We start from the raw sequence: 54,922 nt of genomic DNA, 5'->3' as shown, positions 1-54,922 counted from the left end.
TCTTGCTCAGCAGCAGCACCAGAACCAGGGTCAGCGCGGCCAGGCCGATGTTCGCCATGCTGCCGAAATCGGCTGCACGGCTATTGCCGCCCATGGCCCACCGCGCCGCAACGGGCATCAGGGTCAGACCGATGGTGGTGATGACAATGCCCGTCACCAGCGGCGGGAAGAACTTGGTGATCCTTGAGAACACCGGGGTGATCAACAACCCGATAAACGATGCGGCCATCACCGCCCCGAGAATCGCCGGCACGCCACCGGCGCCATCACTGCCAACAATCGCCACCATCGTCGCCACACCGGCGAACGACACACCCTGCACCAGCGGCAGCTGACAACCGAAAAACGGCAGGCCAAGGGTTTGCAACAAGGTCGCCAGACCACCGGCAAACAAGGATGCCGCGATCAGCAGACCGATATCTGCCGGGGATAACCCGGCTGCCTGACCGACGATCAACGGTACCGCGACAATGCCGCCGTACATGGTGAGCACGTGCTGCAGGCCGTAAGCCATGTTGGCGGCGACGCCGAGATTTTCATCTTCCGGCCGCTGCGATGACGCCTTCGGGATAGTCATGGTGAGGGGTTCTCTGTTTTTGTTGTGCGAGCACTGTATGCAATGTTAGGACTGGATGTCCATAGAGTTGTATACAATCAATCGAACAAGATACCCTCCAACGGCGTTACAAAAATAATCCGGCCGTCACGAGCCTGAACGCCACAGGACCTATAACAATGAAAAAAACACTGCAAGGCGCCACCGTTGCCCTCACCCTCCTCGGCGGCGGGGAGGCCGTGGCGTTGGAATGGATGAACAACAGCGTGGGATTTCGCTACGGTGAACACTTCACCAACCCGAACAACCCCGATGATTTCAGCAAGCGCATCTACAGCTTCACCCACGCCAGCGGCTACCAGTACGGCAGCAACTACCTGAATCTCGATGTGTTCCTTTCCGACAGCCGCGATCCACGCAAGGGCACCGACCAGGGTGGCAGTGAGGTGTATGCCGTCTACCGCCACCAGTTGTACGCTTCACGGGTATTCGACGTGCCGCTCGGCACCGGGTTGGTCAAGGACTACGCATTGACCCTGGGCTTCGATGCCAACCGCAACAACAACTTCGCCTCGGCCAGGAAGCGCGCGCTGGTGATCGGCCCGACCTTGAAATTCAACACCGTCGGCGTGCTGGACCTGAGCCTGATGTACTACAAGGAAAGGAACCACACCGGCATCCCCGGCGCGAAAGAATCCAATCACACCTTCGACGATACCTACATGCTCAACCTTGCGTGGATGCGCCCGTTTGAAGTCGCCAGCCACGCGGCCAAATTCCAGGGTTTCATCAATTACGTCGGGGAAAAAGGCGAGGACTACCACGGCCGCGACACCGCCCCGGAAGCCTTGATGCGCACGGCGCTGATGGTGGCGGTGCGGCCGGGCAAAAGCGTCAAGCCAAACCTGTATCTCGGGGTGGGCTACGAGTACTGGTACAACAAATTCGGCGTAGACGGCGGCAGGGGTAGCCGCACATCCACGCCGACGCTGAATATGGAAGTGACGTTCTAACGGAAGGAACCCAGCTCAAGCACTGGCCAATTCCGAATCATCCGTCTTGCGCCGCGCCAGCCAGTAACCCAACACCGCCAGCGGTGCGGTCGCCAGCATCACGATCACGGTAATCAGCAGCGGCTGTTCAAGCATCGACGAGACCAGCAGGCTGCTGAGAAAGCACAGCCCCAATTGCAGGGTGTTTTGCAGGGCTGCCGCCTTGCCGGAATTTTCCGCAAACGGCATCAGCGCATTCGCCACCACGATGGGGTAACTGGCACCGTTGACCAGCGCCATCAGGCAGAACGGAATCAACAGCGTGGTGAGGGTCGGCCCCGTCAACGTAGCGACCAGGTACAACGCCGCCATGCTGATGCAATAGGCCAGCAGCAACCAGGGCAGCAGGGTTTTACCCTGGTAACGCTGCAGTGCACTGCGGCAGCTGTAGCCACCGATCAGAAACGCCAAGGTCGGCAGCACATAGCTCAGGCCAATGTCATTCGGGCTATAGCCCATGCCGCCAAGGATGAAGGGGGAAGCGGTCAGCCAGGCGAAGAAACTGGCGGAACACGCGGCGAAGATCATCACGTTGCCGGTGAACACACGGGAGGTCAGCAGTTGGCCGTAGCCAAGGCGTGAAGGCTCACCCTGCCCTGTCTGATGTGTCGGCATCTTGCGCAGGAACAGCGTCGGCAGCAGCAACAACAGCGACACCCCCAGCAAGACCCCGAAGATCGCCTGCCAGCCAAAGTGATTCAGCACCACGGCCCCCAACAAGGGCGCCAGGGCCGGCGACAGCGACATCAGCGGCATGATGCTGGCGAACACACGGTGAGCCTGGTCAGCCGGATAGCGGTCGATCACCAGGGCCTGCCAACTCACGGCGGCGGAACACACGCCAATCGCCTGGATAAAGCGTAATGCCAGCAACTGCGGCGCGGTCTCGACCCAGAACATGCCCAGGCAGCCCAACACAAACAGGCCAAGGCCCGTGAGCAGGATGGGCTTGCGCCCCAGGCGGTCAGACAACGGCCCCCACAGCAATTGCCCCACGGCAAAACCGGCGAGGAAAATACTCAAGCTGGCGCCCACGGCCCCCACACCAAACTGCAACTGCTCGCCCATGGCGCCGAACGCCGGCAAATACATATCCATGGCGAGATAACCGAGCATGCTCAGCCCCGCCAGATACCCAGTAAAACCCAACGAATTTTTCATCGAAACCTTTAAGAACTTGCCATCAAACTATTTGTTGACCGGCGTCCATTATGAAGCTGACAGTTTTGCTGTGAAGCGATAATAATTGGACACTCATATCAATATTTTTGAAGGCAATTCCCATGTGGTCCGAATACTCCCTGGATGTCGTCGATGCTGTGGCACGCCATGGCAGCTTCAGCGCCGCCGCCCAGGAATTGCACCGCGTACCGTCGGCCATCAGCTACACGGTGCGTCAGATTGAAGAGTGGCTGGCGGTGCCGCTGTTTGTGCGACGCCATCGCGATGTCGAACTGACCCCGGCTGGTCGGCTGTTCATCGACGAAGCTCGTGGTGTGATGAAAAAAATGCTCGGCACCCGGCGTCTGTGCCAGCAAGTGGCGAATGGCTGGAGCGGCCAGTTGAAAGTCGCCGTGGACTCCATCGTCAAACCCCAGCGCTGCCGTCAATTGGTGCTGGACTTTTACCGGCAGTTTCCCGAGGTGGAATTGCTGTTGGAGTACGAAGTGTATAACGGCGTGTGGGACGCCCTGGCCGATGAACGCACCGACATTGTGATCGGCGCCACTAGTGCGGTGCCGGTGGCCAGCCACTTCACCTTTCGCGACATGGGCTTGTTGAACTGGTTGTGCGTGGCCAGCGCCAGGCACCCGTTGGCGGCGATTGAGGGCTTGCTCAGTGACGATCAATTGCGCCCGTTCGCCTCACTGTGCATGACCGACACTTCGCGCAACCTGCCCAAGCGCGACACCTGGACCCTGGATAACCAACGGCGCCTGGTGGTCCCCAACTGGGCCTCGGCGCTCGATTGCCTGCGTGACGGCCTGTGCGTGGGCATGGCGCCGGCGCATCAGGTATTGCCGTGGATCGAACGCGGCGAACTGGTCGCGCTGCAACTGCACCGACCGTTCCCGGCCAGCCCATCGTGCGTGGCCTGGGCCCAGAACAAACTGTCGCCGGCCATGGCGTGGCTGCTGGAGTACCTGGGCGATACCGAGACCCTGAACCAGGAGTGGCTCAACGGGCACGACCTTTAGAAGACGATGATGGTCCCCTGTGGGAGGGGGCTTGCTCCCGATAGCGGTGCTTGAGTCGACACACAAGCTGAATGATCCACTGCTATCGGGAGCAAGCCCCCTCCCACAGGATGATGGCATTTCAGCCCAATAGGCGACTGATTGCCCGCACGATCATATCGACCTCCTTGCCCTCCAGGGTCAATGGCGGCAACAGACGGATAATCTTGCCCCGCGTCACGTTGATCAACAGCCCATGTTCCTGGGCAGCGCGCTGGGCCAGGTCGCGATAAGGGCGGGCCAGCTCGATGCCGATCATCAAGCCCTGCCCGCGAATGGCCAGCACCTGCGGGTGTTCGCTCAACTCCACCCGCAGCCGCGCCAACAAGCGTTCGCCCTGTTGCGCGGCGTTCTGCAGCAAGCCTTGCTCTTCAATAATATCCAGCACGGTGCAGCCCACACGGCAGGCCAACGGGTTCCCCCCAAAGGTACTGCCATGGCTGCCCGGGGTGAACAACTGAGCCACGGCGGCACGCGCCAGGCAAGCACCGATGGGCACGCCGTTGCCCAGGCCTTTGGCCAGGGTCATCACGTCCGGGGTAATGCCTTCATGCTGGAAGGCAAACCAGGTGCCGGTACGGCCGATGCCAGTCTGGATTTCATCGAGCATCATCAGCCAACCCTGGCGCGTGCAGTGCTCACGCAGGGCTTTCAGGTAGCCGCGCGGGGCAGGCATTACGCCGCTTTCGCCCTGGATCGGCTCCAGCAAGACGGCCGAGATACGCGGGCCGAACTGTTGAGTAAGCGCTTCCAGGGCCGCCATGTCGCCAAAGCCCACTTTGAGAAAATCCCCCGGCAAGCGCTGGAAACCCAAGCGCACCGATGGCCCATCGCTGGCCGCCATGGTGCCGAGGGTACGCCCATGAAAGGCGTTTTCCATCACCACCACCAACGGCTGCTCTATGCCCTTTTTCCAGCCATGCAGCCGCGCCAGCTTCAGCGCCGTCTCGTTGGCTTCGGCGCCGGAGTTGTTGAAGAATGCACGGTCCAGGCCGGACAACTGGGCCAGGCGCCGCGCCAGCTGTTGTTGCCAGTCGATGCTGTAGAGGTTGGAGGTGTGCAGCAACAAACCGGCTTGTTCACGGATGGCCGTCACCAGTTTCGGGTGGGAGTGCCCGACATTGGTCACCGCCACACCGGCCACCGCATCCAGGTATTCACGGCCCTGCTGGTCCCACAGGCGCGTGCCCAGGCCACGGGTGAAACTCAGGGCCAAGGGTTGGTAAGTGTCCATCAGGCAGGCGGCGGTCATGGTGGCAGGCTCCAGTGCATCATTGTGATGGATGCAGTATCGTTAGCCACTCATGCTGGATAAACTGTGCAATCGTGCAAGGACTTTAAATCAGGGCTTGATAATGGATCTGTTCCAGGCAATGACGGTGTACGTGAAGGTGGTGGAGGCCGGCAGCATGACCGCCGCCGCCCACGCCTGCGGCATGTCGACCACCATGGTCGGCAACCACTTGCGCGCCCTGGAACAAAGGCTGGGGGTTAGCCTGCTCAAACGCACCACGCGCAAACAGAGCCTCACGGAATTCGGCGGGCAGTATTACCAGCGTTGCCTGGAAGTGCTCGGGCTGGTGGCTGACTCGGAGCAGTGGGCGGAACAAGCCCATAGCGACGTCCCCAAAGGCACCTTGCGCATCACCGCCCCCCCGGTGTTCGGCACCGAACGACTGTCGCCGGCCTTGAGCGAGTTTTCCCAACGCTACCCGCTGATCAACCTGTACGTGGTCCTGAACAATCAACGGATGGACCTGGTCGACAGCGGTTTCGACGTGGCGATTCGCCTGGGCGAGCTGGAACCCTCAAGCCTGATCGCCAGGCCCATGCGCGACTACACCCTGACCCTCTGTGCCTCACCCATTTACCTGGCGCGACGCGGTACGCCGCGGGTGCCCGAGGACCTGCGACAGCACGATTGCCTGGCGTTCGCCTACCCCTCGACCGACGACTGGCGCAATGCCGACAAGCTATGGCGAATGACCGGCCAGGAAGGCGAAGTGGAAGTTGCCGTGTCCGGCTCGCTGACGATCAACAGCTCCCAAGGCCTGCACCAGGCGGCGGTCCAGGGCATGGGCATCGTGATGCTGCCTGATGCCCTCGTACAACCCGACCTGCAGGCCGGAAAACTGGTGGCGCTGTTGACCGACTATCAACTGCCCTGCCGCCCCATGCACCTGCTTTACCGCCAGGATCGCTATCGCCTGCCCAAACTGCGCGCGTTCGTCGACTTCGTCATGGAAAAGTGGGCGCGCTAGAACGCCACACCCAACTCACGCAGACGCGCAGCCGTGCGCTCGGCCGACACGTGGTGAATGCCCTGCCAGCCGAGTGCAACAGCCGCCTCGGCATTGCCGGCGACATCATCGATAAACACCACTTCGCCTGGCTGGATATCCGGCAGATGCGCACGCACCTGGTCCAGGCTGGCGTGATAGATCGCCGCATCCGGCTTGATCTGCTTCAACTCGCCTGACACCACGATGTCGCGAAAACGTTGCAGGAACGGGTAGTTGGCGCGCGCATACGGGAAGGTTTCAGCGGACCAGTTGGTAAGCCCGAACAACGGCATGCCGGCTGCATGCAGCGCTTCGAGAATCGCCACGCCTTCCGGCAGCGGGCCGCGCAACATCTCGTGCCAGCGATCGTAGTAGGCCTGGATCAGGGGTTCATGTTGAGGGTATTGGCTGATCAGGCTGCGGGTGCCCTCCGCCAGGGTACGACCGGCGTCTTGCTCGGTGTTCCAGGCTTGGGTGCAGATGTTGTCGAGAAACCATTGCCGTTCTTGATCGTCGGCAATCAGCTTGCGGTACAGATGCAGCGGGCTCCAGTCGAACAGGACACCGCCAAAATCAAAAACGACTGCACGAATCGTCATCAGATCCTCCGTTAGCGTGGCTTGATAGCCGTAGGAGTCTGGCAGATTGTGAGCAAGGGTGGGAGCGCGAGGGAAGGTAGGAAACTTCCAATTTCAGACAAGGAAAAGCGGGAGGGGTACGCCCCCTCCCACTTTCAGGCTGCGTCTCAGGCTTGAATCAGGCCATTGATCTTCACAGTCGGGTTCACGTCGGCTTCGTAATCCACGCCGTCGATTTCAAAGCCGAACAAGCGCAGGAATTCCGCCTTGTAGCCGGCAAAATCGCTGATCTCGTTGACGTTTTCATCAGTGACCTGGTTCCACAGGGCCGCCACGGCGTCCTGGACTTTCGGTTCCAGCTCGGCCAGGTCGGCGCGCAGGCGGCCGTCGGCGTCCAGCTTAGGCTCTTTGCCGTACAGGCTGTCCTTGAACAGGCCATAGACCTGCTCGATGCACCCTTCGTGAGTGCCCTGCTCTTTCATCACTTTGAACAGCAGCGACAGGTACAGCGGCATGATCGGGATGGCCGAGCTGGCCTGGGTGACCACTGCCTTGAGTACCGACACACGGGCGTCGCCCTTCAGCGCAGCGAGGTTGTCACGCAGGGTCAGGACTTTCTTGTCCAGGTCTTTCTTGGCTTCGCCAATAGAGCCGTTCCAGTAGATGTCCTGGGTCAGCTTCTCACCGAGGTAAGTGAAGGCCGTGGTCTTGGCGCCTTCAGCCAGCACATCGGCGTCACGCAGGGCGTCGATCCACAGCTGCCAGTCTTCGCCGCCCATGACTTTCACGGTGCCGTCGATTTCTTCCTGGGTGGCAGGCTCAAGGGTGGTGTCGACGACAACGCCTTTGTCGGTGTTGATCCCGCGCAGGGTCACTGCCTTGCCGATTGGCTTGAGGGTGGAGTTGTGCACCACGCCTTGCGGGTCGGTACGGCGTGGCGCGGCCAGGCTGTAGACCACCAGGTCGATCTTGCCCAGGTCTTTCTTGATGGTTTCGATGGTCAGGCGCTTGATCTCGTCGGAGAACGCGTCGCCGTTGATGCTTTTGGCGTACAGGCCTTTTTCGACGGCAAACTTCTCGAACGCGGCGCTGTTGTACCAGCCGGCGGAGCTCAGCTTGCCTTCTTCGCCTTCTTTCTCAAAAAACACGCCCAGGGTGTCGGCGCCGCAACCAAACGCAGCACTGATACGCGCGGCCAGGCCGTAACCGGTGGAGGAGCCGAGGACCAGCACCTTTTTTGGGCCGCCTTCAATGGCGCCGTGCTGGGTTACGTAGTCGATCTGCTGTTTGACGTTCGCTTCACAGCCAACAGGATGAGCGGTCACACAGATAAAGCCACGAACCCGCGGTTTGATGATCATAAAAATTCTGCCTCTTCCAAGGTGCCGAAGGCCAATAGTGGCCATTCAACTTCAATCGTACCGGTCTATGACGTCCGAAAAACCGAAGCGTCACGATAGACGCAAATCTTCTGTTCTCAAAATTCAATGCATAAAGGCCAGCGCACTTGTAAAAAAATGTACCGGGGCTTCACAAATTCGCAATATTTAAACCGCCAGGCGCCGCTATAAAGTCCTATCATGACGGATTGTTTCGTTTTGTTTCGGGTCCGGAGCCATGTTTCATGAGTAAAAGTGCTGTTCGCAAAAAGCTGGTATCAGTTGCCTGGGTGCTTGGCGTTCTGCTGTTTATCTACTGTTTCCCGCGCACCAGCCTGGTGTTTCTGCTGCTGGTGGTGTTCTGCGGCCTGTACGATTTCCTGCGCAACGGCCTGTATGACCGCGACACCATCAAAAAGTATTTCATCGGCAACGGCCGCAATACATGGATATTGGCTCCGTTCAACACCTTGTTCGACCTGTTGAGCAGCCGCAACCGCCACGTCTACACCATGCGCGACCTGCCGCCGGCCTGGCGTGAGGACCTGCAACAGGTGATCGATGACGCCATGGCCAACAAGGATGAAATCATCAGCTATCTGGATGAGCGCATGGCCGAGAAGAAACGCGGCATGTTGTTCTTCCAATGGTACGGCCGACCGATCGAAACCACCCTGGATATCCCGCAGTTGCGCAAGAAACTGCCATTTGTGAAGACCATCGGCGTCTCGGTATTCAACGAGAACCGCTCGACCTCCTTCCACTTCGGCCCCCTGCGCATGATGTTCCGCGTGCTCTACAACATGGCACCGGCACCGCACCATGAAGGCGTCTACATCCAGGTGGGCAAGCACAAGCACTACTGGCACGACGACCCGCTGTTTATTTTCGATGACACGCTGATGCATGCGTCCTTCAACAAAAACGATGCAAAACGCTACTGCCTGTTCATCGACATCGTGCGGCCGACCCCGCTGCCGGGCGTGCTCAACGCCGTGATCTCGGGCTTTGCCGGCCTGGTCTTCACCCTGCGTCGGGTTTTCTACAAAAACTGGAAGCTGATTCAGTAAGTTCTGCGGCATGATGGTGCCGGACGGTGTTTGCGCCCAGCCTGTGAGGCGGCCAGAATAACCGTCCAGTGCGACCGAATTCGGGCGCCCACCATTCTCAGGCCATCGCCGCTCCCGTGGCAGGCGATGGCTGTGCTTTCAAGGAATCAGAATGCCCCAACGTCAAGTCATCAATGCCTCCGTCAGCCCCAAGGGCAGCCTCGAAACCCTGTCCCAACGTGAAGTGCAACAACTGAGTGAAGCCGGCACCGGCAGCATCTACACCCTGTTCCGCCAATGCGCCCTGGCCATCCTCAACACCGGCGCGCATATCGACAACGCCAAGACCATCCTCGACGCCTACAAAGACTTTGAAGTGCGCATCCACCAGCAGGATCGCGGCGTGCGCCTGGAGCTGCTGAATGCCCCGGCCGACGCGTTCGTTGATGGCGAAATGATCGCGAGCACCCGTGAGATGCTGTTCAGCGCCCTGCGTGACATCATCTACACCGAGAACGAGCTGGACAGCCAGCGCATCGACCTGAGCAACTCCCAAGGCATCACCGACTACGTGTTCCACCTGCTACGCAACGCCCGTACGCTGCGCGCCGGGGTCGAACCGAAGATCGTGGTGTGCTGGGGCGGCCACTCCATCAACACCGAAGAATACAAATACACCAAGAAAGTCGGACACGAACTGGGCCTGCGCAGCCTTGACGTGTGCACCGGCTGCGGCCCGGGCGTAATGAAAGGCCCGATGAAAGGCGCGACCATTTCCCACGCCAAGCAACGCATCATCAACGGCCGTTACCTGGGCTTGACCGAGCCCGGCATCATCGCCGCCGAAGCGCCGAACCCGATCGTCAACGAGCTGGTGATCCTGCCGGACATCGAAAAACGCCTGGAAGCCTTCGTGCGCGTCGGCCACGGCATCATCATCTTCCCGGGCGGCGCCGGTACGGCCGAAGAGTTCCTGTACCTGCTGGGCATCCTGATGCACCCGGACAACCAGGACCTGCCGTTCCCGGTGATCCTCACCGGGCCGAAACACGCCGCGCCCTACCTGGAACAATTGCACGCGTTCGTCGGTGCCACCCTCGGCGAGGCGGCGCAGAAGCACTACCAGATCATCATCGACAACCCAGCCGAAGTGGCACGGCAGATGACCGCCGGCCTCAAGGCCGTGAAGCAGTTCCGCCGCGAACGCAACGACGCGTTCCACTTCAACTGGCTGCTGAAGATCGACGAAGGCTTCCAGCGCCCGTTCGACCCGACCCACGCCAACATGGCCAGCCTGCAACTGAGCCACGCGCTGCCGCCGCATGAACTGGCCGCCAACCTGCGCCGCGCGTTTTCCGGGATCGTGGCCGGCAACGTCAAGGACAAAGGCATCCGCCTGATCGAACAGAACGGTCCTTACGAGATCCATGGTGACCCGGCCATCATGAAACCGCTGGATGAGCTGTTGAAGGCATTCGTAGCCCAACACCGCATGAAACTACCGGGTGGCGCGGCGTATGTGCCGTGTTATCGCGTGGTTCAATAAAAAGCTGGCTGAGTAATCCGCGCAGCATCGCCACACCCTTGATTTCCACCCGCGGGCCGGGGTGCGCCAGTTCGGCCACTCCGGCCATGGTCCAGGGCGCAATGCCCGCGTGGGAAAAGGGGTCGGTCATATGCTGTATCTCTTTGCAGGCGTTTTCGGGCGTGTCGACCGAATAAATCGGGCTATTTTTTTAACTGTCCCGATCAACTCACACCAGCAGAGCACCTATGGACCAACGGATCTTGTCCTCCATAATTCCTTACCCTAAGGTAAGGAGCATAACGATGGAGATATTCAATATGGCAACCGCCACACTGACCTCAAAAGGGCAAATCACCATTCCGGTCCAGGTCAGAACAGCCCTGGGCCTGGAAACCGGAGACCGCGTAGAGTTCGTCGAAATGGAAGACGGCCGGTTTTCCATTATTGCCGCCAGCAAAACCGTACACGACCTCAAGGGCCTGGTCCGCAAACCTGCCAAGGCGGTCTCGATCGAAGAAATGAACCGCGCCATCGCCACGCAAGGAGCAAAAGCCGGATGATCGGCCTGGATACCAATGTGCTGGTGCGCTACGTCACCCAGGATGACCCCGCGCAATCCCCCAAGGCGTGCGAGTTGATCGAATCGCTCACCACGCTTTCGCCAGGCTTTGTCAGCCTGGTGTCAGTGGTGGAATTGGTGTGGGTTTTACAAAGCTGCTACCAATGCACCAAAAGTGAATTGGTGACGGTTCTGGAGACGCTGTTGCGCACCCGCGAATTGATCATCGAACAGGCGGAAATCGTTTGGCAGGCACTGCGGCGATTCACCGCGAGCAAGGCCGATTTTGCCGACTGCCTGATCGAGCGCTGCGCCCATTCGGCAGGGTGTGAATACACCGCTACATTTGATCTGGATGCAGCCAAGGCCACCGGGATGAAACGCCTGAACTGAGCCATCGCGTTGCGGTAGCGCCCAGGCTTTGGTAAAACCGCATTCAGACCTGATCAAGAGAAAGATTCACGTGCGCAAGCTGATTTTCGCAATCTTGAGCATCGCCCCAGCACTGGCCATTGCCGACAGCATCACCTGGCCCGATCTGCCGCAAAGCTGTTTCGTCAGCGGCCGTTCTGCCACCAGCGTAGATGTCGATACGGGTTGTGCGGCCTTCCTGATCAACGTGAAAGGCAAGGCGGCAGGTACGCCGATCAAGCTGGATATTCCGCAGTACGCCTTGCACGTCGACGAGGCCACCGGCAAGGAAACGCCGGTGATCATCATCCAGGCCGAAGAAAACGGCGACATCAAGGCCGTGGGCTATCGGGAACTGGGCACCGACCAGCTCGGCGCCGCATTGCTGCGTGAGGTTCGGCTTCTAGGCACCCAGAAGCCGAGCTAGCCCAGACTTAGCGGACCCAGCCACCACCCTGCCAGTGGTAGCCGTCACTACGTTGCACCCAGTGCGGATGCACATAGCGGTAGCCTTCGCGTACCGGCTCCCAGTGGCCATGCACCGCCACGTAACGCCCGCCCTGCCAACGCCAGTAACCGCGCGACCAGACATAGCCGTAACGTACCGGCGGCTCGACCTCGATCACTTGAACCGGCGGCGGTTGCGGCGCAACGACCTCGACATACTCACGTTGTACCGGCCCGCGCTCATGCACCACACGCTCTTGCACACACCCGGATGCCGCGACGACGACTGCCGCCAATGCCGCATAACGTAGCAACATAAAAAATCCTCGGGCGTTATCGCCCCACAAACACGCTGAAAATTCCCCCTTCCTGCAGCCTCGCTCCTGCTTGGCTCTGAGTTCTTTTTAACAGGTAGTGTCTGTCGGCGGGCTGAACGGCGGGCGCCTTAAGGCGCGCCAAAACGTTGCACCACGGCTTCGACAAAACGCCGAAGCTTGGCCGTGCGCTGCCGGTTTGCGGTGTAGACCAGGTGCATCGGGCGACTCGGTGCGTCGAAGGCCGGCAATACACGTACCAGCTCGCCGCTGGCCAGCGCCGTACGCAAGAAATCCTCGGGGCCCAGGACAATACCAAAACCATCCAGCGCAGCCGACATCAAGGCCCGGCTTTCATTGATCCGCAGACGGCTGGAAACCGCCACCTCGTGAGTGGCCGCACCTTGGTAAAACAGCCATTTGCGATCTGCCGGGCGGGACCAGTAGGCGTAGCCCAGGCATTCATGCTGCTCAAGGTCTGCCGGTATCAGCGGTGTACCGCGTGCCGCGAGGTAAGCCGGTGCCGCGCAGACCACCAGGCGATAAGGTGCCAGAGGCCTCGCCGTAAGGCTGGTGGTGGCCAGCGGACCGATGCGAAAGGCCACCTCATAACCTTCCTCCACCAGGTCGACGAAACGGTCTGTCAGGTGCAGGTCGATTTCCACCTCCGGGTGGTCACGCAGGAACGCCGTGATCAGTGGCATCAGGCTATAGGAGCCAAACGTTACCGGGGCGGTGATCCTCAGCTTGCCACGCGGCGTGTCGTTCATGATCTGCGCGAGCGAGTCGGCTGCGTCGGCTTCGGTGAGGATGTGCTTGCAACGCTCGTAGTACGCACTCCCCAGTTCCGTCAGGCTTTGCCGGCGTGTGGTGCGGTTAAGCAGGCGCGCACCCAGGCGCTGTTCCAGCGCGGTGACATGCTTGGCGACCATTTGCGGCGACATATTCAAACGTACGGCGGCACGCGCGTAGGAGCCCGACTCGGCGGCCATGACAAAGGCGTGCATGCTTGAAAGACGGTCCATCATTGCCTACTCCCAGTAACAACATCGACACCAAAACCCTCGTTTATCGACAGTTGGTTGCCAATCATCATAACCGCTCCCCCGTTCACAGGAGCAAGGACATGAAGATTGGCGTAATAGGCGCAGGCTTTATCGGACGGGCCGTGGCCGAATTGGCCCTGGCCGCCGGGCATGAGGTGATGTTGAGCAACTCTCGTGGCCCGCAGACCATGAGCAGCGTGCCCAGCGGTATTCCGGGCGTGCAGGTGGGCAGCGCGGAGGATGCCGCCCGATTTGGCGATGTGGTGCTGGTGGCCATCCCCCTGGAGCACTACCGCAGCGTCCCGGCGAAATGGCTGGATGGCAAGGTGGTGATGGACGCCAATAACTACTACCCGAACCGTGACGGGCATATCCCGGCGCTAGACCGCTTTGAAACCACCACCAGCCGGCTGCTCGCCGAGCACCTGCCGCACGCGCAGGTGGTGAAGGTGTTCAACGCGATATTTGCCCCCGACCTGACCCAGGACGCTCGCCCCCACGGTGCGTCGGACCGGCGTGCCCTGCCGGTGGCTGCGGACGACACGGCCGCCAAGGCGCAGGTGATTAGGTTGCTCGACGAACTCGGCTTCGATGCTGTGGATGCCGGCGGGCTGGATGACAGTTGGCGCTTTGAACGGGGTAAACCCGCGTACTGCATCCCGCTTGATAAGGCGGGCCTGGAAGCCGCGCTGGCCAAGGCCGAACGTACCGTTGAACTGCCTGCCGTCGAACGCACCCGCCGGTAAACGCCCGTGCACAAAAAAGCCCGCTGACCGTCACCGGTTCAGCGGGCTGTTTACATCAGGCTTGGCTTACAGCGCCAGGTCGGATGCAGGCTTGCTCGGCTCAGCCGCAGGCTTGGCAGCCTCGGTGGCCTTTGGTGCGGCCAGTTGCGGGATGGCTGGCGGAGGGGTCAGTTGCAGGACGCCGGCCGTGTAGGCCCATTCCTTGGCAACCGCCTCAGGGCTGTCATTCAGCTTGGTACCGTAGCTCGGTACGATCTGATGCAGCTTGGCCTGCCACTCAGGGGTCGCCACCTTGTCCTTGAACACTTTCTGCAGCACGGTCAGCATGATCGGAGCCGCGGTGGACGCGCCTGGCGATGCACCCAACAGGCCGGCGATGGTGTTGTCTTCGGAACTGACCACTTCGGTACCGAGTTTCAGGACGCCGCCCTGCTCTTCGTCACGCTTGATGATCTGCACGCGCTGACCGGCTTGCCACAGGCGCCAGTCTTCTTTCTTGGCGTTCGGGAAGTACTCTTGCAGTGCCTTGAAGCGGTCGTCGTCCGACAGCATCAGCTGGCCGGCAAGGTACTCGACCAGTGGGTATTCACGAATACCGACTTTGGTCATTGGCCAGATGTTGTGGGTGGTGGTGCTGGTCAGCAGGTCCAGGTACGAGCCTTCCTTGAGGAACTTGGTCGAGAAGGTTGCAAATGGGCCAAACAGGATCACGCGCTTGCCATCCAGCACGCGGGTGTCCAGGTGCGGAACCGACATCGGCGGCGAACCTACCGAGGCTTTACCGTAAGCCTTGGCCAGGTGCTGCTCGGCTACGGCTGGGTTATCGGTCACCAGGAACGAGCCACCCACTGGGAAGCCTGCGTATTCCTTGGCTTCAGGAATGCCCGACTTCTGCAGCAGGTGCAGTGCACCGCCACCAGCGCCGATGAACACGAACTTGGCGTCGGTTTCAGTCTTGGTGCCGTCTTTCAGGTTTTTGTAGCTCACACGCCACGAACCGTCGGCGTTCTTGGTGATGTCCTGCACTTCGCTCGACAGTTTCAGGTCGAACTTCGGCGTGGTTTGCAGGTGGGCAACGAACTGGCGGGTGATCTCGCCGAAGTTCATGTCGGTACCGATCGGAGACCAGGTGGCCGCGATTTTCTGGTTCGGGTCACGCCCTTCCATCATCAGCGGAACCCATTTGGCGATCTGCGCCGGGTCTTCGGAGTACTGCATGCCGGCGAACAACGGGCTCGCCTTCAGGGCTTCGTAGCGCTTCTTGAGGAACTTGATGTTGTCATCGCCCCACACAAAGCTCATGTGTGGTGTGGAGTTGATGAACGAACGTGGGTTCTTCAGCACGCCCTGCTGGACCTGCCAGGACCAGAACTGACGGGAAATCTGGAACGCTTCGTTGATCTCGATCGCTTTCGGGATCTCAACAACGCCGTCCTTGTTTTCCGGGGTGTAGTTCAGCTCAGCCAGGGCCGAGTGACCGGTACCGGCGTTGTTCCAGCCGTTGGAGCTTTCTTCGGCCACGCCATCAAGACGCTCGACCATCTCCATCGACCAGCCCGGCTCCAGCTCGTTGAGCCAGACACCCAGGGTCGCACTCATGATGCCGCCGCCGATCAGCAGCACATCGACTTTCTTTGCCTCTTCCGCTTGAACGGACGTGATCCCCATCGACAAAGCCAGCCCCAGCAGGGCAGTGTTTACTTTCTTAAACATCTGTAGCACCTATGATAAAACGCCATCCGCCCCGCCGCCCCTGATCCTGGGCAACCCTCGATCACGCTACGTCAGGCAACGTAGCGCGGGGTTCGCACAATCACATGAGGACCGCAGGGTGGGCACACAAGGCCGATTGGATCGGCCTCACTGTTATGTCCCTTCTGCGCTGACTTCTTATCATTATTGGCTTCAGCTACCTGGGCGACAGCCAACCGCCGGGACGTATACGGGTGTACGCACCAGGGCAAGACTAGACCAAGACGGCGCGCAGAATATCACGCTGAACAGTGTTTATGCGTCGTTTGGCCAATTGACAGCTCTAAATCGCCGGTTTTGGCGCGCGCGTGTCAAGCCTGGCAGGCGCGACGTGGAGTCACAGGGTTGGAACGTTTACGCAAAAGGCTGTTCTAGACAGTTTCGCCGCCGCTTGCGTAGCATCGACGGCTCTCCTTCGTGCGTTCCATCCAAACTAGAGTTACCCATGACTATCCAGCAAACACCCGGGCATGTGCTGCCCGCGCGTAGCGCCGCCAAAATGGAAGCGGCCATGGCCGTGGGCGCTTTCGCGATCGGCACCGGCGAATTCGCCATCATGGGCTTGATGCCCGATATCGCCCACAATCTGAATTTGAGTGAACCGCAAGTCGGCCACGCCATCAGCGCCTACGCCCTGGGCGTCATGGTCGGCGCCCCATTGCTGGCGATTCTCGGCGCCAAGTTGCTGCGCAAACACATGTTGCTGTTACTGATGGGCCTGTATGCCCTGGGCAACCTCGCCACCGCCTTCACCCCGACCTTCGGCTCGCTGGTGGCCTTCCGCTTTATCAGCGGCCTGCCCCACGGTGCCTACTTCGGGATTGCCGCCGTGGTCGCCTCCAGCATGGTGCCCAACGATAAACGCGCCGGCGCGGTCGCCCGCGTGATGATGGGCCTGACCCTGGCCATGCTGCTGGGCAACCCCATCGCCACCTTCCTCGGCCAGCACCTGGGTTGGCGCTCGGCGTTCGGGCTGGTCAGCGTGATTGCCTTGTGCACCATCGCGCTGGTCTGGCAATTCGTGCCGCACCGCCACGATGAACAACGCAGCGACCCGCGCAAGGAGATGCGCGCGTTCACCAAACCGCAGGTGTGGATGGCGCTGTCGATTGGCGCCATCGGGTTTGCCGGGATGTTCTGCGTATTCAGCTACCTCGCCCCGACCATGCTCGAAGTGACCCGAGTGTCGCCACAGTGGATTCCGTTCGGGCTGGCAGCGTTTGGCGTGGGCGGGATCATCGGCAACATTGCCGGCGGCAAGCTGTTTGACCGCCTGCAGTTTCGTGCGGTGGGCTTGATATTGGTGTGGTCGATGGCCGTGTTGCTGTTCTTCCCCTTCGCGGCGGCGTCACTGTGGAGCGTGCTGCTGAGCATGGGATTGGTCGGCACCATGGTGGCCCTGGCGGCACCGCTGCAGATCCGCCTGATGGACATCGCCCACGAAGCCCCGAGCCTGGCGGCGGCGTCGAATCATGCCGCGTTCAACCTGGCGAACGCACTGGGGCCGTGGTTCGGCGGCATGGCAATCACGGCGGGTTATGGCTGGACAAGCACCGGCTACATCGGCGCGGCGACCGCGCTGGTCGGCCTGGGCCTCTACCTCATCGCCCGCCGCATGAAAGGCGGCCACTGAAACGCCAACGGTGGGAGGGGGCTTGCTCCCGAGAGCAGTGGGTCAGTCAACACACTAACGGCTGACCCCGCCTTCCTCAATCATCATGCAACAACCCCGACCCATACTCCCCATAACTGCTCCCCAGCCCACTGCCGCCAAAATTCATCTTGGCGGCTTTGCTCGGGCTGTGGTCGCCAAACGCCTGGCATCCGCCCGAGAAACACGGGTCGCTACTCACGCCGGACGACCCGGACGAACACGCGCTCAACAGCAACGTGCCTGCAACCATCACGATTTTGACGAGGTTCGAGATCATGTTTTCAGTTCCCTGTGGGCTGGAGGCGCGTGGGTCCTCTCTTGAAGAGGATCGTAGACTTCAAAGGCACGGGGAATGATGAAATTTCACTGCGCGACAGCAGGGGTTCAGGTTGCCGCCTTCGCTATCTAGTAGACGCCAACCGTTGCAGGGGAAGTGTTGCTCAGTCGCTGAAGTTCAAGCTGCCTGGCCGCACTGGCCTCGAGGTTCGCGCGTTCTTGATCCAGATACTGATAAATGCTTTGGAGGTTGGCGATTTTCTGCTGGATCTGCGCCATCTTCTTTTCAATCAACTTGGCGCCGTCAGCGCAATCGATCAGTTGGTTGCGCTGCGCATCGAGAATCTCGCCAATTTCCCCGAGGGAAAACCCCATGCTTTGCGCACGCTGGATAAAGTCCAGGTCCTGCAGGGTTTGCTCGGTATAAATACGATAATTGTTGGTTCGCCGCTGCGCTGAGATCAAGCCGATCTGTTCGTAGTAACGCAGCGTATGGCGGCTGGCGCCGCTGCGCGCCTCAAGTTCGCCTATTTTCATGAAAACAACACTTGACTGTAGAGTTGGGTCGACAGTTTACGCTTGATTTCTCACCTGACCCAAGGAACATAGAAATGAGCGTGGAGTGCTTCGTCACAGGGGGTACCGGCTTCATCGGCCAACATCTGGTGGCGCACCTGAGTGCAAAAGGTCACACCGTACAGGTGTTGATGCGCCGGCCAGAGCGTCTTGCCGCACTGCGCGAACAAGTCGACCAGCTGGGAGGGAACGCGTCCCGGGTATTGGCCGTGGCTGGCGACCTGGCGCAGGACAACCTCGGGCTGAACCTTGCCGACCGCGAGAGGCTGAGGCAAGCCAGCGTGGTATTTCACCTGGGCGCCCACTTTGCCTGGGGGCTCTCATTGGAGCATTCACGTGCCGTGAATGTGGAAGGCGCCAAGCGCGTGGCGCTATTGGCGGCGGAGCAAAAAAGCCGGTTAGTGATGATCGGCGGCTTCATGCTGAAAAACCATGAACACCTGCAACGCATAGGCATTGATCCTCATCATCCCGAGCTGACCCATTGGCCCGCCCTCTACCGGCGCGTCGGTGCCTACGAGGGAAGCAAGCTGGAGGCACACTTTGCGACTCTGGAGTTGATGTCAGCCAAGGGCGCAGACGTGACCGTCGTCCATCCCGCCACGGTGTGTGGCCACAGCCACACCGGCCATATCCTCGAAGGTCAGCCACTGATGGAGCTGATACGAAGCCTTATGCAGGGAAAGCTGACCGCCGTGCCCGGCACCGCCGAACACTGGCTGCCGCTGGTCACCGTGGATTATCTGGTCGAGTTGGTGGTGGCCAGTGCTTTTGACCCGGCCATGAAAGGCCAGGAACTGCTGGCACTGGATGCCCAGACGCCCAACTTGCGCGAACTTCTGGCACAGGTGGCACAAGCCATCAGCTTGAAGCCTCCCAGGCATCACATTCCGCTGCGATTGCTGAAATGGCTGCTGAAGATTCCTCCCGTCGCGCGTTTTTTGAATACCAGTGTGGAGGCTTTGGACTTCATCCAGACCACGCGTTTTGATACAGAGGCGGTGGAGCAGTTTGCCAAAAGGCATGGGATAGCCAAACCGGATGTAGGTGAGGCTTTGCGGCGTACGGCGGTGTTCGTCAAGTCGCAGGGCGTGGCCTCGGGCAAGTCTCGCTGACTGCTCCTAAGGGGGGCTCGCCCCCGGATGACTTTGCCCGATTAAGAAGCCACTGCTCACAAATTCACAATCCAATATTACTAATTAATACAGTTCTCACCCCGAAAAAACTTGAAGCTACACCGGCTTTAAGCCTTATCAGGCTATTCAAAAGGGCAATGTCATTTTAGTAATAAAGGAACTATGCACATGCTTCTCCCTAGCGCTCTGACGCGAGTCAGTTTGCCCCTCGTATTGCTTGCACTGGTAGGTTGCGCCCCTACACCTGCGATGGGCCCAACCGCCAATGCCGTACGTATAACTAATAACGAGCCTGGCTCTGAGTGTCAGTTCTTGGGAGATATCACCGGCAGTCAGGGTGACTTCCTGCTGGGTAGTATTACTGGAAACGCAGATCTGGAAACCGGAGCACGAAATGATCTGAAAAACAAAGCAGCGGCAATGGGAGGCAATCGGGTCTACCTGCTGACTCAGCGAGCGGGTCAAACCGGTTCGGACAAACGATTGGAACAAACCAACGTCACCCTTTCAGGAAATGTTTATCGCTGCCCCCAACGGTGAGCCTGAGTCAGGTCAGGACTCGGATAGGAGCGACGCTACTCCTGACATTGGCGCAGGCTTTAAAGGGCTAAAAAAGGTGTCTACTGAGGTGGACACCATCGCCCCCATGATGGACTGGAACCATAAAAAATAAATATTCATATACTTCATACAGTTATGAAAACATACCTATCTGCTTAAGCAAAATTAAAGCAACACCTTTCACCCCACGCACCCTCCAGCAAAATTCCTTACCTCCCATCCCTACAATTTCGTTTCTGCCTCCTCCCGCCGTCGTGACAGCAACATCCAGGCATGATCTCGATTATTCGGCCGCTCCCCAGTGGCAATGCCCTGCGTGTATTCCTCGAGCCCCCAGTCGGCTCGCTGAATTGGCGCGTCCTGCGCAAAGTCTCCGACACCTTCACGGGGCCGGATGACGCGAGCGCCCTGCGCGCCTACGAAGGCAGCGAAAGCAATTTCGTTGATGTGGCGTCGCTGGCCAATGAAGTCATGGTCTTTTACCGACCCTACTACTGGAACGGCAGCGCCTGGTTGTCTGCGGCAACCGTCAACGCCACGCCTCGCGCCACTTATGTGGATCAGTCACACGACGCGGTCGGGTTCCTGCGCGATCGCCTGGAGGCCGGTCTGCTGGTTGAAGTACAGCGCGGCAACTTCAGCCCCGAGCTGGGCTACATCGCGGTGTACACCACGCCCCCCACCCTGTCGGCCGAGCTGAAATTCCCTTTCGTCACGTTGCAGCTTGAAGGCGCCAACCCGGTCAACCGGGCCGGCGAAGAGAGTGGCATGGGCGTGCTGTATGGCGACGAGGACGAGGAATCGGAGGGCTGGCTGGAAAAAGACAGCATTCGTGTTCTGGCGTGGTCGTTGAACAGCGACGAACGCCCGGCACTGCGTAACGCCTTGCGTCGCCTCTTGCTCACGAACCTCCCCGTGTTCGATGCCCGGGGGTTTCAGCAGGTCAGCTTCGGTTTCAGCGATATCGATGTCGCCAACGGCGTGTCGGGCCGCCCGATGTACCAGACGTTGTGCAATTTCACCTGTCTTTCCACGGCTCGCGTCTCCAGCACTGTCGGCTTGATCGGTGACATCGAGGTCCGCGTAAAGGACTGAATCCAACCTCCAACAAGGCTCCAAACAATGGCTTCCAAGAGTGTCACCCCTAATCCGGCAGACGGTACTGAACACCCTGCTGGCGATCAAACCGTAACCACCGTCGAGGTTGTTTCCATGTCGGACACCCCTGTACCCGCTGCCTTTGAAATCACGCTGGAAGAATTCATGCAGAAGCTTTCGCTGCGTGATTCACGAGTCGAGCTGGTTAACGGCTTCTACTTCACCGCAAAACAGAAAGGCGTCATCAAGGCTCTCGAATCCACGTTCCAGGCCCAATTCGTCGACTTCACCACTATGGTCATTGAGGACTAAACAATGTCTCTTTTTTACAACGGCAAGCTGTGGGTAACCCCGGCGACGATGTCCAAGGTCGACGACTCTGCCTATCAGAGCGCGAACCTGGGCGTGGGCAACTACGCCGCCTTCATCGGTACCAGTGCCGGCGGCGAGCCAAACACACCGCTGGCGTTCAGTTCACCAGCGGAAGCCAAAGCGGCGCTGATCAGCGGCCCGTTGCTGGACGCTATCACCAAAGCCTTTGCACCCAGCGCTGAAACGGGCGGCCCGTCGACTGTGTATGCCGTACGCGTCAACCCGGCCGTTCAGGCAACGCTGGCTCTTAAAGACACCGCCGGCGCAGACAGCATTCTGCTGAAATCCTCGGACTACGGTCAGTGGACCAACCAGATCAAGACCAAGATCGAGTCCGGCTCGGTGTCTGGCTTGATGGTCACCACCCAGTACCAGAACGGTTATGTCACACAAGACAACATCGCGCGTCCTGCCCTTACCGTGCAATACACCGGTGCCCAGGCAAACGCAGCCATGACCGTTTCCGGTACCAGCATCGTATTACAGGCACCAAGCGGCACCACCGTTGCTACTGTCGATCTGCACGTGTACTCCACCTATCAACAAGTGGTGGACTACATCAACACCATCGACGGTTTCAGCGCCGGTGTGGTTGATCCAAACAACATCAATGCCGTGGCCCTGAATGGTCTGGACTACGCCACCGCCGCAAACGTGAAAACCCAGTACACCGTGACCGCAAACCTGCAGGCGGTGATCGACTGGTTCAACAGTGGCAGCGAAGGCTTGGTCACCGCTACCCGTGCGCCTGACGCCGGAACAGTCCCAGCCCTGTTGCCTTTCACCTATCTGGCGGGCGGTTCCAATGGTGTCACCAGCACCCCTGAGTGGTCGGCAGCCTTCACCACCCTGCAATCGGTTGACGCGCAGTGGATCTGCCCGGTCAGCACCACGCCGGCGATCTGGGCGATGGCCGATGCGCACGTGCAGTTCATGTCCAAGTTTGGCCGCCTGGAGCGTCGTGCTGTTTGCGGTACCGATCTGGGTACTTCCGATGCGGCGGCGATCGCCTTCGCCAAAGCGCTCAACTCTGACCGCACCTCACTGGTCCATCTGGGTCACTACGGCTACGACGTCAATGGCAACCTGGCGCTGTTCAACGCTTCGTACACCGCGGCGATGCTGACCGGCATGTTCGCCGGCGTTAACCCTGGCACCGCACTGAGCAACAAATCGATCAATGTCTCGGGTCTGGAACGCAACCTGCGCAATCCGACCGACACCGATGCCCTGATCACCGGCGGTGTGCTGTGCATCGAGAGCACCAAGAACGGGTACAAGGTGGTGCAGTCGATCAGCACCTGGCTGGTGGACAAGAAATTCAACAAGGTCGAGCAATCCTGCGGCTGGGCGACCGACTACACCGCACGCACTGTTCGTGAGGCTCTGGATGTCCTGCGCGGGCAGAAAAACAACCAGGTCAACCTGGGCCGCGCAGCCACCATCACCGACACCGTGCTCAAAGCACTGTCGGTCGCCGAACCGGCCGGGTCAGGTGTTCTCGCAGGCGACAAGGCCAACCCGCCGTACATGGGCATTACCGTGACCGCCAGCGGCGACACGCTGGCCGTCGCGTTCCAGTGCTCGCCAGTCATCCCTATCAACTACATCCCTGTGTCGATCTCGCTGAAGATCTTCACCGGCACAGCCTCGGCATAAGGAGGACTAGCCCATGAAAAACAACCAGAAAGTCCGCAGCGGCAACCGTACGGTCATCACTTACGACGGTTTCCAGGTCGGTTTCGTCAAGTCGGTCCGCATGAACGATGACTACGCGCCGGAAGCGGCGTCCGGCATCGGCGACATTCATGTCGGCGAGTGGGTGCCGACCATGGCGCGCCACACCATCACCGTCAGTCGCCTGATTCTCGAAACCGACAAGATGCGCGAGCGTGGCATCTTCGCTGAAAACGGTGATGCCGTGCTGCAGGGTCTGGTCTTCGACATCGAGACCTATAACCGTGATGACGGCTCGCTGCTGCGCAAGTACACCGGCTGCTCCTACGCCTCAGGCGATATGGAAGTCACCGCGCACCAGATCCTGATCGGCTCCGGTCAGTTCAACGCGTTGGATGTGGGCGGCACCGGCGGTTAATTCGCGCGCCTTCCCCTCCCGAAAAGCCCGCGTCAAGCGGGCTTTTTGTCGTGACCAGACAATAACGGGAACCTTTCATCAACCCGACCGGGATTTCAAATGAGCCGCACACCTTCCGATACCGACTTCCATGAAGAGATTCCCGGGGTTGGCCAGTTCGTTTTCGCCCGTCGCACCATGCGCGACGAAATGCGTATTGCCTCCGAGTACTCGCGATTGACCGAAGGCGTGATGACGCCTACTCCGTTTCTGGCCACTGTGGCCGGCTGGATCGCCACGCTGAAAGTCCTGATCGTCGCGGCACCGGACGCTTGGGATCTGGATGAAATGGACCCGCTGGATGAAGACGCCTACAACCAGATTGCCAAGGTGAACAGTGCGCTTCGCCAACGGGAGGGCCAGTTTCGCAAAACAAAGAGAACGGCAGGCAAAGGCGCTGGGCAAGCACCTGGTGGGAACGATCAGCTTCTGGTTTCGCCGTAAATACCTGCTGTCACCGATTGATCCGCGCTTTCTGGATCTGACTCTGGAGCAGATGGAAGCGGAGTACTGGGCCTACCACTACTTCGAACAGCCACCTGGCGAGGAATTCGACGATGACGAATTCGACGAAGAATCGATCCTTGCCGAAATTGAAGAGCGGGCTTTGTCAAAGCGCCAGCGTCACCACACACAAACAGCACATAGGGCGGCAGAACTCCTGCCGCTTGATCCGGGCGACTGGGAAGACATCGACGAGGTAACGGCGTGAGCGACATCAAGATCCCAGTGAGCGCGGAGCTGAATCAGCAGGAAATCGATCAGCAGATCGCTCAGGTCAAAGCCGCCCTGACTGATCTGGCGCGCGTGGCCGAACAGGCGGGCAAGACCCGATTCACCCCGATCAGCAAGATCGACCTGGAAGACGTGCGCGCGATGCGTGCGGAATTCGAGGCCATGGTGCGCTTGGCACCGGCGTTGAAAAAAGCGCTGTCATTGGGTGGCCAGGACGGCCGCAGTTTCGAACAGGTTGAATGGGGCAAAGTGTGGGAGGGCCAAAATCAGCGTTCGAGACAGGCCAGCACCGTGCTGCGATACCTCCGGCCGGACTCTGTGGCAACCAACTCACCGAACCGGACTCAACCCGACGCGGCGCATCCTGACTCGTCACCCCAATCGAGCCCCGGCAGCCAAAGTAGCTGGAGAAGTGTTGCCGGCGGCGCAGCCGCTGATCTTGCCGGCAGCGTGGCGAAACAGGTCGCCGGCCTGGGAGGCGGGATCGCCTCGGGTGCACTGGCCGGCGCCGCCTCTGGTGGTGGCCGGGGTGCCGCCTTGGGCGCGATCACCGGCGGTTTGTCGGCCATCCTCGACATGATGGCTGAAGCACGAGATCTGGCGGCGAGCTATGACACGCTCAAACGCACGCTGGGCGACGTCAATATTTCCTTTGATGGCTTGCAGAACAGTTCGCGCAGCCTGGCGGATCAATACGCCCTGGGCGACAGCGAAGTATCGTCACTGCTCAAGCGTTACGCGAATCTGGCCGGTGGAAAGCTGGATCCGGCCGGGCTGGGTAACGAGACCGGCGTAGGCATCGGTTTCGCTCAGTCATTCGGTCTGGAACCGTCGGCTGCGGTGGATTTTTTCGGTCGCATGAAGGGCATGGGCCTGACCAAAGACGCCAATGACAACAAGCGTCTGGCGCTGATGATCGGTGAAAGCGTGGCCAAGGCCGGGGATCTGCCGCGCATGGGGGACGTCCTGAACAATCTGAGCCGCTATGTGGAAGGTGCGTCGCGCGTCAGCCTCAGCAGCCCGGGCTCCCGGGAGTGGCTGTCACGTATGGCGGGCCTTGAAAATACCGGCCTGGCTGGAATGAACCCGAACAGCGCGGCCGGGATTATCGACACCATCGACAACACGATTCGCCAGGGCGGCAATAGCGAAGCGGGCAAGAACTTCATGTCCGGCGTGTTGCAGCGCGACAAGAATCTCAACCCGATCCAGGCGCAGATCCAGTTGGAGGGCGGTGCGTTTGGCACAGGCAAGTCAGTGTTCGGCCCGGACTCGGCGATGGCGGCCTACTACGCCAAATTCGGCGGCGGTACCCATCTGCAAAACTGGTCCGACGGTGAAAGCACCGTCAGCGTCCTGCAAAAACGCCTGATCGAGCAGTACGCGGGCAAGTCGCCCGACCTATTGCTCGATGCCTTCAAGACCACATTCGGTACCAGCTACGGCCAGTCGGCTGCGTGGCTGACGTCACGCCCTGAAGATAACGACCGGATGGTCTCGCGTCTGCAACGCCTGGGCATCGATCCGCGTGACGTCAGCGGCAACGGCATTTCCCGGTTGAGTCAAATCGAATCTGATGCTTCGCTGTCTGAAGCGCAGAAAGACGCCAAAACCAAAGAAGCCGCCTCGCAGAACCAGGAAGATACCAAAGCCTCCGAAGCGCAGGCGGCCGCTGTGGCCGGGAATAACGCCCTGCTTCGATTGGCTGCAGAAGGCCTGCCCGCCCTCACGGCCATTCAGAATGCTGTGCAGCGCATGGCCGGCATCGATCCGGTTTCCGCCAAAATAGATGCGGATCACAAAGCTCGCAGAGAATCGATCAGCAAAAACGAAGAGGCGCAATACGACGCGGCTCAAGCGGAATACGATCGTTTGGTACCGTTTGATCTGATCGCCTCGTCACGCCGTTTGCTGGGTGCGCCGCTCAATGCAAAACAGCAAGCGGCCAAGGACCGGCGCGATGCGACCAAAACCGCTTATGAAAAAGCCTGGGCCGATGAAAGCCAACGCTACCGCCGGGAAAAGTGGACCGGTGTCAGCGAAACCCCGGCCACCAGCACCGCCTCGCTCACGGCCGGTCAAACGTCCGCTGCTTCGCCGGCGACCCAGACGGATGGCGCCGTGCCCATGGTCTATGAAAACGATCCAGCCCCAGGCGAGTCGGCCTCATTCGGCGCCGGCGGGGCAAGAGGCGTTACTCCTGAACTGCTGCAGCGTGCGGCCGAGTCCGACCGCAAGGCCGGCTTGCCGCCGGGCACGACCGCCGCGCTGATGATGGTCGAGAGCTCGTTCATCTCCAACAAGATCAGCAGCAAAGGCGCCAAGGGTCTGTTCCAGATCATGCCGGACAACATCACCAGCCTGTCGAAACGTGCCGGACGTCAGTTGAACCCGTTCAACTCCAACGACTCGTTCTACATGTATGACGAGCTGATGGCCGAGCGCAAACGGTACTACGGTGGCAACGTCGAAAAGATGCTGCGCAGCTATCACGGCGGATACGACGAAAGCCAATGGGGCCGCGCCAATAGCGACTACCTGCCGGCCATCGATAGAAGCAAACGTGAACTGACGGTAAACGGCGGGACACCGCTTGCGCAGGTCTACCAGATGCCACAAACCATGCAGCATTCGGTTGCCGTGGACGTGACCCTGCGCGACCCGTCGGGTAATCGCCTGAACAACGTCAGCATTGATACATCGGTCGGGCGCCCGGTTGTCAGCGGCTCGGGAGCAAAAACCTTGTGAAAATGAACGTCGATCAACCCAAGTTCCAGGTGAGGCTGATCAAGACCGTCAAGCGCAAGACGGTCGACGGTCAGACCCCGACTTCGTTGCGCTATCAGGGCGCCAGCGGCGTGATCGACCTGGCGCGCTGGCTGGGTGATGGATCCTCCATTACTACCAGCAAGAGCGTGCATGAGCCTGCCGGCGGCTTTGCCATCACCGTGCCGGACATGCCTGCAGATATTGGCGGGCTGGACACGTTGTACGGGATTGTCGAGCCGATGGATTTGATAGAAATCAGAATGCGGCGATCGATCTACCCGCTTAACAAAGAAAACATTCCGATTGTCATGCGCGGTTTTGTTTCGCGGATCACTCGTCAGGAAAGCATGTCAGCCAACGGCAGCCCACAGCGCACGATCACCCTGCACGGCCACGACTACGGGAAAGTCTGGCAGATGCTGCAGCTGTTCTACGGCCCCAGTTACATCACCGGGCAGGACGTGCTCTCGGCATTCAAACTGATGGAAAAATTCGGTGCCGGTTTTTCCAACACGCTGACGAACGTCGAATTTCTGCGCACGGCCATCGATAACCTGGTCAATCCGTTTCTGGCCAACCTGTTGCCCGAGGGCAGCGGTTTTCCCCTGCTGGATGTCAAAGCAGACCAAGTCGTCACCGCGTCCGTGGGCATCGCCGGTATTCAGTCGGATGAAGGCTCGGTGTACCAGTTGCTGAAAAAGTACCTGGACGTCGGCATATTCAACGAGCTGTTCATCACCGAGGACGACAATGGCGTTTACTGCAATTATCGTCAAAACCCGGCACTTGATCTGAACGGCACCCCGCTCGCCCCCGAGGTCACCACGGCGCCGCAGCTCAGTACCGAATTCACCAACGCGGCGATACTGAACCTGTTCGAGATCGATGCCGCCGATATCGTCTCGCTGCAGGTCTCACGCTCGGATGAGGGCGTCGGAAACTACTACTGGGTGTCTGCACCGTCGTTCAGTCTGAACAGCGACGCCATCATGCGCCAGATGGGAGTCAATTCCGAGCAGCGCAGCACCGTTGACTTTTCCAGCTACCCCAACTGCGCATCGGCACTCTATGGTCTGCGCCTGGTCTGGCAGAACACGCAACTGGGCGGCCCAGCAGTCACCAACAACAAATCCGGCCTGCCGGAAGCGGAACAGAATGCCCGCGATGCCAACCTCTTCGATTGGGTGGCCAACCGGCGTGCGTTCCTGGTCGCACAGAACAAGGACAACAGCCTGCTGGAGCTGGGGAATCTGCGCATCAAAGGCAACGAAAAAATTCGTGCGGGCAACTATGTGATGATCCGCCGCGGCAGTTTTTCGTCGATGTTTTACGTCAGCCAGGTCTCGCACCAAATGCTCCCCTTTGAAGGTTTTTACACCAACCTGGTGCTGGAGCGCGGGCAAAGCTTTTCCAACCGGATAAAACTGGCGGGCGGCGTTGATTCGCCGTATCTCGCGGAGATGATTCAATGAGTTCGACCTCCAGGCGCGCACGTGTCGTGGCCATCCATCCGCAAGATCATTCCTGTGATGTGATTGTGCTCAACGATGGCTCACGCTGGGCCGGCGTGCAGATCATGTCCGGCTCGGCCAGCACCAACACCGGGTTGAATGACCTGCCGGTGCCCGCCCCGGCACCAGACGGAAACCACTGGAACAGCAGTCAGAAAACGGCCCGGGACATCATCGCCATTATTGACTGGTGCGAAGGTTCGCCCTACATCACCGGGTTCTTGTTCCCGCAGATTTGCCAGATGACCTTCCCGGAAGGTAACCGCAAGATCGATCGACATGCCTCCGATTTTTATCACACGATCGATGGCGCCGGGAACGCAGAGTGGTATCACCCCAGCGGCACCTACCTGCGCATGGGAGCAAGCCCCGCGCACGAGGACTTGACCGGCAAGGACTTCGACAAAAAATGGAGTATCAACAACAACACCGCCTCCGCCCCCCATGTGCAACTGGTGGTCGCGAATGCGGGCGCGGTCAAGGCAACCATCAACATCGACCCGGCGGGAAACCTGACGGTGACCAGTGCTTCGGGAGCGGCCGTGCTCAAGTTTCCGGGTGGGACCACCATTGAATCGCCACTGACCACGTTCACCGGCGATGTGAAGGTCAACAAAAACATCAAGGCCGATCTGGACATCACCGACAAGGTCCGCAGCATGGCGGCCGACCGTGTCATCTACAACGGCCACACCAACCCGAACAACGGAAATAACCCGCCACCGCAGCAGATGTAATTTCTGTCGTGACGACATCATGGCGTCATGGACCTGAACTCGCCCGCGTCACAAAAAGCTGCCGACTGCCCCATTACGTTTGTGATGGATGATGAGTCAGCCGGTACATCCGAAGAACTGACTCTGCTGATCCGGCCGGAGGAACTTTCCGTCGGCTTCCCCAGCCGTCTCTCGGTCAATCAGACCCTGGGCGGCGCCTGGGCGGACAGTTTCGGCGAAGGCATTGAGGAGGGATCCTTTTCCGGGACCCTCGGCTGGCGCGCCGCCCAAGGCGACACCGGCGGAACCGAGCGCCTGCTCAACCTCAAGACCTTCGTCTATTCCGACTGGCATGCGCGTCGGGCTGCTGCGGTTGCCAAAGGCGATGATCCGGCACTGGTCAAACTGATCCTGGTGGATAGCCTGAACAGCTATTCGCGCGTGATCGCCCCGCGCGTGTTCGAACTCAAACGCAGCAGAAGCCGACCGTTGCTGGCTCAGTATCGATTCGGCTTCGTCATGTTGTCGCATGATCTGCGGGGCAAGGATCTGCAGCCAACCGATGAGAGCCTGTTTGGCACGATTACCTCGTGGATTGACAGCTTTACTGCGTCGATCAATGCCATTACCGCAAAGATCAAGGACGTGTACAGATGGATCGACACAACCATTGTTGCGCCGATAAAGAAACTGGTGGAAAAGACCATGGCGATCTACACCGCTATCAAAAAAATGGTCAACGCCGGCATTGATATGTACAAGGCGGGTATCGGGATCATCCGCCAGATTGGCAGCATCGCGACCCTGGTGACCTCGGCGCTCACCAACATTTTTCGCTCGGTGGCTTTGATCAAAACCATCCCCAACATTGCCAAGGCGGCGATCATGGGCGTGACCCGCGAATTTACCAACCTGTTCTGCCTGTTGAAAAACTCCAGGGTCGTCATGAGCTACGAGGATTACGACGACTTGTATGGCGCGTCCAATTGTTCCTCCACCGCCGGTGGTCGCTCGGTATCAGCTTACTCCGGCGCTACCAGCAACACCTTCGCGGCGGTTGCCAAACAACCGAATCTGCCCGTCAGCGTTTCCCAGGGCGCAAGCAACAGCCTGAAGGTGCTGGCCAATACCGACCTTATCACGACCAACCTGCCGACCGATGTCATCAACAGCAACCTCGCCATCGTCAACACGGGCCTGGTGGTGAACACATGAGCGACTTCACCAAGCAGTATTCCGGGTTTCGCTTTGCGCCGACCCGCTACGGCGATTCGTTGCAACTGATCGCCTATCGCGAAATGGGTGATGCCAATGCCTGGGCGCAACTGGCCTGGTTCAACAACCTGATTGCACCCTTTGTCACGGACGACCCTCTGCTGGCCAGCGATCGTGTGCTGCTGGGCGGAAGGCAGATCAGGATTCCGACGACCGTTGTCCAGGCGCAGCCGTCCGGCACGTCAGCTGACGATGTGCTGCTGACCGACTGCCAGTTGCTCAATCGACGCTTGAGCGTCAACCCGGCCACGGGCGACCTCAACCTGGTATCCGGTCGCGACAACCTCAAGCAGGCCTTGATACATCGAGTGATGACCGACCCGGGCGAGCTGATGTATCACCCCGCTTATGGCTGCAAGATTCAACGGCGCCGCGGCAACAAGAATGCCGCCGTCGCCATCCTGATTGGCCGAATGGACGTGCAGGACGCCCTTGCACAGGAAACCCGCCTAAAACGCATCAACTCGATCACCCCTTCCAGCAACGGCGACGTCCTGGCGGTGACGGTCGATGTCACGCCGATCACCGGCAACCCCATCATTGCCCAAGCGAGCGTGTAAATGTTCCAGATCAAGGATTTTGTTTCCATCACCGCGTCGATGCTCAACTGGATGCGCGCCAGCACCCACCGCATCACTGACTACAACGTGGGGTCGGTCGCTCGGACCCTCGTCGAAGCGCCTGCCGCCGAGATCGATGAGCTTTACCAACAAATGTTCATCGGTATCAAGGAGGCCATTCCGGTCGCCACCTATGCGACGTTCAACTTCGACGCGTTGCCGCAAATCAGCGCTTCGGGGCCGATCCGCGTGCAAGTGACCCCGGGGGCTGATGAACTGATTGCAGCAGGCACGACCTTTTCCGGCACCGGACTGGCCACCACCTACTCGGCATTGGCCGATGTGGTCATCGAGGCCGGCGCATCCTTTGTCGATGTGACCGTCGCGGCTGATAACGGTGGTGTTATCGGGAACATTCCGAAAAACCAGGCATTCACCTTGACCCCCTCGCCCGTCAACTTTGTCAGTGCGAGCAACTTGTCGGCGTTTTCGTCGGGGGCTGACGCCGAAACGCCTGATGAGCGCAAATTACGCTTCGCCAGTTACATCAATTCGATCGCCCGCTCAACCGTAGCGGCCATTACCTATGGGCTGACCACCGCCAACCGCAAGGACAAGGCCGGCAATATCATCGAGCATGTCGCCAGTGCCGCTGTGGTTGAACCGTATTTGCTGGACCCGAACGAGCCCATCGCCCTGGTCAATTGCTACGTGCATAACGGCACCGGCAGTACCTCCGCCGCCCTGGTGGCGATCGCACAGAAAATCATCGATGGCGACTATGACATCAACGGCAATCCGATCCCGGGCTACAAGGCCGCCGGCATTCCCGCCCATGTTTACGCCGCCACCGAACTGTTGGTTGACGTCACAGGCAATCTGTCGGTGCAGTCGGGGTATGACGAGCCGACGCTGGTGACGGCAGCCATCAGTGCAATCAACAGCTATCTACTGGGTCTGGGGATTGGCGAGGACGTGCTGTCGGCGGAGATCATCCGCATCGTGAAAAGTCTGGACGGTGTGTATGACTTTGCACTGACCAGCCCGACCGCCAACATCGTCGCGTCGAAGAGCCAGAAAATCATGCCTGGGGCCTTGGACATTACATGAAACTGACGCAGAAACTTCTTTCCCTGCTGCACCGGGTATTCGACCCCGATCCCGAACAATTCCTGGCCTTGCGGATCAGCTACGGCGGGGGCATGACTTGGAAGGTATCGGAAGGTGTGCTCAGCACTACCGTGACTGGCGGGATTGGCCGAGGTTTTTCGATCGACCTGACCACCGTGACGCTGGCGCAACTGATCGACCAGATTTCCTCGCGTCGCGGCTATCAAGTCCTGTACGCCGACAACAGCGCCAACCTGGAGTTGTCGGCGCGGGTATTGATGGATGGCACGGGCGACATCACCCAGTCCAATGGCGATCATCTGTACGCCTACACCAGCCTGGTCTGGGCCTACATGGAAGCGGTGGGCACCGAGCTCAAGGCCGCCAAGGCGCAAATCCCGGAAGCCATCAACCAGATGAGCATTCCCACCGCGTCCGGCGACTGGATCGACGAGCTAGGCAGTTACTACGGCGTTCCACGCTTGCAGAGCGAACCGGACCCCAGCTACGGCGCGCGCATCATTGCCGAGACGGTGCGCCCACGGGCCAACAACGTCGCCATTGAGCGTGCGATCAGTTACTACACCGGACAAGCAACGAAAGTTACCGACGTCATTCTCTACGGCCCCTCATTTCCCAAATACAACGGCGCCATCACCCGTAACAGCGCTTATCACTACCAACCGATGTCCTCGCAGTTGTACGGGTTGTTTGATGTGCAGCTGGGCTACGATCTGCTGGGCGGAACAGACCCGACAGCCTTCTCCGCGATCGTCACTGGCATTGTTAATCGCTTGCGATCGGCCGGTACTCACCTGCGCGCCTTGTCGCTGCAATCCAGTGCGATTGCCGACACGTTCACGCCTCCGGTGGATGGCGCTATGCCGCTGGTGGCTACTCCGGTCCTGGCGGATACGCTCACTGCGCCTTCGGAAATCGAACCGGTGTTGCTAGCCGCCATCGGTACCACCAACGACAGCCTGAATCCGCCCGGCGAAGCGTTATCCGGAACCGTTGCATACGATTACAAGTACAACAGTATTCGCAAACGAAACGGCGCCATCACCTACGCAGGCGGGACAAACGGCGCGCTCTCCATGTCGTGACGCCATGCTTGGGGTATTCATCCTGGAGCATGGCGAATGTCCGGCACTACTCTTAACGACTACTACGAAAAAGCCCCAAGCGGCCTGTTTCTGCTGCACGTCTACCGTGGCAGCGAATTGATCGACGTGATCAAGGAACGCAACCTGATCGTCGATGGATCGAAACAGATTCATGCGCAACTGCTGGGCGGCTCCGTCGCCAATCAGAGCGTGACCAAAATCGGCTTCGGCACCAGCACTGTCGCGCCTGCGCCCGGCAACATCGCGCTGACCGGGCAGTACCTGAAGGCACTAGACGGCATCACCTATCCACAGGCCAATCAGGTCTCCTTCCAGTTCTCGCTGGGCACCTCCGAAAACAACGGCGTGTCGATCGGAGAGTTCGGGCTTTTTACCGGCGGCAATGTGCTGTACGCACGCAAGACCCGCACGACCGCGATTCCCAAAGCATCCGACCTGTCGTTTACCGGGTCCTGGATCATTTCCTTTTGAGGTTCTTGATTAATGGCTAACCAACCAGAATCGCCAAACTATGACGCTGGCGTCTATCAACTGGAAATCGTCGACTCCGTTGACGGTGGCGTGGGCGCGAAATCGAACGCCCCGCTGCTATCCCTGGCCAACCGCACCGCGTACCTCAAGCAACACCTGGATGCGCTGGAGTCCGGCAGTTATGTGCCCACCGGTTTCGCGTTGCTGAACTCGCCGTCCTTCACCGGTTCGCCGACAGCCCCGACGCAAGCGGCAGGCGACAACACCACCCGGCTGGCCAACACCGCATTTGTACAAACCGCTGTCGACGGCACGGTGCTGGTGGACATATCCGGCGCCGCAACCACTACCCTGACACAGGCTCAATACGGCCCGGCCGTCATCAAGCTGACCGGTGCCGTGGCCGCCAACAAGGCCGTGGTTTTTCCAAACCTGTCCGGACGCTGGCAAGTCATCAACAATTCGACGGGAGCGTTCACCGTCACCCTGAAAACCGCCGCGGGCAGCGGCGTTATCCTGTCGTCCGGGATGTCCTCGAACATCTACTGCGACGGTTCCAATATCACCCTGCAGCAAACGGACTTTGTCAGCACCGATCTGACAGGTGTACCCACTGCGCCTACTGCGGCGGCGGGCACCAATTCCGCGCAATTGGCGACCACCGCTTTCGTGGCGGCCATGGGGGCGCAGAAAGCGGACCTGTCCAGCCCGGCACTGACCGGGGCTCCGACGGCCCCGACTGCAGCGTTTGGCGCCAATACCGGGCAGATCGCCAACGCTGCCTTCGTTCAGTCAGCGATTTCCGCACTGGTGGCGTCCGCGCCTGCCAGCCTGAATACGCTGGCCGAGTTGGCCGCCGCTATCGGCAATGATCCAAACTTCGTCACGAACGTGAACAACGGTCTGGCGAGCAAGCAGCCCGCGCTGGGGTATACACCAGTGCAGCAAGGTACAGGCGTCGGCCAGCTCGGTAATCTGGTCAAGCTCGGCTGGAGCCCGGCCTCCAAACTCAAAGCCACCGTAGACAGTACCGACCTGGGCAACGTTGCCCTGGAGAACTGGGTGGGTGCCAACTACGCCCCACTGTACTCGCCGAATATGTCGGGGGTTCCAACTGCGCCAACAGCGGGTGCCGGTACCAACAACGCCCAAGTGGCAACGACCGCTTTTGTCGCGGCGTTGGGGGCGCAGAAAGCTGATCTGGCCGGGTTTGCCCGCTCAATGGGTGCAAACGGCTTCCAGAAGCTGCCCTACGGCACGATTATTCAGTGGGGATATGGCCAAACGGATGCAAACGGCAATGCGACAATTGCATTCACTGCGGCATTCCCGAACGCATTGCTCGGCTTCATGGTTTGTGGCCGCTGGGTCGCTCCGCAATACCCGCTCGTCGCCGGCACCACGACATTACGAAACAACGCGCAGGCTGGGGTGATGATGAGCTACAACGGATCGCCTATTTCTGCCGGCTTTGACTACTACGCTGTTGGATATTAAGGAAGTCACTAAAATGTTCTATTCAGCTTCTACCGGCGGCTTCTACAGCCATGAAATCCACGGCGAAAACATCCCTGAAGACGCCGTCGAAATCAGCGAACAACGTCATCTGGACCTGCTCTCGGGTCAATCCGAAGGCAAACGCATCATTGCAGGCAAGAAAGGTCTGCCGGAGCTTGCCGATCCTGCCCCGGCGTCCGCCGAAACCCTGGCCATATGCGAGCGCGTCTGGCGCGACGGCGAATTGTCGGTAACCGATGGCCGGGTCTCGCGTCACCGCGACGAGATCGAGGCCGGAACCAAAACGTCATTGACCGCCGAGCAATACAGCGCGTTGCAGGCCTACCGCCAGGCTCTCAGAGGCTGGACCGAAGCCAAGGACTTCCCGCAAATCGCCGCCCGTCCGGTAGCCCCCGAATGGCTGAACAGCTAGGCAGACGTCGTGACATCAACCTGCGGTTATCCCAAAGGTTGATGTCCAATGCCCAAATTCAAACGCCTCAAAGCCCTGCTTGATCAATCAGCCTGGTTGCTGATTCTCCCCTCCCTGCTGACCCTTTTTTTAATTGACACGGCGATGCTGCAAACCTTGATCCAGTGGCTGGTGTTCGCACCTGTGCTGGCCGGGTTGGCGATCATCGTCAGTCGGGTGGTGTTTCCGCAGATTCACCTATCGACGCTGGTCGAGCAGACCGGCCAGGGCAATACCGCCGCAGGCCTTCTGGCTGCGGCGCTGGTGCTGTTTGTCGCCGTCGTGATCATGGCGCTGGTCATGTGGGCGAAGGCCTGATGCACCGATCGGCGCTCTGTCTTCTCGCACTGATGGTGCCGTGCGTGATGGCTGATGGCATTCCCGCGAACGCTCTGCGCTATCTGCCGGCACTGGTCAGTACCCAGCAAACTATCTGGCCGGACGCTCCCATGCCGTCCTTTCTGGCAGCGCAGATCGAACAGGAATCGTGTATCACCCAGACTCACTCCCGATGCTGGAATCCACGCGCCGAACTGAAAACACCCCGCGAAAACGGTATCGGCTTCGGCCAATTCACCAGGGCCTATCGCGCCGACGGCAGCATTCGCTTCGATACCATCAGTGAGTTGGCCGCCACCCATAAAAGCCTGCACGGGTGGAGCTGGCAAAAGCGCTACGACGCACATTACCAACTGGCCGCCATCGTAGAAATGGATCGCGCCCTGTACTTGCGCCAACGTGATACCGCCAGCAAGCGCGATCGCCTGTCTTTCACCCTGGCGGCCTACAACGGCGGCCCTGCCGGTGTGTTGCAGGATCGGCGCCTTTGCGCCAACACCCGAGGCTGCGATCCGTCCAGATGGTGGGGCCATGTCGAACGAACCAGCCTGAAAAGCAAAACACCGGCCAAGGGTTACGGACAATCGTTTTTCCAGATCAATCGCGAGTACGTCAGCAACATTCTGAACGTGCGCCGCCAAAAATATGAACCCTACTTTCAGGGCGATGCGCAATGAACACTGTTGATCGTGATGAGTTCCGAGAACTCGAGATAGCTGTCCAACACGCCGACGGTAACGTCATTCGTTTGCAGGAGCAGGTCAAAGCCATGCAGAAAACCGTTGAAGACCTGGTGTCCCGCGCCGAGTTCGCGCCCGTCAAACTGATCGCCTATGGACTCGCCACGGCGGTGGGTTCTTCGGTGATTTTCGCCATCCTTGCCAAGGTGATCATCAAATGACCGCCCCCGCGTTGTTCCGCGACAGGGCATTCCTGTTCGTCAGCACTTACCTGGCCGCGCTGTTCATTTCGCTGATTTTTCTGGGGTGGTTGCTGTTCGTGGGCGGCAACCCGATTACCATAAAAAACTATGGTTTGATCAGCGCTGCCGGCTATCCAGTGGAGCGGTTTCAGGTGGGTGAAATCGCCGGCATGAGATGGCGGCTCTGTGCCGACAAGGCGGTGACCATCGAACAATTCCCTGCGCTACGCGACGCGCGCGGCCTAGTGTTTCCGTTGCCCATCACGCTGAGTGAGTCGGCCACCGGCTGCCACGACACGCTCTATGGATTCGTAGTCCCCCCGTTACCTCCCGGTGACTACACCTACGTCACCCGTATCAGGTTTCAAAACAACCTGGTCGGACGTGACGAGGCCGCCACCTTCCCGCCTGTTCGCGTGAGGATTAGCTATGAGCGCACTCACTGATCTTGCACTCGGCACGACGTCGAGTGCGACAAGCAAAGCCATTCTGCCCTGGCTGTGTCTGGCAGCCATTCTGGCACTCGGATCAGCAGGAGCCGCGGGAATGTACGCCGGGTATGAGGTGGCCAACGCACGCTACGCCGACGACCAGAAAAAGCTACTGGAAGCGTTCGCCGAGGCCTCCACCGCACAGAAGGAAGCCCTGAAGGAATCACGCCGGCGTGGGGACGAGGCGACGGGTGTGTTCTTGAAAGAGCTGCGCGCGATGACGATCGTGAATACCACGATCAACAAAGAAGTACAGCGGGAAATACAGCGCACCGTCTACACCGATTGCAAGTTGCCGGACAGTGGCGCCGCCCTGCTGATTCAGCATGTCGACGCCGTTAACCTCAAGCTATTGGAGAGCGGCCCCCCATGAAGTCACTGATGATTGTCGTCGCGCTGCTGTTGGGCGGATGTGGCAGCACCTACCCGGTCAGTGTCAGTGACGACAAGGCCAGCATCGACCCTGCCGCAGCGCTGGTGTGTGATCCTGTACCAACACCACCGCCGCGCACGGAAGCAACGATGGGCCAACTGTACGCATTTGCTGATGACATGGTCGCACTATACGGAGTGTGTGCCATTCGGGACCGGGGGAAATACCGCTGGATCAAGTCACAGGGTCACTGAGGCGCGAACTGCCTGGCCCGGCGTTCGGTTTCGGTTTGGCAGCCGATACAGATTTCATACCCCCACTCCCGGCGCTTCGGCGGCAGCGTTCCTTCGCAATCAGCGACGGTGCACTGCTCGGGCCCATAACCTCTGTCGCCTGGAGCGTAACGCACCACTGCGGGCCGCGAACGGTTGTTGAACTCCCACTGGCGAAGCTCCACGGCTTGCGCGATATTTTCAATCGACATGACCACTTCCAACTCGGTGGACACCGGGTCATCCGGTGCCTTTCACCCAGTTTGCTGTCACGCCGAACTTGCGATCCTGGTTGTAGAATCTGACGAAGGGCGCTCTGCGCGCTGGCGCCCGCATCTGACGGATTGACCGGGTTCAGAGCCTTTCACCTGATTATTCCTTCAGAGAATCGCGCAAGGACTTTTCTGCCGAAAAGGCCACGCCTGCTGCATAAGGATCGCTATCAATCTTGAAGCGCCAGTTGGCGCCTTTCGGATGGCCATTCAAATCGACCATTTTAAGTTTCCCCAGGCGCGGCAGCAGGGTTTCGCCATCCAGCCGCAAACGCTCGATGATCTCGTCGGCCCAGGCATCCAGGAAGCGATTGATGGTTTCCTGTGACTCCCCGGTGCGGGTGGAAATAGCAGCGATGACAGCGTGTTTACTCATGGTTTGCTCCAGCACGCCGCAAGGATGCACGGCTTGCCTGTTCAGGTTAAAAAGACGTCGTAGTCTTGCGGCACGACGACAAGGTCCAGGGTTTCGGCTCTTTCAAGAGTCTCGCCATCCAAAGTCTGATCAATCTCAGCGACCCCGTTGAATTGCGAATCGTGCTGTTCAGCCCGTTCGACTCGAATCGGCCTACTGTTTTCGGCCTGCAGCGTCTCCTCCACAGGAATTAACTTGTCGGATATTTCCTGCAGACCCTTATCAGCGGTTGTGAAAACCGCAGCAGCAGATTTCGCCAACCTATGATTTTCAGGGCAGATTTTCTTACAGATGATGCGCAGGCAATTTCTGTAAATGCTGTGGTCGTTTCTTGCAGGTCCATTTCAGCTTCAACTACACCAGAGAAATCAACGGCCGATGCCCCCGTCTTTTAACGCATGAAAAATATCGACCTATTCGACAAGTTCATCGAAGGAGGTCTCTCTTATGACCTGAATAGCGTTCGAAACGGCCGATATTGACGCCATGTTTCAAGAATGATGATTGTGTTTTACGAAACCGGTGCCGAGTGGATTCAGCAGTATTCGCGACGATAGTGTCGTTGCACCACCGGCCAGCGTCCTCGATCAACCATTTTGGCAGCAAACCTGGCATCCGGCCACGCACTTGTCGACTGGCCACCCTGGCAATCCCGACCTCGGAGCATGATGGGGTGCGAACAACCGTGATCAGTCGCTTTGAGGGGCCACTGCACTCAAGGCCCCAAGCAGAGTCGTCCAATAAAAACATTCCCATAGCGATGCCATAGCAGATTGATTGATTATAAATGATTATTTGGTAACGGTATGCAGGCTCAAATCGGCATGCGACGGATAGCCGTGCATCGTGCGAAACGCCTGTCGTAGAGCCTGTTGTCACCTCTGGATCGCATTCGCCTCAGTCGTCGATCGCAAACATTGCCTCAAGATCACTGTCTGATAAGGCAGGTTTTTCCCTGCGCGCAGGTTGCGTCGTGTTGCGCCATGTACAGCATAAACTGGTCACGCTGCCCCGCGGCTTGCTCTACCCTTCGTCGCGCCATTCGGGTTTCGGAACGAGTGATTCGTTTACTTATGCGCGCCCGGATGTGTCTTTTCGATCGCCTGCGCTCATCGCAATGCGCCAATAATCACGATGAACCCGCACCCACGGTCATCAAATTCGGGCCGTACAAAAAAATCGAAAGTGATTTTTGATACTCAAAAAAGATCAATTAGTGTTTTTAAGCATTGATCAAATAATATATGCTGGTCTCACTGAAAACGAGGTAATGACATGGCCGATAAACGACCTGCCCCTAAAAACTTCCAGGAGGTGTTCTACCGCTATCTGGACGATATGGAGCGTCGGGCACACGCCGTCGGGTTGACTTTGACCGACCTCTGTCGTGAATCAAAGGTTGCACGGGCAACCCCGGATCGCTGGCGTAAGTCACTGCCAAAAACCATCCAGAACGTTTGCGATCTGGAAGCCATCGTGAAGAACGCGGAACAAACAGCGAAAGCTGCCGAAGCAGAGCGAACACAGAAACCAGGCAGTTAGAAATACGACGAGGGAGAGCAGTCATGAAAACTTTAATTCTCAAGGTTTATAGCGCCGAGTTGGCTGAACGGGCAAAACATGACGGCACCGCGCCGCGCGCAATCACTGCCGAAGATGAGCGTATCGCGGCGGTGGCGGCGGCGTTCTCTGAACACGACCTGCGTCACGCAGTCGTGATGCGTGCAGCCTACGAACGTCAGTTGAGAACTGATATTCGCAAGAATAAAGCCGCCCTTCCCGCACCTGTCGGTGAGGCATAGAGATGAGCCGCAATCCAATGGATTCAGGCTGATCGTCCATCAATGGGTCGACTGATATCGACCCGGTTCTGTGTCCTGGTTTTTCACCACCAGGACAGTATTAAAACTCGGCGGTGCCGCCATTTGCGCATGAGGCCCGAGGGCCGGTTGTTTCCGGCCTCTGACGGCTCGCGCCTGCGGCTGCCTGCCAACTTTCTCACAGCAGGTCGGTCTCGAATGGAATGCATGAACAAAACAACAGGGCGGCGGCAATGAGCACTAATGCCGTTATTGACGAGCTGATGAGCGCAATGCGCGAACAGGGTATTGAACCTTCGCAACCGTTGAAACTCGACGGCACCCTTGAACGCTTTCATGTCACTGGCGACCGCAAAGGCTCAATCAACGGCTGGGCGAAAATCCACATGGATTCGAGACCCGCGGGGGCCTTCGGCTGCATGAAACGCTATGGCAGGCACAGTTTCGTCTGGAAGGCTCAACGCGAAACGACACCGATGTCCGCGCATGAACTGCAAGCACAACGCGCTGACTGGGCTCGACGAAAGCTCGAACAATCCACCCTTGCAGACAAGCGACAGGCCGACGCTGCGGTGCGCGCCAGAGCGCTCTGGAGCGCCGCCCCGGCTGCCAGCGACGCGCATCCCTACCTTGTGCGCAAGCGCGTCAGCGCCCATGGCTTGCGCGTAGGTCCCTGGGAGTTCATCAACAAGGAAACCGGCGAGGTGCGCACGCTGACCAGCAACGCGTTGTATGTACCATTGTGCGATCTGACAAAAACCGTACACAGCTTGCAAGGCATTTTCCCCGACAAGATGCTGGGCAAAGGCGACAGCGCGCGCGACAAGGATTACTTGAAGGACGGCGCCAAACGCGGCCTGTTCCACAGCATCGGCAGCACGCAGATGTTCGATGGCCGTCCGGTTTTTATTCTTTGTGAAGGCTACGCGACGGGCGCAACTCTGCATGAAGCGACTCATCATCGGGTACTCGTCACCTTCGACACCAGCAACTTGCTACCCGTGGGTGAAAGCATCCGCGAAAATCACCCCGATGCAATCATCCTGTACGCCGCCGATAATGATCAGTGGACGGTCACCGCAACGATCAACAACCCAGGCGTGCACTTTGCGCGCGAAGCTGCCAATGAGGTTGACGGCCTGGTGGTCGTGCCCCCCTTCGCTCATGCCGAAGGATCCCAGGATCTCGAAGGCAAGTGGTCGGGCCCTACCGACTTCAATGATCTTGCGGCACGCGATGGCAATGCAGCAGTGGCGGCCCTCATCGAAGCGGCATTGGTCGCGGCTCAGTTACCGCCCTCCGGCAAGCTTGCAAAAAAACCGCACAAGCCCGAAGACGTTGACCCGCTGAGCGCCAATGGACACTTCACGATTCTGGGTTTTGACCATGATGATTACTTTTTCTTCCACCACCACAAGCGCCAGGTTGTTACCTGTACATGGAAGGAAATGTCGAAGAAATGGATGATCATGATGGCCCCCGCCCACTGGTGGGAGCGCTCCTTCCCCAGCGACAAGGGCATCAATGAGACGAAAGCGCTGGAGTGGATCTTCCAGACCGCAGGCAGTCGCGGAATTTACGACCCCTCCAAGATCCGCGGACGCGGCGCCTGGAACGATAAGGGACGAACGGTCTTTCATCATGGCGCTTATCTGACTGTTGATGGTGTCGCCACGCGCCTGGTCGACATTCCTTCAGCCTATGTGTATCCGATGTCCCGCGAATTGCCCGACCCGGCCGCTGTGCCGATGACCGACACCGAGGGTGCCCACTTGGTCTCTGTCGCCGAGCTGGTGCGCTGGTCGATGCCTGGCAGTGCGGCGCTCATGGCCGGTTGGGTCATGCTGGCACCGATTTGTGGCGCCATCGGCTGGCGTCCGCACATCTGGCTGACCGGTCCCGCCGGCTCCGGTAAATCGACCGTACAGAAGATGTTCTGTGCCGGCCTGACCGCCGGCATCAATATCTACGCGCAGGGCAACTCGACCGAAGCGGGGATTCGTCAGGAACTCAAGGCAGATGCTTTGCCTGTGCTGATAGACGAGGCGGAAAGCAACAACGAGCGCGAGAAACAACGCTTGGAAAGTGTCCTGTCCCTGATCCGCCAGACGTCGTCGGAGTCTCAGGCCAAAACCTTGAAAGGAACGATCAGCGGCACCGGTCAGCACTTCCAAATTCGCTCGATGTTCTGCATGGCTTCGATCAACGTCAACCTGCCGACCAAAGCCGATATCGACCGACTGACAAAACTGGTAATCAAATCTTCGACGGACGCCGGCACCGACAACTGGACCAGACTGGAGAGCGAGCTGAACGCGATCGACAGAGACGACAGTATTTCCAGCCGCCTCCTGGCCCGCGCACTCACGTTGATGCCGGTCATTCTGAAAAGCATCGAGGTGTTCCGCAAGACGGCGGCAGTGCACTTTGGTACTCAGCGCGATGGTGATCAGTTCGGCACGCTGCTGGCAGGATGCTGGTGCCTGCAGAAAAGCCATGTGCCGGATGAATCCGAAGCGTTAAGCATGATCGAGCGCTACAACTGGCAAGAACACACCGAAGACCAGGACCAGGACGACAGCACCAAAGCCCTTGAGGCGCTGCTCGGCGCCAAGATACGCATGCCCGGCACGGTCGGCGACCAATCGGTATTTGACTTGATACGCGAATCGACGGCCGCCTACCGATTGAACACCGTTGCCCAGGATCTGGCGGAGCAAACGCTACGCCGCCACGGCATCATTGTGGATCCAATTGGCAGTCGACTGATGTTCGGCACCGGGGTATCCAACCTGAAGGAACTGATCGCCAGGATGCCGGCCATCACTGACTTGCGCGGACAATTGTTGCGCCTCAAAGGCGCTGAACGCATCGACAAAACCTACAAGTTCAACGGCCACGCCTCAAAAGTCGTCAGCATCGCTCTGGCGCCGATTCTGGACGATAGCAAGGCGTCTGAGGACGGCTCGCCGATCTAGTGCAAACGGGGTGGGCGACTTGTTCGCGCCCTCCCCGTCTGGCAACCCGACCGCGGACGGGCTACGACCTGGCTGTCTGACTAGAAGAAACCTGCCGTTGCCGCCTCTGCCTTGATCCAATCGGCCAAAAGCCGATGCCCGGCAGCATTGGGGTGCAACTGTTTGCCAGTCGCAACTTCACTGGCATCGTAGTTCGCCGCACCGGCATTGGTGCCCATCGGCGTGTTTTCACGGTGCGCGAAGACCGCCACGCCCGGGTATTCGGCAACGACCGTCGCCATGAAGAAGCGATAGACGTTCAGCTCATAATTGACACCGTTCTTGACGCTTTCGTCCGCACGCCAGATCGGGTCGAGCACCAGGACTTTTTTGTTCAGTGCTTTGGCCCAGCTCAGAATTCGACGCAACGAAGCAACCATATCTTCCCACAGGACGTTACGACTGAAATCGTTGGTGCCTGCCTGCACCAGAATGCCGTCAACCGCAGCGTAGTAGCCGGCAATCTGGTTAAGCGTAGCGGTCGTGTTGACGCTATTGAAACCGCTGTTATCGGTAATGCCGAGTGCCGCCGCGGGTGACGCGATGCTCTTGAAAATTACATTGCGTTCAGCGCCGACCAGATTCAGCGCCATCTGTGCTGCAGTGCCTTGCGGCACGCCAGACAAGATACTGTCGCCGATCGCTACCCAGATTTTGGTATTTGTGGCAGGTGAGTTCATGCGGATGTTGCCTCGGTATGTGCGCCGTAGCGCGGACTGATGCGGACTGCACCATGGATTCGGGCGGCGTGCAGACAACGACGGCTCACGGGCTCTCAGTTCAGGTGATAGCCACCGCACAATCTGCAGCGCTTCGGGATCAGGCAGGTCAGAGTGCGCCGGTAGATGGCCTGTGCGGCAGCATCGGCAGTGGCGGCACAAGTGAAGCGTTTGCGCGGATAGCACAATGGGCGTTCAGACATGATTGCGCTCCGGTCCGGACACGGTCGTGACGCCATGCAGCGTCTCTGAATACAGCTCGATCCAGCGATAGATGGGAGGGTCGATTGATGACGATGATGTCGTCACGCCAATAACTCGAACGACGCTTTTCGCTCATTGCGTGCCGACCAGGGTGCCCGCATCACCCATTGCACTCCCTCGCCCGTCAAATGGCGTTCGGCTGACGCCAGCCGAACCCATACTGCTGCAGACATGACTCCGTCCTTGCCTCGTCTGAGGTCGGCCCGGGAACGAAAGAGGTTATTTCAAAAAAGCAGCGCACCAACGACATGAAAATCCCGTGGGCACTCCTGAATAACTGGACCGGCGGTCACTGCACCAGTTTTACCGGCGACGGCGACGGTGTGCTCAAACGATCAACGTAATGCTTGCCGTTGATGCTGATGGCCAATAACGCCCCGTCCCATGAACGGTGTTCAACCGCACCACTCATGCGCACAAAGGTGTAGGTCTCGTTGTAATCATCCAGCATTTCGCCAAGCGCTCGACTGGTGACAAGCGCTATGCGTGGGCAATTGACAGGCTTTGATTGTGCGGTGGCGATGATTGCGCTCATTACGATGATCCTTGTCGTATTCAGATTTTGTTAATTTTTTTGATCTGGAAGCAGCGGACGGTGCCGAGGTGATTCGATTGAGCCATTATTGATTATTGATCAAATATGATCAAGCACTTAATAGAAATGTTTTTTACATTTTTTCCTCACTTATTGCGACAAAAATCTACCCCGCCAAATTAACGAGATTCAGGGCTTTTCCTCGCCGAACGATTATCCAGGCAAATGAACAGCGCGGTTACCGCCTGCGTGCGTGAAGTAACTGATGGCAAAAAATGTCTATCGGCCTGGTTTACCGGCTTACCGAGCCAGTTGGCGGAGGGCAATTATTTTCTCAACCGACATCGCAGAGAAAATCAAGGTAACCAATAAAATCGTTGTAAAACAAAAATTTAGAGTATTTATCAGAACGCCGGTTACCGTGCATAACCGCCTCAAAACGCCCGGTTTCATTGGGCCAAATGAATGATACGGGCAGCAAGGCAACCGGTAACCAGAGAACCATAGCCAGTGAAAGGACAACCCTCCTGCAAGGGTGAATGTTATTCATCTGTACAGTTCACATGAAACCTGGTCATCGGGTCATCGCAGTTACCCAGCCCCTCTACTACTACTTATTTCAGGTTAAAGGATAGGAATATAAAGAGCGACAGGCAGTACCGCCAGTGGTAACCGAGAAGGAAACTGATCGGTAACCAGTAGTAACTGCAGAGCACAACCGCGAAGCAGAAAACACCGTATCAGTTACACCAATGCATCTTTTTTGATCAATGGAGAATTTATATATGGAAAAGGTTTTGAGTCGCCCTTACACTAAATGAAAACCCACTCACTCAAGGGCGGTCGTGATGCAATTCGACGGTATCGAGTACTTCAGCTATCCGGAACTGCCTGATCGGGTGATGTTTTCCTGCACACGACGACAAGCCAGGCTGCAAGTAGAGACCTGTTCGCAAATGTGGCTGGAGGCCAATGGCAAGAACCCACCCGACCGCCTTGCACAGTGCAAATCATGCCTCGTCGGTGCCACACACGCTGATGAAGTCGCATTCGACGTTTCGTCTCTTTGGGGGTCAGGCCTGTGTGCTCGATGCCATCGAGGTGGATTGCGCCTGGTCGCAGGCGATATCTGCGTGTCGTGCTGGAACCGGGCCAGGGAGGTTCTCAAAGGCCGCAATCGTCGCGGCAAAGCACCGAAGAATCACCCCGCAATGGCGCCTCGCACCATCAGAGTCCTGGTGAACGGTGCTCCAGTATTGATCACACGTGAACACTCGATACGCACCGAGGAACTGATCATTGCTGCGCTGAGAGATAGCGTTCGCCAGCCCCTGTTCGGGCTGTACATCGCACACGAAAACCTAGCGGATTTAGCTCAGGAGCAATGGCTTTGAACGACAACAGCACTACCGGCGGCAACACGGGGCCCACGTTGCGCCTCGTTGGGAAATCAGATTGTGTGAACGCGCCGGCAACCGAAACCCACGCATGGAAACTGGAGCCGCACGTTTGCAAAATCTGTTTCGGGCGCATGGCTTCCAGACTGGCAGAACAAGGTCTTGTGGAGCTGCTCTGCACCAACTGCGGAGCCACCAGCAAACAGGAACGTATCACCGCAGCCTGCTGTTGCTCGATCGTGCTACGAAAGCGTAACAGTTCGGGAAGAAGCGGCGGCCAGATGATCGATGCAGGCATTCGCTGCATCCCGAACCCGGCCCGCTCTTCTGAGTTTCCCTCAATGTATATCGCTCAGCAGATTGTCGGAAAAGCAGCGCCCCGCGACATCCCCGAACATCCCGCCCCAGGCAGATAGTCCACATGAACCAATGCAGCTGGAAAGCCTCCATTGTCGCGTTGTTCGATGGACGCAAAGTCTTGAGCAATTCTCCTGAGTACCGGGCCGAATGCGAAGCCCGCCACCTCCTGGGCAAACCGTTTTCCAGGCAGGTGCAAATGCTTGAGAGGATCGCACAACAGCGAGGCGCTGCGGCGCTGGCAGAACTGAAGGCCACGATGACCAACGTAGAGCCGGCTTTTGTCCTGGATCTACCGGAGAAGCCTCAGCGCCTTGCCTACCTGGCGAGGATTGAGTTCGTCACCGGCCAGAAACGTGCCGATCAATTGCGCACCCATATTCTGCAGCTGCACGAGCGGCGTCAGAACTCAAATCAGGATCCCATCCGACAGCACGAGTAGTCGGCTTCTGGCAGGTTTCAGAGGACCAGACACAAAATTAATTGATCATATTTGAATACCAGATAATACTTAAACTACTAACAATACGAGCAGGTCGCCCCCTGCCGAGGGATGAAAAAATGGAATCTACATGGCTTGAGAGCACACAGGACAGGGCAGTGTCGGATAGTCAGCCACGGGGAAAGCAATGAATACTGCATTCTTGCTGATGGCCCAATACAACGGCATGGCGATCATCCCTCTCGAGCGCGTGTGCACTGACTACTTCAGCCACCTGACGCCTGAAAAAATGAAAATAAAAGTGGCTTCAGGGGAAATCGACCTTCCACTGATACGCATGGAAAGCAGCCAGAAAGCGGCAAGGGGCGTTCACCTCAATGACTTGGCCACGTATCTGGATTTTCAACGGCAGAAGGCCAAGGCCGAGCATGAAAAACTCATGGGGCGCGGGTTACGACGCGCGTCTTGATCGCTTCCGGGCCTCAAGGGTAGGCCCTTGGATGATCCTCTCCAGCCATGGCCATGCCTTGTAGGGATCACCGTTACCCCTTAAATGCGTATATCGCCGCATCGAATTCCAGTCGCGGTGGCCGGAGACAGAGGCGACTTTGGGGATATCCCAACCCATTTCAAACAACCGGCTGACACCATCATGGCGAAGGTCATGGAAGTGCAGGTCGTCAATACCGAGAAAAAGACAGGCTCGGGTGAATGACGCCGATATCGAACGCGAGTTGTAGGGAAAAACCTCATCAGCCACTTTCGGCATCGACTTAAGAATTTGCCACGCCTCCTCGGGCACATGACACCAGACATCATTACCGTATTTTTGCCCGGGGTTCTTCATGTCAGTGATCAGAACCCGCTGCCCCGCCTCGTCCATTGAGTCCCAGCGGATACGTGTGATTTCTTCCTGACGGCGAGTTGAAAACAACGCAAAAGCAGTGACGCGGACCATATCGATTTCTTGCTTGCGCCGATCGCGCACCGAGCAAAAGTGTTCAAAAATGCTATCCAGCTCCGCCAGCGTGGGTCGACGTGCGCGCTCCTTACTTCGGGTCACCGCGCCCATTTTTCGCAAAACCCTTCGCGCATCAGGCATGGCCATCGGGTCTATGTCATAGCCCCAGGCGGGACGAGCGACCGATAGTACAGCGCCAAAATGCGCCAGGTCATTGCCTACGGTTTGCGCCTGAATACCGTCCTGCGCCATTCGCCAGTTCGCGTACTCAACCAGTTTTTGACTGGTGATGTCCTTGTCCTCAACCTCTCCCAACCATGTTTTACCCATGGCAGTGAGCGTCGCTCGCTTCGTCTTGCCAAGCGGTCTGAACTTTTCATACTCCAGCAAGTAAAGATCGATCATCTCCCTGACCGTGACGCCGGAGCGCTTTGACTTTTCAATCGCCCCCGGGATAGACATCTCCGATTCGACGCGCTTGATCCATGCCTGCGCAGTTGCCTTGCGATCGAATGTCTGGCTTTCCTGATAAACTGTGACGCCCTTCTGCATGATTCGAATCTGCGCGTTGTAAGCGACGGATCCATCTTTGCGCTTGCGAACGGTGATAGAGCCCATTTTTTGCTGAACCTCTAAATGAATTTGCTGAAATTCAGCAACAGCTTAGCAAAAACAAGCAAAAACCGTTGTAAATAGTCGTTAATGAGATAGACACAAATGCCAACGAAAACCGCTGAAAAGCTAAGCCTGCAAGCAAATACGGTATCTAGGCGGTTTTCCGTTGCCCCCATGATGGATTGGACCGACCGACACTGTCGTTACTTCCTGCGCCTGCTCTCCAAGCACGCCCTGCTCTACACCGAGATGGTCACCACCGGGGCGATCCTCCACGGCGATCATGAGCGCTTCCTGCGTCACGACGAAGCCGAGCATCCGCTTGCCCTCCAGTTGGGCGGCAGCGTCCCGGCCGACCTGGCGGCGTGTGCGCGCATGGCTGAGGCGGCCGGTTACGATGAGGTGAATTTGAATGTCGGCTGCCCCAGCGACCGCGTTCAGAACAACATGATTGGCGCGATCCTGATGGCGCATCCGGCGTTGGTGGCCGAGTGTGTGAAGGCGATGCGCGATGCGGTGTCGATTCCGGTGACGGTGAAGCATCGTATCGGGATCAATGGGCGCGACAGTTATGCCCAGTTGTGTGATTTCGTCGGGACGGTGAGGGATGCGGGCTGCACCAGTTTTACGGTGCATGCGCGGATTGCGATTCTGGAGGGGTTGTCGCCCAAGGAGAACCGCGATATTCCGCCGTTGCGCTATGACGTGGCGGCGCAGTTGAAGCGGGACTTCCCGGAGCTGGAGATCAATCTCAACGGCGGCATCAAGACACTGGAGCAGTGCCGGGAGCATTTACAGACGTTTGATGGGGTGATGCTTGGGCGCGAGGCCTATCACAATCCGTATTTGCTGGCCGAGGTGGATCAGCAATTGTTTGGCAGTGAAGCGCCGGTGATCAGCCGGGCCGAGGCGCTGGCGCAGTTGCGGCCTTATATTGCTGAGCATTTGGCCAGTGGCGGCACGATGCATCATATTACGCGGCATGTGCTGGGGTTGGGCACCGGGTTCCCGGGGGCGCGCAAGTTCAGGCAGTTGTTGTCAGTGGATATTCATAAGGCGGCTGACCCGCTGGCTTTGTTGGATCAGGCTGGGGAGTTGCTGGAAGGGCGGTGAGTGTCAGTTGGGGATTGGGTGGTTGAGTTGCGCTATGGGGAGCAAGCCCCCTCCCACACTGTGCAAGGGCTCGGCTTCAGCTGCAAGCCCTTGCTATAGCGTTAAACTTTTACGGCACTGTTCCGTTGGGTACAGTTATCCATTTCCCGCTGTTGCGGTCATATCGCTTCCAATCACTCTCCGTTCTAAGTTTTCGATATAGCGTATTGAATGTCGTACCGCCCAGAATTTGGACTTGAACTTCACCGCCTGCGGTTTTGCAGTTAACCAGCCCTAGAATGGGCGAGTCTGGATTCACTTGGAGTGCATACACCGCTTCTCCAAAGGTTCCGGTGGTGGCGTAGTCCAGTGCAAAACTTACAAACTGGCTTTGCGGGGTGTCGCTCGATTGCAGTGCGAGCAGTCGCATTGTCGTATAGGTGGCACTGCTAAAACCCGGCTGGTGCAGGTCCGGTCCGTCGATTGCCCAATACTCTTTGGGGTCCCCCCCGCGTTTAACAAACTTGTCCAAGTCATTCTGGGCTTTGGCGTAGATCACACCCTCCTTGAGCTTCTGGACATGCCAGTTGTTGGTATCTGCGTTTTCATACGCGCGATATACCCAGGTGGCAGGCGCCGTCACTCTGGAATCGGTGATCTTGCCTCCGTAGGTCGAGGTCAGTTCATTTTCCTTTTCAAGGGTGCGGCTCCCTATCGGTTTACCGGCCTTGGCAGTGTCGATGATTGCGCGCATTTCCTGGGTATCGTAACAACCGGCACTGAGTGCCTGCTGCACCGTTACCTCGGCAAATGCTGCGGTGGAACATATAAAACCCATGGCAGCGAATAGCGTTGATATATTCCGTTTCATTACATCTCTCCTTTGTTTCGCAACTAACTAACAAACAGGTTTAATGAACAGGCACACGCACTTCGCCGCTAACGGTGATATCACAAGAATTTTTATCGGCTTACTTTGGCGTTTGCCAGTCAGGTATAGCACAGGTAGAAAAAGCAACAATCAACGTCAATAAAAATAAAGTTTTCACAACTTCAAAACATGCATATTCACCATAGCAATAGCTTAATGACAAGGGAGCGACTCACATAAAATCCAGTTGAACCTCCCCTCGATTTTGGCCTCCTATTGAGCAGCAGAGCCGAGGATTCAAACGGCTGTTTTCAGGTTATCGCCCTCGCAAACGCTCGAACGCGTTTGCGCCCTTGAGCGCCTGCCGGTGCTCGGGTAATGTCATCAGACCCATAGGACAGAGCACGCCCATGACTTCCAAGCTGGAACAACTCAAGCAATTCACCACTGTCGTTGCCGATACCGGCGATTTTTCGACACTCGCCAAGCTCAAGCCACAGGACGCCACCACCAACCCTTCCCTGCTGCTCAAGGCCGCATCGATTTCAGGCTATGCCACGCTGCTGGACGAGTGCGTGAAGGACTGCAATGGCGATGTGGGCCTGGCCAGCGACCGTTTTGCGGTGGCAGTGGGTCAAGAGATCCTCAAAGTCGTGCCGGGCCGTATTTCCACCGAGGTGGATGCGCGCCTGTCGTTCGACGAAGACGCCATTCTCAAGCGTGCGCACCGTCTGATCGACCTGTATGAAAAAGCCGGGGTTGGTCGTGACCGTGTACTGATCAAGATCGCCTCTACTTGGGAAGGCATCCGCGCGGCAGAGAAGCTGGAAAAGGAAGGCATCCAGACCAACCTGACCCTGCTGTTCTCCTTCGCACAGGCCGTGGCCTGCGCCGAAGCCGGGGTATTTCTGATTTCACCGTTCGTGGGCCGTATCTACGACTGGTACAAGAAGGCCACCGGCAACGACTACACCGGCGCGGATGATCCGGGCGTACAGTCGGTGACGCGCATCTACAACTACTACAAGGCCAATGGCTATAAGACGGTAGTGATGGGTGCGAGCTTCCGTAACCTGAGCCAGATCGAGGAGTTGGCGGGGTGTGATCGCCTGACCATCAGCCCGGACCTGCTGGAGAAGCTGGCAGCCGATACTGGCAAGCTTGCGCGCAAGCTGTCGCCGGGGCATGCCGGTGAGGCGCGTATCCATATGGACGAAAAGGCATTCCGCTGGGCATCCAACGAAGACGCAATGGCGACTGAGAAGCTGGCGGAAGGTATTCGCCAGTTTGCTCGCGACCAGGAGAAGCTGGAAGCGTTGTTGTCGGCCAAGCTGTAAGGCAGACGGCAGCAAAAAGGGCGGCACCTGTGAGGGTGCCGCCCTTTTTTATGTTCGCCAATCTCAAACCGACCTCAGTCCAACGGTGGGAGGGGGCTTGCTTCCGATGGCGGTGGGTCAGTTATGAATTCAGTGACTGACACACTGCAATCGGGAGCAAGCCCCCTCCCACACTTGGATAGGGTTTCAACTGGCGATCAGTGACGTTCGAGGGCGTTGACGAGGTCGTGGAAGGCTTCGCGGTTGGACTCGTTCAAGCCCATCAGGATCTTGTGCGCTTCGAGCACCTTGACCCGTACGATTTCTTCGGACTGGTCTTGCGAAGGCAGGTCGGTCAGGCACTCAGGGCATGGGATCGGGCGGTCAACGATGTTGAACACCTGGTCGAAGCCCATGGACTGCAGCAGACGGGTGATGTCTTCGTGGGTGGTGACCACAGTCGGCAACAGGCCGACCTTCTGCCGAGACAGAATGGACAACTTGGCCAGCAGGCCCAGGGTGGTGCTATCGATGCTGCGGGTTTCGGTCAGATCGATCACGATCGCCGAGAAGTTCAGCGCTGTGAAGATCCGCTCAATCGTCGCATCCAGCGCCGAACACAAGGTCAGGCGCACTTCACCGACAAATTTCAGGACGAATGTCCCGTCTTGCTCGGCGAATTGGATTCTTCCGGTACTCATCAAAGATTCCTGCTCAACACCAATAGGGCGATATCATCCGGCATCTCCCCTAGCGTGGCCAATCCAAACACTTGCCGCAGGCCATCCAGGCTGCCGCCCGCCGACTTGACCTTTTGGGGCAAGGCGGCTTCTTTCTCCTTGAGTGTAGGCTCTGGAAGCAGGTCCAGGATACCGTCGGACATCAGCGTGAGACTGAAGGTCGGCGGCAGTTCCAGGATGTGGTCTTCGTAGGTGGCTTCGTTGAACAAGCCTACGGGCAGACCACGCCCTTCCAGGTAACGCACACTGTCGGGAGTGTATAAAACAGGCATCGGCAGGTGACCGCCAATACTGTAGGTCAGAAGACCGGTTTCTTCATCAATCACGCCGCCGACCATCGTCACGTGCTTGCCCAGCTTGCAGCTGATCAGGCCTCGGTTGATGTGACCCAGCACCTCGGAGGGGGTGAACTCCGGCAAGGTGCCATTGCGCTTGGATTCAAACAACAACCGCGTGGTCATGAACTTCAACAATACGGTGACAAAAGCCGATGAAGCGCCATGGCCGGAAACGTCGGCCAGGTAGAACGCCACACGTCGCTCATCCACACGGAAGTAGTCGACAAAATCACCCGACAGGTACAGCGACGGGATGATCTGATGGGCGAACTTGAATTCGTCGATGGTCCACGGGCTGACCGGCAGCATGTTCATCTGCACCTGGCGACCGGCGTTCTGGTCTTCCTGAAGCAGGTTGAGGCTGGCCTCGAGCTCGCGGTTGGCGGTTTCGAGCTTTTCGCGGTAGCGCTGGTTCTCGACCAGCAGGCGGGCACGGTCCAGCGCGCGGCGCACCGAGTGCTCCAGCACGGCAAGGTCTTCCAGGGGCTTGATCAGGTAATCGGCAGCGCCCAGGCGCAAGGCCTCCACGGCATCGTTCATCACGCCGGCACCGGACACGACAATCACCGGCGTCTGCGGCGCAAGCTCGGTCACCTGGCGGATCAGCTCAAGGCCACCCATCTGGGGCATGCGCAGGTCGCAGATCACGAGGTCGGGCTTGTCGCGCTCGAACACCTGGAGACCCTGTTGGCCATTACCGGCCTGCAGGACGCTGAAGCCACTGTCTTCCAAATAGGCCGCGAGGCTCGCGCGCACTACTTCGTCGTCATCGATTATCAGCAGCGTGGCACTGGTTTTTTGCATGTGGGCAAACGGCGCCAGAATTAGGTTGGCGTAGGTGGCTCGACAATGGCCGGGCTCACGTACTGGATTCGCTTTCTAGCCTCTCTGTCCTACAAAGCATAGGCAATTAGCCCACGCACAACTGTAATGCAGAGGTGCCCTTCTAAGGCGCAGACGGTACTCCCATCCGTCAGGGGTTTCAAGCTCATGCCGATGGTCGCCGGGCGTCTTTACACCGCAAATCACCGGGAGTTATAAGAACAGCCAACACCACAACACAAAGTAAGGATGGAACCCATGAGCGAACACGAGCGCGACTACGCCGAAAAACGCGATTTCATCCGCATGCGGGTGGATGCCGATGTGTCGTTGATCCACGCCGGGCAGGAGATTGCCGGGGTATGCCTGGACCTTTCCAGCTCTGGTATGCAGGTGCAGGCCCCTCGCCAGTTCAACGTGGGTGACCAACTGACCGTGCGCATCGATTCAGAGCACGCGGCCCTCAAGGGCCTGGAGGCGGACACCGAGGTGGTATGGACCAAGGCCATGGGGGAGGAGCAGCATTTGGGCCTCAGAATCTTGAAA

The 54,922-nt window shown here is 58.5% G+C and carries 64 protein-coding genes (2 of these 64 only partly in view); 44 read left to right on the top strand and 20 right to left on the bottom strand.

Features of this window, described 5'->3' with window-relative positions; all coding sequences use genetic code 11:
• A protein-coding gene (locus tag DK870_RS12865) for a nucleobase:cation symporter-2 family protein (protein WP_060753193.1) crosses the window boundary here: on the bottom strand, positions 1-577 show its 5' end (the start). The gene continues 926 nt to the left of window position 1, outside the view; the window shows 577 of its 1,503 coding nt (coding positions 1-577); it begins with the start codon at positions 575-577; its stop codon lies beyond the left edge, outside the window.
• 158 nt (positions 578-735) lie between these two features.
• Here DK870_RS12865 and DK870_RS12860 point away from each other — a divergent pair, with 158 nt between their 5' ends.
• Complete coding sequence (locus DK870_RS12860) at positions 736-1,569, top strand: nucleoside-binding protein (protein WP_161548800.1); 834 nt, start codon at positions 736-738, stop codon at positions 1,567-1,569.
• A 15-nt stretch (positions 1,570-1,584) separates the two neighbouring features.
• On the opposite strand, the gene punC is transcribed toward DK870_RS12860, so the two are convergent.
• Positions 1,585-2,769, bottom strand: a complete 1,185-nt coding sequence (punC, locus tag DK870_RS12855; protein WP_161548799.1) for a purine nucleoside transporter PunC — start codon at positions 2,767-2,769, stop codon at positions 1,585-1,587.
• A 122-nt stretch (positions 2,770-2,891) separates the two neighbouring features.
• On the opposite strand from punC, the gene punR reads away from it, so the two are divergent.
• The gene (gene punR, locus DK870_RS12850; protein WP_161548798.1) at positions 2,892-3,806 is read left to right on the top strand and encodes a DNA-binding transcriptional activator PunR; all 915 of its coding nucleotides are present in this window, start codon (positions 2,892-2,894) and stop codon (positions 3,804-3,806) included.
• 121 nt (positions 3,807-3,927) lie between these two features.
• Here the strand turns inward: punR and DK870_RS12845 are convergent, their stop codons facing one another.
• Entirely contained in the window at positions 3,928-5,097 is a 1,170-nt protein-coding gene (locus DK870_RS12845; protein ID WP_161548797.1) for an aspartate aminotransferase family protein, read from the bottom strand.
• A gap of 103 nt (positions 5,098-5,200) precedes the next feature.
• On the opposite strand from DK870_RS12845, the gene DK870_RS12840 reads away from it, so the two are divergent.
• The gene (locus DK870_RS12840; protein WP_161548796.1) at positions 5,201-6,106 is read left to right on the top strand and encodes a LysR family transcriptional regulator; all 906 of its coding nucleotides are present in this window, start codon (positions 5,201-5,203) and stop codon (positions 6,104-6,106) included.
• On the opposite strand, the gene DK870_RS12835 is transcribed toward DK870_RS12840, so the two are convergent.
• Both DK870_RS12835 and fabV read right to left on the bottom strand, forming a co-directional pair.
• Complete coding sequence (locus DK870_RS12835; RefSeq protein WP_161548795.1) at positions 6,103-6,726, bottom strand: HAD family phosphatase; 624 nt, start codon at positions 6,724-6,726, stop codon at positions 6,103-6,105. The genes DK870_RS12840 and DK870_RS12835 overlap by 4 nt on opposite strands.
• Before the next feature lie 146 nt (positions 6,727-6,872).
• Positions 6,873-8,066: an enoyl-ACP reductase FabV gene (gene fabV, locus DK870_RS12830; RefSeq protein WP_161548794.1), complete on the bottom strand. Its 1,194-nt coding sequence runs from the start codon at positions 8,064-8,066 to the stop codon at positions 6,873-6,875.
• A 263-nt stretch (positions 8,067-8,329) separates the two neighbouring features.
• Here fabV and DK870_RS12825 point away from each other — a divergent pair, with 263 nt between their 5' ends.
• From DK870_RS12825 to DK870_RS12805, 5 genes are all read left to right on the top strand, one after another.
• Entirely contained in the window at positions 8,330-9,154 is an 825-nt protein-coding gene (locus DK870_RS12825) for an aspartyl/asparaginyl beta-hydroxylase domain-containing protein (RefSeq protein WP_060753185.1), read from the top strand.
• A 151-nt stretch (positions 9,155-9,305) separates the two neighbouring features.
• Positions 9,306-10,679 carry a nucleotide 5'-monophosphate nucleosidase PpnN gene (ppnN, locus tag DK870_RS12820; protein ID WP_060753184.1) on the top strand — a complete coding sequence of 458 codons (1,374 nt, stop codon included), beginning with the start codon at positions 9,306-9,308 and terminating at the stop codon, positions 10,677-10,679.
• A 284-nt stretch (positions 10,680-10,963) separates the two neighbouring features.
• On the top strand, positions 10,964-11,221 hold the full coding sequence (locus DK870_RS12815) for an AbrB/MazE/SpoVT family DNA-binding domain-containing protein (protein WP_060753183.1): 258 nt from the start codon (positions 10,964-10,966) through the stop codon (positions 11,219-11,221).
• Positions 11,218-11,613: a PIN domain-containing protein gene (locus DK870_RS12810; RefSeq protein ID WP_161548793.1), complete on the top strand. Its 396-nt coding sequence runs from the start codon at positions 11,218-11,220 to the stop codon at positions 11,611-11,613. Before DK870_RS12815 ends, DK870_RS12810 begins: the two co-directional genes overlap by 4 nt.
• A gap of 70 nt (positions 11,614-11,683) precedes the next feature.
• Entirely contained in the window at positions 11,684-12,058 is a 375-nt protein-coding gene (locus tag DK870_RS12805) for a hypothetical protein (protein ID WP_178126867.1), read from the top strand.
• Between the two features lie 7 nt (positions 12,059-12,065).
• Here DK870_RS12805 and DK870_RS12800 read toward each other — a convergent pair whose 3' ends face one another.
• Both DK870_RS12800 and DK870_RS12795 read right to left on the bottom strand, forming a co-directional pair.
• On the bottom strand, positions 12,066-12,395 hold the full coding sequence (locus DK870_RS12800) for a YXWGXW repeat-containing protein (RefSeq protein ID WP_060753181.1): 330 nt from the start codon (positions 12,393-12,395) through the stop codon (positions 12,066-12,068).
• Positions 12,396-12,523: 128 nt separating this feature from the next.
• Positions 12,524-13,420, bottom strand: coding sequence for a LysR family transcriptional regulator (locus DK870_RS12795; protein ID WP_161548792.1), 897 nt, complete (start codon positions 13,418-13,420; stop codon positions 12,524-12,526).
• A gap of 50 nt (positions 13,421-13,470) precedes the next feature.
• On the opposite strand from DK870_RS12795, the gene DK870_RS12790 reads away from it, so the two are divergent.
• Positions 13,471-14,184, top strand: coding sequence for an NADPH-dependent F420 reductase (locus DK870_RS12790; RefSeq protein ID WP_256679850.1), 714 nt, complete (start codon positions 13,471-13,473; stop codon positions 14,182-14,184).
• 66 nt (positions 14,185-14,250) lie between these two features.
• Here the strand turns inward: DK870_RS12790 and mqo are convergent, their stop codons facing one another.
• Positions 14,251-15,897 (bottom strand): malate dehydrogenase (quinone), encoded by a 1,647-nt coding sequence (mqo, locus tag DK870_RS12785; protein WP_090366123.1) that lies wholly within the window; start codon positions 15,895-15,897, stop codon positions 14,251-14,253.
• Between the two features lie 484 nt (positions 15,898-16,381).
• Here mqo and DK870_RS12780 point away from each other — a divergent pair, with 484 nt between their 5' ends.
• Entirely contained in the window at positions 16,382-17,569 is a 1,188-nt protein-coding gene (locus DK870_RS12780) for an MFS transporter (RefSeq protein WP_090366124.1), read from the top strand.
• A gap of 76 nt (positions 17,570-17,645) precedes the next feature.
• Here the strand turns inward: DK870_RS12780 and DK870_RS12775 are convergent, their stop codons facing one another.
• The gene (locus DK870_RS12775) at positions 17,646-17,867 is read right to left on the bottom strand and encodes a hypothetical protein (protein ID WP_060753176.1); all 222 of its coding nucleotides are present in this window, start codon (positions 17,865-17,867) and stop codon (positions 17,646-17,648) included.
• A 128-nt stretch (positions 17,868-17,995) separates the two neighbouring features.
• Positions 17,996-18,403, bottom strand: coding sequence for a MerR family transcriptional regulator (locus DK870_RS12770; RefSeq protein WP_161548791.1), 408 nt, complete (start codon positions 18,401-18,403; stop codon positions 17,996-17,998).
• Positions 18,404-18,477: 74 nt separating this feature from the next.
• Between DK870_RS12770 and DK870_RS12765 the strand changes: the two genes are divergently transcribed.
• The 24 genes from DK870_RS12765 (at position 18,478) to DK870_RS12650 (ending at position 38,365) form a co-directional block, all read left to right on the top strand.
• Positions 18,478-19,557 (top strand): SDR family oxidoreductase, encoded by a 1,080-nt coding sequence (locus DK870_RS12765; RefSeq protein ID WP_161548790.1) that lies wholly within the window; start codon positions 18,478-18,480, stop codon positions 19,555-19,557.
• 183 nt (positions 19,558-19,740) lie between these two features.
• The gene (locus DK870_RS12760) at positions 19,741-20,118 is read left to right on the top strand and encodes a DUF4156 domain-containing protein (RefSeq protein WP_305986819.1); all 378 of its coding nucleotides are present in this window, start codon (positions 19,741-19,743) and stop codon (positions 20,116-20,118) included.
• Positions 20,119-20,412: 294 nt separating this feature from the next.
• A complete protein-coding gene (locus DK870_RS12755; RefSeq protein WP_161548789.1) occupies positions 20,413-21,234 on the top strand; it encodes a hypothetical protein in 822 nt (273 codons plus the stop codon).
• Between the two features lie 27 nt (positions 21,235-21,261).
• Entirely contained in the window at positions 21,262-21,549 is a 288-nt protein-coding gene (locus DK870_RS12750) for a hypothetical protein (RefSeq protein WP_161548788.1), read from the top strand.
• A gap of 3 nt (positions 21,550-21,552) precedes the next feature.
• A complete protein-coding gene (locus DK870_RS12745) occupies positions 21,553-23,268 on the top strand; it encodes a hypothetical protein (RefSeq protein ID WP_161548787.1) in 1,716 nt (571 codons plus the stop codon).
• Between the two features lie 13 nt (positions 23,269-23,281).
• Positions 23,282-23,704, top strand: coding sequence for a hypothetical protein (locus DK870_RS12740; protein WP_161548786.1), 423 nt, complete (start codon positions 23,282-23,284; stop codon positions 23,702-23,704).
• Between the two features lie 99 nt (positions 23,705-23,803).
• Complete coding sequence (locus DK870_RS12735) at positions 23,804-24,187, top strand: hypothetical protein (protein WP_161548785.1); 384 nt, start codon at positions 23,804-23,806, stop codon at positions 24,185-24,187.
• On the top strand, positions 24,156-24,455 hold the full coding sequence (locus tag DK870_RS12730) for a hypothetical protein (RefSeq protein ID WP_161548784.1): 300 nt from the start codon (positions 24,156-24,158) through the stop codon (positions 24,453-24,455). Before DK870_RS12735 ends, DK870_RS12730 begins: the two co-directional genes overlap by 32 nt.
• Positions 24,452-27,226 (top strand): transglycosylase SLT domain-containing protein, encoded by a 2,775-nt coding sequence (locus tag DK870_RS29835; protein WP_161548783.1) that lies wholly within the window; start codon positions 24,452-24,454, stop codon positions 27,224-27,226. The genes DK870_RS12730 and DK870_RS29835 overlap by 4 nt, the downstream gene beginning before the upstream one ends.
• The gene (locus DK870_RS12720) at positions 27,223-28,719 is read left to right on the top strand and encodes a hypothetical protein (protein WP_161548782.1); all 1,497 of its coding nucleotides are present in this window, start codon (positions 27,223-27,225) and stop codon (positions 28,717-28,719) included. Before DK870_RS29835 ends, DK870_RS12720 begins: the two co-directional genes overlap by 4 nt.
• Complete coding sequence (locus DK870_RS12715; protein WP_161548781.1) at positions 28,716-29,495, top strand: hypothetical protein; 780 nt, start codon at positions 28,716-28,718, stop codon at positions 29,493-29,495. The genes DK870_RS12720 and DK870_RS12715 overlap by 4 nt, the downstream gene beginning before the upstream one ends.
• A 27-nt stretch (positions 29,496-29,522) precedes the next feature.
• Positions 29,523-30,689: a hypothetical protein gene (locus DK870_RS12710; RefSeq protein WP_161548780.1), complete on the top strand. Its 1,167-nt coding sequence runs from the start codon at positions 29,523-29,525 to the stop codon at positions 30,687-30,689.
• Positions 30,686-31,309: a hypothetical protein gene (locus tag DK870_RS12705; protein WP_161548779.1), complete on the top strand. Its 624-nt coding sequence runs from the start codon at positions 30,686-30,688 to the stop codon at positions 31,307-31,309. The genes DK870_RS12710 and DK870_RS12705 overlap by 4 nt, the downstream gene beginning before the upstream one ends.
• On the top strand, positions 31,310-32,419 hold the full coding sequence (locus tag DK870_RS12700; protein WP_161548778.1) for a baseplate J/gp47 family protein: 1,110 nt from the start codon (positions 31,310-31,312) through the stop codon (positions 32,417-32,419).
• Positions 32,416-33,525, top strand: a complete 1,110-nt coding sequence (locus DK870_RS12695; RefSeq protein ID WP_161548777.1) for a hypothetical protein — start codon at positions 32,416-32,418, stop codon at positions 33,523-33,525. Before DK870_RS12700 ends, DK870_RS12695 begins: the two co-directional genes overlap by 4 nt.
• A gap of 36 nt (positions 33,526-33,561) precedes the next feature.
• Complete coding sequence (locus tag DK870_RS12690) at positions 33,562-34,017, top strand: hypothetical protein (protein ID WP_161548776.1); 456 nt, start codon at positions 33,562-33,564, stop codon at positions 34,015-34,017.
• 12 nt (positions 34,018-34,029) lie between these two features.
• On the top strand, positions 34,030-35,514 hold the full coding sequence (locus DK870_RS12685) for a hypothetical protein (RefSeq protein WP_161548775.1): 1,485 nt from the start codon (positions 34,030-34,032) through the stop codon (positions 35,512-35,514).
• Positions 35,515-35,527: 13 nt separating this feature from the next.
• A complete protein-coding gene (locus DK870_RS12680; RefSeq protein ID WP_161548774.1) occupies positions 35,528-35,947 on the top strand; it encodes a phage tail assembly chaperone in 420 nt (139 codons plus the stop codon).
• 48 nt (positions 35,948-35,995) lie between these two features.
• Entirely contained in the window at positions 35,996-36,304 is a 309-nt protein-coding gene (locus tag DK870_RS12675) for a hypothetical protein (RefSeq protein WP_161548773.1), read from the top strand.
• A complete protein-coding gene (locus DK870_RS12670) occupies positions 36,289-37,002 on the top strand; it encodes a lytic murein transglycosylase (protein WP_161548772.1) in 714 nt (237 codons plus the stop codon). The genes DK870_RS12675 and DK870_RS12670 overlap by 16 nt, the downstream gene beginning before the upstream one ends.
• Entirely contained in the window at positions 36,999-37,226 is a 228-nt protein-coding gene (locus DK870_RS12665; protein WP_161548771.1) for a hypothetical protein, read from the top strand. The genes DK870_RS12670 and DK870_RS12665 overlap by 4 nt, the downstream gene beginning before the upstream one ends.
• Positions 37,223-37,693, top strand: a complete 471-nt coding sequence (locus DK870_RS12660; protein WP_161548770.1) for a hypothetical protein — start codon at positions 37,223-37,225, stop codon at positions 37,691-37,693. The genes DK870_RS12665 and DK870_RS12660 overlap by 4 nt, the downstream gene beginning before the upstream one ends.
• On the top strand, positions 37,677-38,111 hold the full coding sequence (locus DK870_RS12655) for a hypothetical protein (RefSeq protein ID WP_161548769.1): 435 nt from the start codon (positions 37,677-37,679) through the stop codon (positions 38,109-38,111). Before DK870_RS12660 ends, DK870_RS12655 begins: the two co-directional genes overlap by 17 nt.
• Complete coding sequence (locus tag DK870_RS12650) at positions 38,108-38,365, top strand: hypothetical protein (protein WP_161548768.1); 258 nt, start codon at positions 38,108-38,110, stop codon at positions 38,363-38,365. Before DK870_RS12655 ends, DK870_RS12650 begins: the two co-directional genes overlap by 4 nt.
• On the opposite strand, the gene DK870_RS12645 is transcribed toward DK870_RS12650, so the two are convergent.
• The 3 genes from DK870_RS12645 to DK870_RS12635 form a co-directional block, all read right to left on the bottom strand.
• Positions 38,359-38,619, bottom strand: a complete 261-nt coding sequence (locus DK870_RS12645; protein ID WP_161548767.1) for a hypothetical protein — start codon at positions 38,617-38,619, stop codon at positions 38,359-38,361. The genes DK870_RS12650 and DK870_RS12645 overlap by 7 nt on opposite strands.
• 136 nt (positions 38,620-38,755) lie before the next feature.
• Positions 38,756-39,031 carry an HU family DNA-binding protein gene (locus DK870_RS12640; RefSeq protein ID WP_161548766.1) on the bottom strand — a complete coding sequence of 92 codons (276 nt, stop codon included), beginning with the start codon at positions 39,029-39,031 and terminating at the stop codon, positions 38,756-38,758.
• Positions 39,032-39,072: 41 nt separating this feature from the next.
• Complete coding sequence (locus DK870_RS12635; RefSeq protein ID WP_161548765.1) at positions 39,073-39,330, bottom strand: hypothetical protein; 258 nt, start codon at positions 39,328-39,330, stop codon at positions 39,073-39,075.
• Between the two features lie 1,015 nt (positions 39,331-40,345).
• On the opposite strand from DK870_RS12635, the gene DK870_RS12630 reads away from it, so the two are divergent.
• From DK870_RS12630 to DK870_RS12620, 3 genes are all read left to right on the top strand, one after another.
• On the top strand, positions 40,346-40,612 hold the full coding sequence (locus DK870_RS12630; protein WP_161548764.1) for a hypothetical protein: 267 nt from the start codon (positions 40,346-40,348) through the stop codon (positions 40,610-40,612).
• Positions 40,613-40,635: 23 nt separating this feature from the next.
• Positions 40,636-40,872, top strand: a complete 237-nt coding sequence (locus DK870_RS12625; RefSeq protein WP_161548763.1) for a hypothetical protein — start codon at positions 40,636-40,638, stop codon at positions 40,870-40,872.
• 251 nt (positions 40,873-41,123) lie between these two features.
• Entirely contained in the window at positions 41,124-43,868 is a 2,745-nt protein-coding gene (locus tag DK870_RS12620) for a bifunctional DNA primase/helicase (RefSeq protein WP_161548762.1), read from the top strand.
• An 80-nt stretch (positions 43,869-43,948) separates the two neighbouring features.
• Here DK870_RS12620 and DK870_RS12615 read toward each other — a convergent pair whose 3' ends face one another.
• From DK870_RS12615 to DK870_RS12605, 3 genes are all read right to left on the bottom strand, one after another.
• The gene (locus DK870_RS12615) at positions 43,949-44,587 is read right to left on the bottom strand and encodes an SGNH/GDSL hydrolase family protein (protein WP_161548761.1); all 639 of its coding nucleotides are present in this window, start codon (positions 44,585-44,587) and stop codon (positions 43,949-43,951) included.
• Positions 44,588-44,682: 95 nt separating this feature from the next.
• The gene (locus tag DK870_RS12610; protein WP_161548760.1) at positions 44,683-44,829 is read right to left on the bottom strand and encodes a hypothetical protein; all 147 of its coding nucleotides are present in this window, start codon (positions 44,827-44,829) and stop codon (positions 44,683-44,685) included.
• A gap of 350 nt (positions 44,830-45,179) precedes the next feature.
• On the bottom strand, positions 45,180-45,425 hold the full coding sequence (locus DK870_RS12605; RefSeq protein ID WP_161548759.1) for a hypothetical protein: 246 nt from the start codon (positions 45,423-45,425) through the stop codon (positions 45,180-45,182).
• Positions 45,426-46,273: 848 nt separating this feature from the next.
• On the opposite strand from DK870_RS12605, the gene DK870_RS12600 reads away from it, so the two are divergent.
• From DK870_RS12600 to DK870_RS12585, 4 genes are all read left to right on the top strand, one after another.
• Entirely contained in the window at positions 46,274-46,819 is a 546-nt protein-coding gene (locus tag DK870_RS12600; RefSeq protein WP_161548758.1) for a hypothetical protein, read from the top strand.
• Complete coding sequence (locus DK870_RS12595) at positions 46,816-47,238, top strand: hypothetical protein (RefSeq protein ID WP_161548757.1); 423 nt, start codon at positions 46,816-46,818, stop codon at positions 47,236-47,238. The genes DK870_RS12600 and DK870_RS12595 overlap by 4 nt, the downstream gene beginning before the upstream one ends.
• A gap of 5 nt (positions 47,239-47,243) precedes the next feature.
• Positions 47,244-47,621, top strand: coding sequence for a hypothetical protein (locus DK870_RS12590; RefSeq protein ID WP_161548756.1), 378 nt, complete (start codon positions 47,244-47,246; stop codon positions 47,619-47,621).
• A 187-nt stretch (positions 47,622-47,808) separates the two neighbouring features.
• On the top strand, positions 47,809-48,090 hold the full coding sequence (locus tag DK870_RS12585) for a pyocin activator PrtN family protein (RefSeq protein WP_161548755.1): 282 nt from the start codon (positions 47,809-47,811) through the stop codon (positions 48,088-48,090).
• Here the strand turns inward: DK870_RS12585 and DK870_RS12580 are convergent.
• Positions 48,073-49,200 carry a tyrosine-type recombinase/integrase gene (locus DK870_RS12580; protein WP_161548754.1) on the bottom strand — a complete coding sequence of 376 codons (1,128 nt, stop codon included), beginning with the start codon at positions 49,198-49,200 and terminating at the stop codon, positions 48,073-48,075. The genes DK870_RS12585 and DK870_RS12580 overlap by 18 nt on opposite strands.
• A gap of 99 nt (positions 49,201-49,299) precedes the next feature.
• On the opposite strand from DK870_RS12580, the gene dusA reads away from it, so the two are divergent.
• Entirely contained in the window at positions 49,300-50,310 is a 1,011-nt protein-coding gene (dusA, locus tag DK870_RS12575; protein WP_161548753.1) for a tRNA dihydrouridine(20/20a) synthase DusA, read from the top strand.
• A gap of 109 nt (positions 50,311-50,419) precedes the next feature.
• Here dusA and DK870_RS12570 read toward each other — a convergent pair whose 3' ends face one another.
• The gene (locus tag DK870_RS12570) at positions 50,420-51,160 is read right to left on the bottom strand and encodes a hypothetical protein (RefSeq protein ID WP_161548752.1); all 741 of its coding nucleotides are present in this window, start codon (positions 51,158-51,160) and stop codon (positions 50,420-50,422) included.
• Between the two features lie 410 nt (positions 51,161-51,570).
• Here DK870_RS12570 and tal point away from each other — a divergent pair, with 410 nt between their 5' ends.
• Positions 51,571-52,497 carry a transaldolase gene (gene tal, locus DK870_RS12565; RefSeq protein WP_161548751.1) on the top strand — a complete coding sequence of 309 codons (927 nt, stop codon included), beginning with the start codon at positions 51,571-51,573 and terminating at the stop codon, positions 52,495-52,497.
• A gap of 197 nt (positions 52,498-52,694) precedes the next feature.
• On the opposite strand, the gene rssC is transcribed toward tal, so the two are convergent.
• Complete coding sequence (gene rssC / locus DK870_RS12560; RefSeq protein WP_010212025.1) at positions 52,695-53,177, bottom strand: anti-sigma factor antagonist RssC; 483 nt, start codon at positions 53,175-53,177, stop codon at positions 52,695-52,697.
• On the bottom strand, positions 53,177-54,358 hold the full coding sequence (rssB, locus tag DK870_RS12555) for a two-component system response regulator RssB (RefSeq protein WP_060753168.1): 1,182 nt from the start codon (positions 54,356-54,358) through the stop codon (positions 53,177-53,179). Before rssB ends, rssC begins: the two co-directional genes overlap by 1 nt.
• Before the next feature lie 276 nt (positions 54,359-54,634).
• Here rssB and DK870_RS12550 point away from each other — a divergent pair, with 276 nt between their 5' ends.
• On the top strand, positions 54,635-54,922 hold the 5' portion of the coding sequence (locus DK870_RS12550; RefSeq protein WP_060753167.1) for a PilZ domain-containing protein. It continues 9 nt past the right edge of the window; 288 of the gene's 297 nt are visible here — the first part of the coding sequence; its start codon is at positions 54,635-54,637; the stop codon falls past the right edge of the window.

It is taken from the genome of Pseudomonas sp. Q1 (genome assembly GCF_009935975.1).
GTDB lineage: Bacteria > Pseudomonadota > Gammaproteobacteria > Pseudomonadales > Pseudomonadaceae > Aquipseudomonas > Aquipseudomonas palleroniana.
The sequence above is the reverse complement of the archived record's forward strand: the minus strand, read 5'-3'. Positions and strand labels throughout refer to the sequence as shown.

What these genes read in the sequence shown, in the direction of transcription:
- DK870_RS12860 (WP_161548800.1), top strand. Translation starts at nt 736, where the DNA reads ATGAAAAAAACACTGCAAGGCGCCACCGTTGCCCTCACCCTCCTCGGC.
- punC (WP_161548799.1), bottom strand. Translation starts at nt 2,769, where the DNA reads ATGAAAAATTCGTTGGGTTTTACTGGGTATCTGGCGGGGCTGAGCATG.
- punR (WP_161548798.1), top strand. Translation starts at nt 2,892, where the DNA reads ATGTGGTCCGAATACTCCCTGGATGTCGTCGATGCTGTGGCACGCCAT.
- DK870_RS12845 (WP_161548797.1), bottom strand. Translation starts at nt 5,097, where the DNA reads ATGACCGCCGCCTGCCTGATGGACACTTACCAACCCTTGGCCCTGAGT.
- DK870_RS12840 (WP_161548796.1), top strand. Translation starts at nt 5,201, where the DNA reads ATGGATCTGTTCCAGGCAATGACGGTGTACGTGAAGGTGGTGGAGGCC.
- DK870_RS12835 (WP_161548795.1), bottom strand. Translation starts at nt 6,726, where the DNA reads ATGACGATTCGTGCAGTCGTTTTTGATTTTGGCGGTGTCCTGTTCGAC.
- fabV (WP_161548794.1), bottom strand. Translation starts at nt 8,066, where the DNA reads ATGATCATCAAACCGCGGGTTCGTGGCTTTATCTGTGTGACCGCTCAT.
- DK870_RS12825 (WP_060753185.1), top strand. Translation starts at nt 8,330, where the DNA reads ATGAGTAAAAGTGCTGTTCGCAAAAAGCTGGTATCAGTTGCCTGGGTG.
- ppnN (WP_060753184.1), top strand. Translation starts at nt 9,306, where the DNA reads ATGCCCCAACGTCAAGTCATCAATGCCTCCGTCAGCCCCAAGGGCAGC.
- DK870_RS12815 (WP_060753183.1), top strand. Translation starts at nt 10,964, where the DNA reads ATGGAGATATTCAATATGGCAACCGCCACACTGACCTCAAAAGGGCAA.
- DK870_RS12810 (WP_161548793.1), top strand. Translation starts at nt 11,218, where the DNA reads ATGATCGGCCTGGATACCAATGTGCTGGTGCGCTACGTCACCCAGGAT.
- DK870_RS12800 (WP_060753181.1), bottom strand. Translation starts at nt 12,395, where the DNA reads ATGTTGCTACGTTATGCGGCATTGGCGGCAGTCGTCGTCGCGGCATCC.
- DK870_RS12795 (WP_161548792.1), bottom strand. Translation starts at nt 13,420, where the DNA reads ATGATGGACCGTCTTTCAAGCATGCACGCCTTTGTCATGGCCGCCGAG.
- mqo (WP_090366123.1), bottom strand. Translation starts at nt 15,897, where the DNA reads ATGTTTAAGAAAGTAAACACTGCCCTGCTGGGGCTGGCTTTGTCGATG.
- DK870_RS12780 (WP_090366124.1), top strand. Translation starts at nt 16,382, where the DNA reads ATGACTATCCAGCAAACACCCGGGCATGTGCTGCCCGCGCGTAGCGCC.
- DK870_RS12775 (WP_060753176.1), bottom strand. Translation starts at nt 17,867, where the DNA reads ATGATCTCGAACCTCGTCAAAATCGTGATGGTTGCAGGCACGTTGCTG.
- DK870_RS12770 (WP_161548791.1), bottom strand. Translation starts at nt 18,403, where the DNA reads ATGAAAATAGGCGAACTTGAGGCGCGCAGCGGCGCCAGCCGCCATACG.
- DK870_RS12765 (WP_161548790.1), top strand. Translation starts at nt 18,478, where the DNA reads ATGAGCGTGGAGTGCTTCGTCACAGGGGGTACCGGCTTCATCGGCCAA.
- DK870_RS12760 (WP_305986819.1), top strand. Translation starts at nt 19,741, where the DNA reads ATGCACATGCTTCTCCCTAGCGCTCTGACGCGAGTCAGTTTGCCCCTC.
- DK870_RS12755 (WP_161548789.1), top strand. Translation starts at nt 20,413, where the DNA reads ATGATCTCGATTATTCGGCCGCTCCCCAGTGGCAATGCCCTGCGTGTA.
- DK870_RS12750 (WP_161548788.1), top strand. Translation starts at nt 21,262, where the DNA reads ATGGCTTCCAAGAGTGTCACCCCTAATCCGGCAGACGGTACTGAACAC.
- DK870_RS12745 (WP_161548787.1), top strand. Translation starts at nt 21,553, where the DNA reads ATGTCTCTTTTTTACAACGGCAAGCTGTGGGTAACCCCGGCGACGATG.
- DK870_RS12740 (WP_161548786.1), top strand. Translation starts at nt 23,282, where the DNA reads ATGAAAAACAACCAGAAAGTCCGCAGCGGCAACCGTACGGTCATCACT.
- DK870_RS12735 (WP_161548785.1), top strand. Translation starts at nt 23,804, where the DNA reads ATGAGCCGCACACCTTCCGATACCGACTTCCATGAAGAGATTCCCGGG.
- DK870_RS12715 (WP_161548781.1), top strand. Translation starts at nt 28,716, where the DNA reads ATGAGTTCGACCTCCAGGCGCGCACGTGTCGTGGCCATCCATCCGCAA.
- DK870_RS12710 (WP_161548780.1), top strand. Translation starts at nt 29,523, where the DNA reads ATGGACCTGAACTCGCCCGCGTCACAAAAAGCTGCCGACTGCCCCATT.
- DK870_RS12705 (WP_161548779.1), top strand. Translation starts at nt 30,686, where the DNA reads ATGAGCGACTTCACCAAGCAGTATTCCGGGTTTCGCTTTGCGCCGACC.
- DK870_RS12700 (WP_161548778.1), top strand. Translation starts at nt 31,310, where the DNA reads ATGTTCCAGATCAAGGATTTTGTTTCCATCACCGCGTCGATGCTCAAC.
- DK870_RS12695 (WP_161548777.1), top strand. Translation starts at nt 32,416, where the DNA reads ATGAAACTGACGCAGAAACTTCTTTCCCTGCTGCACCGGGTATTCGAC.
- DK870_RS12690 (WP_161548776.1), top strand. Translation starts at nt 33,562, where the DNA reads ATGTCCGGCACTACTCTTAACGACTACTACGAAAAAGCCCCAAGCGGC.
- DK870_RS12685 (WP_161548775.1), top strand. Translation starts at nt 34,030, where the DNA reads ATGGCTAACCAACCAGAATCGCCAAACTATGACGCTGGCGTCTATCAA.
- DK870_RS12680 (WP_161548774.1), top strand. Translation starts at nt 35,528, where the DNA reads ATGTTCTATTCAGCTTCTACCGGCGGCTTCTACAGCCATGAAATCCAC.
- DK870_RS12675 (WP_161548773.1), top strand. Translation starts at nt 35,996, where the DNA reads ATGCCCAAATTCAAACGCCTCAAAGCCCTGCTTGATCAATCAGCCTGG.
- DK870_RS12665 (WP_161548771.1), top strand. Translation starts at nt 36,999, where the DNA reads ATGAACACTGTTGATCGTGATGAGTTCCGAGAACTCGAGATAGCTGTC.
- DK870_RS12660 (WP_161548770.1), top strand. Translation starts at nt 37,223, where the DNA reads ATGACCGCCCCCGCGTTGTTCCGCGACAGGGCATTCCTGTTCGTCAGC.
- DK870_RS12655 (WP_161548769.1), top strand. Translation starts at nt 37,677, where the DNA reads ATGAGCGCACTCACTGATCTTGCACTCGGCACGACGTCGAGTGCGACA.
- DK870_RS12650 (WP_161548768.1), top strand. Translation starts at nt 38,108, where the DNA reads ATGAAGTCACTGATGATTGTCGTCGCGCTGCTGTTGGGCGGATGTGGC.
- DK870_RS12640 (WP_161548766.1), bottom strand. Translation starts at nt 39,031, where the DNA reads ATGAGTAAACACGCTGTCATCGCTGCTATTTCCACCCGCACCGGGGAG.
- DK870_RS12630 (WP_161548764.1), top strand. Translation starts at nt 40,346, where the DNA reads ATGGCCGATAAACGACCTGCCCCTAAAAACTTCCAGGAGGTGTTCTAC.
- DK870_RS12625 (WP_161548763.1), top strand. Translation starts at nt 40,636, where the DNA reads ATGAAAACTTTAATTCTCAAGGTTTATAGCGCCGAGTTGGCTGAACGG.
- DK870_RS12620 (WP_161548762.1), top strand. Translation starts at nt 41,124, where the DNA reads ATGAGCACTAATGCCGTTATTGACGAGCTGATGAGCGCAATGCGCGAA.
- DK870_RS12615 (WP_161548761.1), bottom strand. Translation starts at nt 44,587, where the DNA reads ATGAACTCACCTGCCACAAATACCAAAATCTGGGTAGCGATCGGCGAC.
- DK870_RS12610 (WP_161548760.1), bottom strand. Translation starts at nt 44,829, where the DNA reads ATGTCTGAACGCCCATTGTGCTATCCGCGCAAACGCTTCACTTGTGCC.
- DK870_RS12605 (WP_161548759.1), bottom strand. Translation starts at nt 45,425, where the DNA reads ATGAGCGCAATCATCGCCACCGCACAATCAAAGCCTGTCAATTGCCCA.
- DK870_RS12600 (WP_161548758.1), top strand. Translation starts at nt 46,274, where the DNA reads ATGCAATTCGACGGTATCGAGTACTTCAGCTATCCGGAACTGCCTGAT.
- DK870_RS12590 (WP_161548756.1), top strand. Translation starts at nt 47,244, where the DNA reads ATGAACCAATGCAGCTGGAAAGCCTCCATTGTCGCGTTGTTCGATGGA.
- DK870_RS12585 (WP_161548755.1), top strand. Translation starts at nt 47,809, where the DNA reads ATGAATACTGCATTCTTGCTGATGGCCCAATACAACGGCATGGCGATC.
- DK870_RS12580 (WP_161548754.1), bottom strand. Translation starts at nt 49,200, where the DNA reads ATGGGCTCTATCACCGTTCGCAAGCGCAAAGATGGATCCGTCGCTTAC.
- dusA (WP_161548753.1), top strand. Translation starts at nt 49,300, where the DNA reads ATGCCAACGAAAACCGCTGAAAAGCTAAGCCTGCAAGCAAATACGGTA.
- DK870_RS12570 (WP_161548752.1), bottom strand. Translation starts at nt 51,160, where the DNA reads ATGAAACGGAATATATCAACGCTATTCGCTGCCATGGGTTTTATATGT.
- tal (WP_161548751.1), top strand. Translation starts at nt 51,571, where the DNA reads ATGACTTCCAAGCTGGAACAACTCAAGCAATTCACCACTGTCGTTGCC.
- rssC (WP_010212025.1), bottom strand. Translation starts at nt 53,177, where the DNA reads ATGAGTACCGGAAGAATCCAATTCGCCGAGCAAGACGGGACATTCGTC.
- rssB (WP_060753168.1), bottom strand. Translation starts at nt 54,358, where the DNA reads ATGCAAAAAACCAGTGCCACGCTGCTGATAATCGATGACGACGAAGTA.